Origin of the sequence: Paenibacillus sp. Soil522 (genome assembly GCF_001428245.1) — a bacterium.
Lineage (GTDB): Bacteria > Bacillota > Bacilli > Paenibacillales > Paenibacillaceae > Pristimantibacillus.
In genome coordinates, this window is sequence record NZ_LMRV01000013.1 from 115,343 (window position 1) to 173,013 (window position 57,671).

Consider the following 57,671-nt stretch of genomic DNA (forward strand, 5'->3'; position numbering starts at 1 on the left):
CAGCAGCACAAGACGAATGTTTTCAACGAAAAGTTTCTCGATAAGGCCGAGGTTTTCGATGCGCTAAAAAAAGATGAATCGTTAGGGCGCTATTTGCCCGAATCGCATTTACTGCTTAACTATACGATGCTGAAATCGATGTGCTCCCGTTATAGCAACGTTTTTCTAAAACCGATCCGCGGCAGTTTAGGGAAAGGGATCATTCGCATCTCGCGTCTCGAAGCGAACCAATTTCAAGCGATGCACACAACCGCAGCCGGTACCCGCAAACAGCAGCATACGAGCTTAGTCAAGCTGTACTCGTCCATTTCCGCGAAGATGAAAACCGTTCGATACCAAATTCAACAGGGACTGCAGCTAATCGAAATCCAAAAACGGCCGGTCGACTTTCGCGCGCTCGTCCAAAAAAATTTGACCGGTAAGTGGACCATTACGTCCATTGTCGCCCGAACAGCCAGTAACGATCATTTTGTATCTAACCTTGCACGCGGAGGCACGTTAAGCACGGCCTTGGAAGCCGTAACGAAATCAAATCTGCAGTCCGGAATAAGCAGACATGAAGCCGTACAACGGCTGCAGCAGGCAGCACTCCATATCGCCCGCGGCGTAGAAGCACAAATTCCGGCTCACTTCGGTGAACTAGGCATTGATTTGGCACTCGATACGAACGGCCGGGTTTGGCTTCTGGAAGTCAATTCAAAGCCATCCAAAAACGACAATACGCCACTCCACGAGAACAAAATCCGTCCATCCGTCCGTATGATGATTCAATATTCCCGATTTTTATCGGGCTTTTAACGGAGGCTCCTATGCAGGCTCGAATGGTCAATCTCGGAATCGTCGTCGCCTCGCTCAACCGTCAAGACTTGGATACCGCAACCGGACCGATATTGCCGGAACCTTCCTTCTACCGTGCGCTCACTATAGCCGGCAAGCCGCTTGGTATTGACGTCTATGTATTTGCGGCGGAAGGCCTTCAGCCGCAATCAGAACAGCTCTTCGGCTATCGCTTTGAACAAAACCGGTGGGTAAGACAGGAAGTTCCGCTGCCTGACGTCATCTATGACCGCTGCTTTTTCACACGAGCTAATCAGCGAATGAACTGTCGCAGCATGCTGGCGGCTATGAAGCTAAGGAAACCGTATTTGATGCTGAACGGAACCCTCCCGGCTAAGCAGGGCGTCTATGAAGCGCTTAAGGATGACATTTTGCTGGCGAAGCATTTACCTGTTACTTTGCCCTTTCAATCTGCAAATCAGGTCAACCTTTTGGCGGATCGGTATTTTAACGGGATCGTCCTTAAGCCATCAGCAGGTATGCAAGGCAGAGGGATCGTGCACGTAAAGCGCTGCCCGCTCGAGCAAACAACGAAGGTGAAGGGCAGAAGCCGTCAAAATCGTCCTTTTTCTATTACATTCAAGGACAATCACGCGGCGGAGCAATGGATCAACCGCTTTATTCACCGATCAGCCTATTTAATCCAGCCCTATCTGGAGCTTAGCGGCGAGGACGGCAAGCCATTTGACGTAAGAGCACTCATGCAAAAGGAGCATACAGGAAAGTGGTCGCTGACCGGAGTCGCGTCTCGTATGGGTCAAGCGGGCTCGCTCACGTCCAACCTGCACGGCGGCGGCGACGCCAGTCCGGCTGCTCAGCTGATTACTGCCAAATTCGGCACACACAGAGCAGAACGTTTGCTAGAGCAGATCCATACAATAAGCAAGCAAACAGTTGAACGGCTTGAATGTAAATTCGGCAGATTTGCCGAGCTTGGTTTAGACTATGGCATCGATTTGGACGGCAAACTTTGGCTAATCGAAGCAAACTCAAAGCCAGGCCGTTCTTCCTTTCGAATCATAGGCGACCAGGAAGCCGAGAGACTGTCAATCGAAAGACCGCTCTTATATGCACGCTTGTTATCTAGGCGCTTGTTCCCGTACTTTGTAGCCAATGAGTCCATCAACGGCCGTCGCCGTTATTCAAGTTTCGACGACGAATTACGGCCTTTCAACGTTCAGGAGGTTCATCGATGAGTTTGACAACTTGTAACGTACATTTCTCACAGCAGTCTAATAAAGTCGTATATTTGTCCAGTCCTCTACTAAAGAAGCTGAAGCTTTCAGGCAAAAAGTCGGTTCGCCTCAAGCTGGGTAACGAAGTGATTAATGCGGAAATCAAGCAGCTGAACCGGCCGGGCAATCACTTGTATTTGTCAGCAGGAATCCGTCAATTGATCAAAGTTCCGAAATCCGGGAACGTATATGTGCTCAACTCCGGCGAGAACGAGGTTCAGCTTGGACCGCTTGTCGGTATACTAAGCGATAACGGCATTCGTTCAGAGAGCAATCCCTTTGGTGGCCGAACCGAGTTTATTAAACAGATTATCCGTACCGGAGAGCATAAAGCTTACCTTTTCGGGTTCACTCCGAATGATATCAACTGGCAGCAGGAAACGATCAACGGCTATTTTCTCGATCCGCAAGGCGGCTGGTATCGCAAAATCGTACCGTTGCCGGACGTCGTTTACAACCGTCTTCCGAACCGCAAGGCGGAAACATCTGCATCCATTAATGCGCTGCGCGAACGTTTCGTACGCCGGAAAATTCCTATTTTCAACTGGAGCTTCTTCAATAAAGCAGACGTCTACAAGCTTCTGGATAATGATCCTGAAGCGCTGGATCATTTGCCCGAATCTGTCTCGGGGCCCTCCATGGAAAAAATAAAGGAGATGCTCGAAACGCATCAGTTTCTTTACTTTAAACCGACTGCAGGCAGCCTTGGAATAGGAATATACAGACTAACCTATCATCCAAAGCGCGGTTATTTCGCACGATACCGCAAGGGCAGCCAAAATGTGCTGCTCCGATTCGGAACCTTCAGCGGCTTGATACGAATGCTTCAAGCGAAACATGGCATCAGCTTAACTCATTATGTTGTCCAACAAGGAATTCGACTTGTAGAAATCGACAACTGTCCGATCGATTTCCGCTTTCATATGCATAAGAACGGCAAAAACGAATGGGTCCCTGCCGGCATCGGCGCGAAGAAGGCAGGCCGCGGCAGCGTTACGACACATGTAAAAAGCGGAGGATCGCTTATGACACCGGAGCAAGCGCTTAAAACAACGTTTGGCGATGAATCGGACGCCGTTCTTGAGAAAGCGAAGCAAACCGCCATTAAGCTTTCTGAAGCAATCGAACGAAATTATCCGCACCGTCTCGGCGAGCTTGGACTTGATCTCGGCATCGATAAAGATGGAGAAATATGGATGTTCGAGGCAAACGCCAAGCCAGGCCGATCGATCTTCAAGCATCCTGCGCTCCGCTCGGAGGGCCGGGCGTCGGTATCATATATTTTTGAGCATTGCATGTACCTTAGCAATTTCCAAGGTCAGGGAGGTAATGGCTAATGGACAGCATGCTTCCAGATGAATCGGATTTGAGAAGGATGCGCTCTGGCAGAACGGTACTGGCTATTTTGACAATCGAGGATGATATTCAGCTCTTCCGGGGCAATCGCAGCAACTTCGCCGATTTGATTCGAACCGGTCAATCCATGGGGTTTATCGTCTACGTCCTGACGGTCAAAAACCTGCTGTTAACAAGAAGCATCTTAAAAGGGTTCGTTTACGATGCGGAGAACGACAGCTGGCTTCCGCGGCTTCTGCCGTTCCCCGACATCATCTATAACCGCATTCCGCATAGGGAAGATGAGGATATGCCTTTCGTCAAGCAGAAGATCGAAGCCTGTCATAATCATCCGCATGTTAAGCTGTTTAATCCCTTCTTCTTCAATAAATGGGATCTCTTCGAATGGCTGCGTCTATCTAAGTCGACCAAACCTTACATTCCGACAACCCGCAGGCTGGTATCGGTAACGGGCCTTGGCCGAATGATGCGCAAGCATTCTTACCTTTATTTAAAGCCGGAAAGCGGAAAAGCGGGCAAAGGCATCATGACCATTAACGTTGAAGCCGAGACGCAGCAGCCCTATCAGTTAACCGTACAAGAAAATAAAAAAAGCGCCACCTATCATTGTTCGTCCATCAATAAGCTTTGGAGCCGCATTCAAAAGCAAAGTGGAGGTGAGGCTTATATTGCCCAGCAGGGCATTAATCTGGCCTCCTTCAACGAACGAAGTTTCGATCTTCGCGCACTCGTCCAAAAAAACCAGCGCGGGCAATGGGACATTACCGGCATCGGCGCACGAATTGCCGGTGCTTCGAGCATTACAACCCATGTTCCAAGGGGCGGCATGATCGAGGATCCGGAGAAGCTGCTCGTTAATTCATTCAATCAGGAGCAGGCGCGTAAGCTGTTAATAAAAGCAAAAAACACGGCTGTGCTCATTGCCAAACAAATAGAGCGAGGCTCTGGGCAGCTTCTTGGCGAAATGTCCATGGATCTGGGTATAGACAGCTTAGGAAATATGTGGTTTTTTGAGGCGAATTCAAAGCCTATGAAATTCGACGAGCCCCATATTCGCAAAAAATCTTTGGAACGTATTTTTCAATATGGTGCTTATTTAGCTAAAATAAAAGCGGAAAAAGCAGGAGGCGCGTAAACGTGGAGCTAGAGCTGCTTACACCAGAGACATGGATATCGGAACAAAAACGACTTATCGGCTTTGCCATCCGTTACGGGGATAAGCGGCTTGCAGTTTCTACCATTCATGTGCTTCGCAAGCTGGATCCCTCTTTACTTAAAGAAGGCCATAACACGCCAATAGGTGCAGTTGTTGTTATAGCTAAGCATAGCAGCCGTATCGTCGGCTTCGGCTTTGCCCAAGATGGCGATGAGGGAGCCTGTATGTTCGTCGTTCATCCTGAAGCAAGAAACCTCGGCATTGGCGGCAAGATTTTACAGACGATGATCGAACGCCTGGGCAAGCTGTGCTGTAACGTAGCTGCAGACAACACGGCCAGCATGGCGCTATGCTTCCGGCTTGGCATGACTGCCGTTTCCATGCACAGAGGTCCGACAGGCAAACCAACGCTCCGTTTTGAAAAAGACAACAAGCAAGTCAAAGTCCGGCCTAGTCTTCCTGACTGTGTACCTCAATGAGGCCGGCTTGCAGTTTGAAGTGAGAATGCGAGGATCAGAATACGCGGATGATTTAAACCGTAATCAGCTGCGAAGCTTGCACCTGCTGGGAAGCAGCGCTAACGCGCCGCCTAACCTTACAGGTGTTTTTTGTCTCGTTCTTCATTGCTTATTTATTGCTCCAGCAGGCGCGTAAGCTCGCGGAAATCGGTGATCAGCACATCAGCTCCATCAAGCTCTGCGGCACGTCCGTATGTCGCATAAGCGCAGCCGATCGTTTGAAGGCCGTTGCACTTGCCCGCTTCCACATCCGATGAACGGTCACCGACCATCCAGGCAGACTGAACGCCGTGATCCTCCAGCAGCCGCGCTACTAAATCAACCTTGCTTAACGTCGCATATTCTCCCGCGCTATACAAACCATCGAACAGCCCGTCAATCCCTCTGTAACGAGCAACGCCCTTCACGTAGTCCTCCAGTCCGTTGCTAGCTACGAACAGCTTCACTCCGCGCTCCTTCAGCTCGCGCAGCGTTTGCCCGACATAAGGGTAAAGCTCCCCTTCTCCCCTGGCTAATCCCTCCAGCTCGTATTGGAGCAGCAATTCATCGGCACGCTTCCGCGCAGCCTCCGTGCTGCCCGGCATCACTTGGCGCCAAATGTCCTCCAGCACCATCCCTAAGCAGCTGAGCAAACGCTCCACTGGCGGCGTTTCATGCTCGTAAAGCCCTTCCTCCCGAAGCGTCTCGAATACGCGGTGATGAACCGGCACCAGCAGCGTATCCGTTTCAAACAGCGTTCCATCCATATCAAATATTACAGCCTCCGGCTTACTAAGCTTGCGCTCGTCCATGATTAAATCCCCCCTCAAAGTCTGTACTAATCATACTGGAATACGGGAAAACACCGCAAGCTGGAAGACAGGTTTTCTGCGGATAGACCATTCTCCCTGAACAATCGCATATGGACGATCATCCCTTCGGCGATGGATTCAGCTTGGGCCTTCGGTACGGAGCAAATGCTGCGGTCAAACCAGCAGCAGCCTGCGTATGCTGATAGCAACGAAAAGGAGTTGATTACAGTATGGAAAATGATCATTTAGTCATTTCGTTACTTGGCAGCGGCGGAGGGGTAGGCAAAGCCGTGCTCGCACTCCTTGAGCAGGTGCTGCAAGATGCCCAGGCTCCGCTGCACAAATCTATAACGGGTTGTACCATTCATTGTATTGACGCAAAGCCGCTCCCGCAAGATACCTTCACACCGTATTGTCCGCAGCTGGCCAGTCATCTTGTGCTTCATCAATTCGATTTGCAGGATACGGCCAGGTTTAAGCACCATTTGGCAAATACGGCTACCGCTCTCGTCATCGATGCTTCCTGGGCGGATACGTTAACCATGCTTGATTGCTGCAATGAGCTTGCAGTCGCTTACGTGAATACTGCACTGGAAAGCGAGGAGGTAGACCAGCTTAGTGAGCTGGAGGGGTTTACGCTAATCGAACGATATTCAAGATTCATAGCAGGCAGAAGCAGCTACACCAACCTGAAAGCCATCGTAGGGTCAGGCATGAACCCCGGGGTCGTACAGTGGTTTGCGCTCTCCCTTATGCAAGAGCAGCCGGATAAGCTTCCGCTCGCTTGCTACATTGTAGAAACGGATAGCAGCTTTTATGCCGATCGGACACTTTTGCAGCCGAAAACGCTATACAGCACCTGGTCACCCGAATGTTATTTGGATGAAGCGGTTTTAAATTATCCGATGTACGTCAGTCACCATCAGGCTTTATTTCTGTATGAAGCTGTATATGCGCAGACATTTATTATCCGGCTCGGGGAACTCAGCTTCGAGGGCTGCCTTATGCCGCATGAGGAAGTGCTCTCCCTAGGCGAACGCTTTCCATTTGAGACCGGCTTCATTTATAAGGTCAATGAGGTGACGACTGCAATTTTGCAAAGCCACTTAGCTAATTCGGATGAGCTATGGGATTGGAATCATAAGCTTCTAGATCCCCGCGACGCGGAGCTTGAAGGCTCCGATCTGGTTGGCGTTCTTCTTGTGTACGACGATCACGAGCGCTATTTATACAATGTGATGGAAAATAAACAGATTTACGCGGCATATGGAACGAACGCTACTTATTTTCAAGTTGCATGCGGCCTTTACGGCGGTATTTGCTCCTTGTTGCTGGGCGAGGTGCCAAAAGGCGTACATTGGATAGACGAGCTTTCGGATACGGGGATTAAAGCCTATGGGGATTATATAGCCTACTTTATGAAACCCCTCGTCCGGGGAACGAATGCCAGCTCCGACGGCTTGCTGCTGCAGCGATTGCGTAAATAGAGAGGGCCATGCATGGCTTGCTGGAGCAAGCCATTTCACCCAGGCCATTTATTTTCGACTAAACAATGAAGCAGGCAGCATCGCTATTCTCCCGAGCGTATAAGGCCCAAGATAGGCCCCGCTTGCCAAAAAGACTGGATTTTCAAATATCCGATGCACCTCTGTCATAAATACGGTGTTATTGGCCAGTGTTCCTAAAACCGCATCTGCTGCTATTACAAAAAACAAAAAAGCTGCGGCGGCCGCAATACCGTCAAAAATACGGCTGGCCATAACGCTCATTCTGCTAATCAATCCGATTAGGGCTGCTCCGAATGCGAGCGCTGCGCCAATCATAATTATCATGCACATTCACCTCTAGTGACAGGTTCGGTTATTTTATTAATGCTTAAACCTCTGTCAATTACGGCCGACGATGCTGCATATTGAAAATTAGAAGCGGATATGTCACACTGTGTGTTGGGTATGAGGACGAATTGCCCCCTGCAGGAAAGGACGTGACGGTTCACGTATGACAAAATGGCTGCTTCGCTCCATGACAGAATTAAGCTCGCGCAAATGGATATCCAGCATAACCGGAAAAATCGCGCAATCGGCTGCCAGCCGCCCGTTTATTTCCCGTTTCGCTGCGGCATACAACATAAAAATAGCGGAGGCCGAGAAGCCTCTGTCCGAATATAAAACTTTAAACGAGTTTTTCACCCGGCGATTAAAGCCCGGGCTTCGGGAGATACACGCAGGCGAAGACGCACTCGTCAGCCCCGTTGACGCCCTCATTACCGGAGCCGGACCGATAAGCAGCGGCTCCATTGTCAATGTGAAGGGACAGGACTACACAATCGACGAACTCCTTAACCGTTCTCCGAGAACGGCTAATTATATGCACGGCTATTATATTGTCCTATATTTAAGTCCGACCGATTACCATCGCATCCACACGCCTGTCAGCGGGCGCATCGTGGAACGCGAGCATGTTGCAGGCAGGGTTTATCCGGTAAACGACTTCGGCCTGCGCCATATGCGCAGAGTGCTGAGCCGCAACGAGCGCCTAATTACCTATATGAAGCATCATGCAGGAGAAACGGCGGTTATCAAGGTTGGCGCAATGAATGTGAGCAGCATCCGATACGTGCAGCCGCTTAAGGACGAATTGTCAAAAGGCGAGGAACTTGCCTATTTCGAGTTCGGCTCCACGGTCGTGCTGCTGCTGGAGGATGGCACTTTCACCCCCCGCGATAACGGCTTGCTTGGCATGAATGTACGAATGGGCGACCGTCTTGGATCACTTCATAGCCGCTAAACCGAGCGGACACAAGCTCCTCGCAAAATAACCCGAATCCCTCAGCAATGAAGGATTTCGGGTTATTTTGCGAGGACGCCTATCTTATCTCCGACGGGCTGCGGCCCGTATATTGCTTGAATTGCCGGCTGAAGAAAAAAATATCGCGGTATCCCAGCGCATCCGCTACCTCCGTTACGTTCATGCCCGCATGCATGAGCAAATGCTGCGCCCGCTCAATTCTCGTTCGAATCATGTAGGTCTGTACCGACATCCCGATCAGATCCTTGAATTTCATCGAGAAATAACGGGGCGACAGCTGCGCCCTCATCGCCAAATCCTCTACACGATGTGCGATGCTCGGGTTTTGCCGAACAAAGTTAGCCACCTCGTGGATGGCCTCCGTCAGCTGATTGCTGGCTTTCTTCTCAACCGGCAGCTGCTTGTCCTCCCTTAGCAAATGAATCATCAGCTGCTTAAGCACGAGCTGCGCTTCCTCCTCCGCCGCATAGGTCTGCACAAGAAACAGCCTTACGTAGCGCGAAAGCATATATTCGAAGTCGACGGTGTCATTTAATTGCCTATACCGGTTCGGCACTGTAACCAATGCTTCGTTTACCGCAAAATGAATGTAGGATAATACGAGCGGCCGCTGCGGGTGATGAGTGGCGCTTGTGTAATCGCCTGGACGAAACAGAAAGCAGCTCCCCGGTCCGACCTCATAAGGAGTACCGTTGACTTCAACTTCCCCTTCGCCGCTCCATACATAGAATAAATCAAAATTGGCCATCGGCTTCTCGCGTCTCGCCCATCTCCAACCCGGCTCGCATACGATTTTGGCAAACGCGGGTAACAGGATGAACGAATCAGGCGAAATGTGCAGCATAGGGCAACCTCCTGTGTAAATCTATGCCGTCATCATACAACAGCGGCAAACTTTTGTGCAAGCCGCCCTAAGTTACGAAAAAATTTGCTTTGAGAATGGTTTGCAGCTTAAAAAAAATGTTATAATAGCACCCGACAAGCGAAAACGGCTAACGCCTGATAATACAAATTTCAAATGAATGATTTCGGAAGGATGGAATAAAGTCCATGAACCCACTTGCTCAGCAGTTAAACGAGACGTTGAAATCGGAGAGTCCGAACGTCTATGCGATGTTGTCAACCCTAGGCAAAGCGATTTATTTCCCGAAGGAGGGCATACTTAGTCAGTCCGCCGAAGCGAAAACGAAAGCAACTAAATTTAACGCTACTATCGGTATTGCAACAGAAGGCGGACAGCCGATGCATCTCAAGGTCATCCAAGAGACGCTCTCTGCTTACAATCCTAAAGATATATATGAATACGCGCCTCCTGCCGGTAAGCCGGAGCTTCGCGCAGCTTGGCGCACGAAGATGATCAAAGATAACCCTTCCCTTGAGTCAAAGGGCTTCGGCAATCCGGTCGTTACGAATGCATTGACGCACGGCCTAAGCATTGTAGCCGACTTGTTCGCGGATGCAGGCGATGCTGTTATCATTCCAAATAAGAACTGGGAAAACTACGAGCTTACGTTTGGTATCCGCCGGGGTGCTGTAATGGTAGAATACCCGCTCTACAATGATCAAACCCGCTTTAACAGCGCCGGTTTGCGCGAAGCTCTGCTTGCACAGAAGGATAAAGGAAAAGCGATTGTCGTTCTTAACTTCCCGAACAATCCGACAGGCTACACGCCGGGACCCCAGGAGGGCGACGAAATTATCGCTGCGATTCGCGATGCGGCGGAAGAAGGAATCAATGTTGTAGTTGTAACCGACGACGCTTATTTCGGTTTGTTTTTCGAAGATTCCATACATGAGTCCTTGTTCTCTAAGCTTGCCGACCTGCACCCGCGCGTTCTTGCAATAAAGGTAGACGGCGCAACGAAGGAAGAATACGTATGGGGCTTCCGCGTAGGCTTCATCACTTATGCTTCAAACTCATCGGCCGTATTAAATGTGCTTGAGCAAAAAACGCTCGGTATTATTCGCGCTACCATTTCCAGCGGTCCGCATCCTTCGCAAACATTCGTATTGCGCGCGTTGACATCGCCAGAATTCGAAGGCCAAAAAGCGGAGAAATACGATATTATGAAGCGTCGCGCAAATCGCGTCAAATCATTGCTCGACAGCGGCCGATACGGCGATGTATGGGGTTATTACCCATTCAACTCCGGCTACTTTATGTGTCTGAAGCTGAGCAATGTAACGGCTGAGGCGGTACGCTCTCATTTGCTGAACCAATACGGCATCGGTACGATCGCTTTAGGAGAAACCGACCTTCGCGTCGCCTTCTCCTGCATCGAGGAAGAAAACCTCGAAGAGCTGTTCGATACGATCTTCAAAACCGTGAATGAATTGATCGCCCAAAAAGCATAAAGCATCAATAACCCCCTAAGAGAAGCTTGTCTTTAAGACAAATGCTCCTCCTAGGGGGTTATTTTTATTTTCAATCCTCATCCTCATCCATGATGAGCTTCTTGCGAAGACGTGCCGGCCGAATGGCGATGTACACGAGTGCCAAAGCTGCCGCTGCAAGCTCAGGAAGAAACACGCCCGAAAAGGCTAGCGGCAAAGCAGCAAATAACCATAGCAGCGCCGTACACAACACCATAGCCACCCGGTCTACCTTTATATATTGCCAGGCTCGCTGCTTTTCAGGCATCGGATATACATGCTTCCATACCGAATGGCGATGGATATGCCGCAGACCGCCTAATTGGACTGCTATTAGTCCCATGAATATGCCAAATACGAGAATACAGCCATAACCGGACAGCGATATATCATCTGCAAACCAATAAATGATCAGGCAGCCGAGCAAGAGCAGCCGAATAATAATGCCGCCCATCTCCGTCCTTAGCAGCGATGCCGTATACAGATACACGAACGTATTGCGATTCGTATAGGGGACCACGCGAAGCACCCACGTCAAATAAGGTCTTTTGGCAATGCTGGATGGAAGGGACGGCACGTCGATGAATAGTCCAAAAAAAACATAATAGCGCTTGCGCGTTTTTGCTTCCTCGTCAATCAGCCTCTCCCAAGGAAAGCGGTGCCTGGCAGGAAGCCGGTAAAGCAAACCATATAAAACGCCAATGAGTAATGTAAATGCCGCCGCCTGCCAAACCGGACAATTAAGCCAAACCGCAAGCGATAGTGCTGTAGCTGTCCAGCGCAGCAGCCGCATAAGCCGTCTCATGCCTGGCCATGTCATCTGCCGCTCTTTCCACGCTCCCCATACATTGCCTGCCTTCAGAGCTGCTGCGGCGACAGCCAGCGCCCAGCCTCCGCCAATAGCCGGACCTTGATTATAGATCGGCAGATAAAGAAGCAGCACAATTGCGGCTAGAAAAGAACAAGCAATCGACGTATAACGAAACGAGAGACGCAAATAGCCGGTCATCTCCGCTTCGCGCGGCATTAAAAATACGGTATCTCCTGCGGCAAGCCAGGTTCGGAGCGGACTCCAGCTCAGTACAAGCGTCAATGCGATAACGCCGACCGTTGCAAAGGGAAAGCTGGCAGGCATATGACGAATCAAGCTTATATAGTAAATAGCGGAAGAGATAATGATCAAGGACATAAAAGCCGGAAAGCCGCTTTGCCCCATGTAGCGAAAATAAGGCATCGCTTCCTCGCGGAAAGCCTTAGCCCGCAAATGCCACATCGTTTCAAGCTTATAATCGCGGCTCATTAGACTTGGCCTCCAGTGACTAGCTTATAGAAGGCATCCTCCAAGGAACCGCCGCGCATGTCCATTCCGGCTGCTTGCCTGACATCCTCAAGCGTGCCTACAGCGACAACTTTTCCATGATGCATGACGATAAACCGGTCACAATAGGTTTCGACCGTGGACAAAATATGAGAGCTCATAAGAATGGCCGCCCCCTTGCGCTTCACCTCGACCAGCCGCTCGAGCAAGGAGCGAATGCCGAGCGGGTCAAGCCCCAGAAACGGCTCATCGATTATGTACAGCGGCGGCTCTGCAAGCAGCGCATTCATAATCATAACCTTCTGCTTCATTCCTTTGGATAAGTGCGAGGCAAAAGCCTTTCGCTTCGGCATCATCTGAAACTGCTTCAGCAGCTCGTCTTCCCTTGCCTCATACTGGTTGACTTGTACGCTGTAAGCCATCCCGGTTAAACGCAGATGCTCCTCCACCGTTAACTCATCGAACAGCACCGGCGTCTCCGGTACATATGCAAACGCGCTGCGGTAACGCACGGTTTCTTCCTCCAGCGTAACGCCGTCGACCTTTACTTCCCCTGCCTGCGGCTTCATTAAGCCTAATATATGCTTGATTGTCGTACTTTTACCCGCGCCATTCAAACCGATAAGGCCTACCATTTCGCCGGGCCTCACTTCAAAGGAGATATTATGCAGAACGGGTCTTCTCGGGCTATAGCCTCCTGTTAATTCATTCACCTGCAGTATGGGCTCCATCCTATCACCTTCAACATCCAATTTAGTTCTAGCTAATAAACAGCATACCGAATAATCCGCCTAAGATCAAAAAAAAAGCATCACCGCGAGGGGTGATGCTTCTTTCCTATTTCTTGTTTCTTATTTAATTTCAATCGATTTTGCCGTTCCGTTTTCGCCCTTGACCTGAACAAGTTGTCCAGCCTTCAGCAGCGATGCATCCCCGGTAATTGCAACGTTTGCATCGACATTATAAATAAGGACAACCGTCTGAAAGTTTTCAATACGCGAGATCGAAATCGTCGCAAGCTTCGCTTGTGCGTTGAACGTAAGCGTATTAATGACGCCTAGCTCCGAGAAGGAAATAACTTCAGGAGCAGACTTCGTAACCTCAATGAAGACGACTTTATTGAGGTATGTACGTACAAGCACCTCATCACCCGCACGCAGCGCGCTTAAAGGCGATTTCTTATCATCACGGAAAATGAACACATTCGAGTCAATCGCTAAAACAGCTTCCGTGTTATCCGCTTTTACCAAAGTCAGCTTGTTATCCGCAGGTGCAGCTTTCAGCTTGCCTGTAATCGCTTGCGCATCCTGATCCGGCATTTCCGTATCTGTACGATCCAGAAGCGCTGCGAGTTCTGCACGGGAAACCGGTTGGTTCGGACGGAACGTTTTGCCATTCTTATCATTATAACCCGTAATAATACCTTTTTGCAGAGCAAGCGCAACATATCCGACAGATCCTGCCGGGATCTCCTTCGCATCCTTAAAGTCCAGCTTCGTATTATTGAGAGCCTTTGCCTCGTCTTCCAATTTAAGCGCTTTAATAAGAAGGATCGTAGACCACAGTCTTGTTGCATTCGCTTCCGGCTTCACTTCTGTTTCCGTTTCGGAGAACAGATCATTTTCGAGTGCCACAGCTACGTAACCGACAGCCCATGGATATTTGCTTTCGATTTTTTTAGCGTCTTTGAATTGCAGGTCGGTGTTCATTTCTGCTGCCGATTCTGCTTGCTCACGAAGACCCATCAATCTAACCGCAGCAGTCAATGTCTCAATGCGGCTAATTTTTTGATGCGGTTTAAATGTTCCATCCTCATAGCCGGTAAATACACCCTTCGACGCCAGTCGCATAATGTATTCCATAGCCCATTTCAGGTCATCCTCGTCCTCGAATTGCCACGTTATTTTATACTTATCATCATCTTTATCGTCTTTGTCCTCATGACGTTCTCTATCATCGTCACGATCCCCATTACCGCCATCTGCAAAAGCTGACGTCGCTCCGCCTGCAAGCATTAGCAGTGCAAGCGAGGAAATTGCTGTCTTTTTCCACATTGCTTGTTTCATTAAGAAAGCCACACTCCTTTTTTCGATTGCGGATTTTGCCGCTTTTTACCTTCGCCCATACGTTTCGGGAGGGGGTAATCGATTTAAGAGGGTGGCTGTCAAAATAAATTTATTTTATTGTTTCTTCTCATCCTCGCGTTTAGCTTTCAACCATTTTGGAGCGCCCTTGTTTTTGCCTTCGCGCTTGCGCTCCACCTTCTTAGGAGCAGGCTTTGGAGCCGGCTTTGCCGCTCGCTTCGGTTCAGCCGACGCTATACGTGCTTTAACCGCTTCCGTCTTCGGTTCCGCCGATGCTATGCGCGCTTTATCCGTTTCCGGCTTCGCTTCCGCCGCTGCGCGAGAAGGCTCCTTTCGCTCAATCGGCCGCTTCGCCCGCGGTTCATCCGAACGCTCTGCGAGCTTGGCCTCATGACGAGCCGCAAATGGACGTGTCGCTTCCCTTATCTCTTCCTCCGTAAGCAGCTTGCCTCTAAACATCGTTCGTTCCGTCAAATCAATGCCGAGCTGCTTCCGGAATTTCTCCATAATGAACAGCTCCTGCGGCGTCACGATCGATACGACCGTACCTGCACGTCCCATTCGGCCGGTGCGGCCTGCTCTATGCACATAATGATCCGCGTCTGCTGCCGGATCAAGCTGAATAACGAGCGGCAGACCTTCAATATCGAGACCGCGAGCCGCAACGTCAGTCGCAAGCAGCAGCTGGCAGCGTCCATCACGAAAACGCGTTAATGTAGCTGCCCGGCGCTGCTTGTCCGCATCGCCATACAGAGCCTCAACGGTAAAGCCTTCATAGCTGAGCTTCGATTCCCAGTTCGATATGTTGTCGGTATCATTCAGGAAGAGCAGCGCAGATGCCGGGTTCAGCAGGCGGACAAGGCGCCTCGCCGTATCCGTCTTGTCCCGTTTATCGCTAACGATATAAAAATTGTCGACCGTTTGCGATACGCGGTGCTCAGGCGTAATTTGGATGCGCTCCGGATTTTTCATCCAGCGTCCTTCGAAGCGAGCCATTAGATCAGGATACGTCGCGGAGAAGAAAGCGATTTGCCGGCCTTGGCCCACACTATGCAAAATAATCTCGACCTCTTTCGTCGAGCCGAGCTGAAACACCTGATCCGCTTCATCAATAACGACGTTGTTGACGTCATTCAATTTAAGCTTGCGCAGCTTTAGCAGCTCATGAATTCTTCCAGGCGTTCCGATAACGAGATGCGGACGCAGCTTCAGCTTCTCGACCTGACGCTTCAGCGCCGCTCCTCCAATCAATTGCTGAACGCGTATGTCCAACGGCTCCGCGTACGCTTCCGCTACGCGAACGATTTGCATCGCAAGCTCCTGCGTCGGAGCCAAAATAACCGCTTGTATCGCATTCGAATACGAATTTAGCTTCTGAAGCAGCGGCAATAAATAAGCCAGCGTCTTGCCGGTGCCTGTTTGCGACCTTGCTGACACGTTGCTGCCTCCAAGCAGAATCGGAATCGTCTCGGCCTGTACATCCGTTGGCTCTACAATTCCGTTTGCAACAAGCTTATTCGCCAGCAGCTCATTAATACCAATCTCATTCCAAGTGTACTTGCTCATTCTTTAATCCTCTCTCATTCCAGCCTTTATTTTCGATTCAATAAACCGCCGAACAGCCGATCGACCGTTCGTGGCAGCAATTGATAAAGCTTTATACCCATAGATGCTGTTTTCGGCAGGTCAAGCTCAGCCTTTCTACGCTCGATCAAACGAATAATCCGTTTGACGACGTATTCTGGCTTCATCATAAACCAACTGACATTTTTCACGTAAGAGCCTGAAGGATCAGCCTGCGAGAAAAAAGGAGTATCGATCGGACCCGGATTAACTGCAGACACCTGAATTCCCTGCCCGCCTAGCTCCATCCGAAGCGAATTGGTAAAACCGAGTACGGCATGCTTCGTAGCGGTGTAGCTGGTTGATTTCGCGGTGCCTATTTTTCCTGCCAAGGAAGCGATGTTAACGATATGCCCGCTCCCTTGTTTCACCATATGAGGAATAACAGCCTTTGTGCAGCGCACGACCCCCATATAGTTTGTGTCCATCATTTGTTCAAAGCTTTCCACAGGCATGCTCATAAAATACTCGAATTGGCCGTAACCGGCATTATTCAGCAATATATCTATTTTTCCGTATTCCGCAATGACAGCCTCCACCGTTTGCTTTACTTGTTCGTTATCAGTCACATCCATCTGATAGAACGAGCTTTTTCCCTTTATTGCAGCAGATGTCTCCTTCAACTTCTGTATGTTTCGCCCGGTCAGCACAGGGATCGCACCCCGTTCAGCCAGTCTTATTGCGGTTAACGCTCCGATTCCGCTTGATGCTCCGGAGATGAAAACCACTTTACCATTTAACATCCAACATCACCCATTTACAAGTTTACTTGATTGGTATTACAGACGCAAAAAAAGCTCCCTAAGGAGCCATTTCTGTGCTAAGATGCGATTAAAACTTGGATGTCGAGTTCTCCGATGCCTTCCATAATGAGCGGGACCGTCAACGCCTTCTGTGTGGAAAAGCCTGCCGATTGAGCAGACTGGATAACCTTCGGAGGTGTAATATCTACTCTAACCCCCTGGTTAAACAGCATCGTGCTGGCATTTCCGCTAATCATGTTGCCAAGCTCAGAAATTGCGCTCTTTACGATTTCGTCGATTTCAGAAATAACGTATCCACCCATCATCGCAGAAACCATTTTCATAGCTACCTCTTCACTGAGCCCGAATACAATATCACCGTTCATCTGTCCGTTGAGCCCGATTTGAATCCAAATGTAGTTCTCTACAAATTTAATATCTTTGAGACCAAGTTTTCCTGTCTCAGGACGAATTTGTACGACTTGCTCAATTACGATTTTTGCAGATTCAAGAAACGGATTTATGTATTCTGCCTTCATTATGAAGATACGCTCCTTTTTGACAAAATTCGCGCTTTGTCTAATTTAATTTTTATTATACTTAATTACCTAGGACAAGTATACTATTAAATGAATGTATATCAAAAGAACTAAAATCCCTTAACGAAAACTGTAGAATTATGTATATGCATGGAGGTGTCTCTTCAATGCCTAATGTGTGGGCTCATTTCATATTCGGACAGCTAGTGCTTGAAAAGCTTGGGGAAACGCGACTTATTCAGTCCGACGAACAAAAAAATATTTTTAATATGGGCTGCCAAGGACCAGACTTTTTATTTTATCATCGTTTTTTCCCATGGCAGCGAAGTGTGGCTTTAAACCGTTTAGGAACCGAAATGCATAACCGGAATTGCGGTCCGGTGCTCGTAGAAATGCTGGATTGCGTTAATGGCCGGTCAGCCTGCTCTACACGTCCTGATTCCTCTATCCTATATGCGCTTGGCTTTATTTTGCACCATATCCTTGACCGGAACCTGCATCCATACGTATTTAGCAAGTCAGGATTTCGCAAATGGGACCATCAGCGATTTGAAATTATGATGGATACGGTAATTGCACGCGAGCTGTGGGGAGTCGAAACGTGGAAGACCGCAGTTTGGAAGCAGATTGATACGAAGGGGGCTTTTCCCCTTGCGATTGTAGATGCATTCGAATCGATAACCGCGGCCTATTACCCGGAGCTGGCTCCGCTTATACGCCGTGAGGATTGGAATCAAGCAAACCGCGATTTTACGGCTGCGCAGCGTTTGTTCCATGATCCGACAGGGATACGCCGAAAGCTTACGTGTGGACAAATTGAGCCTTTTGTGTACAAGCGGGAAGCGCTGCATCTTGATGTCTTAAACCTGACGGAGCAGCCTTGGCTTGACCCGGTAGACGGCAGCACCTATCATCATGAAAGCGTATGGACGTTATGGGAGCAAGCCATAACTGATGCCGTCCAAGTCATAAGCGCTGTCCTCACTTGGTTAAGGGCTCATGAGGGTCCCCAGTATACAAAGGAGGATCGCATCCTTGTACGGCAGCTGCGCGAAGAGGCCATCGCTTTCATCGGCAACCGTTCCTATGAAACCGGTCTCATTTGCGACTCCGGAGCTGCGATCCGCTTTGCGGAAACGGTATGGGCCGACCAGCCCGGCATAACGAGGGCTCCTTAAATGTATAGGAGCCTCCGTCAGACCTGTGATTTAGCTAAACCGCTTTACTTGTAAGGCTTCTTCGAAAACGCAGCCTTATCAGCCGCAGCCGCTCATATAACACATCAACCGGTTTATCGAACTGGGAAGCTTCCGTTGTGCCGTATACCTGCTGCAACACAGGCTTTAAATATTTATCGCCTACCTGTGAAAGAGCTTCCCATACGAGCTGCTGCTCATTCTCAGGCACCTCATTCAGCTCTCTCGTAATAAGCGGTTCAAAATCATAGCCCTCCCGCTCCAGCTGCTCGATCCGGTCCATCAGCTCGCGTCTTGACAGCTCCAGCTCAGCCCCGAGCTGCTCAAGCGTGCCGCCCTGCTGCACCGTCGTCAAGATATGCTTTTTGGCCAGCTGTCGGTCCATCAATGCTTTATATTTCGTTTCCTTTTGTTTATACAACCACTGCGTATATGCCGCCGAATCGAGTTTTTCCTCAACCCATTGCAGCGGAAATTCCGATTCACGGCTGGCCTCTCCCGTTATCTCCAGCACTTCCAGCCCATAGGAGGCATGCTTAGCGCTGCCCCAGCCGGGTATTTGAGTCAGCTCTTCCGCCGTCCTCGGTACGAAAGCGCTAATCATCCATAGCATCCGATTGGTAGCGATAAGATAAGCCGAACGCTTCTCTGCGATCGCCTTGGTTCGGCGCCATTCTCGCAGCGATTGAAAGAGCTCCTGATCGGCATGGAGCTCGCCATAGCATTGCAGCATCATTACGAAGCTGCCTGCGAAAGTACGGCGGTCATCCAGCATGCCGTCAATGATCGGTGCATAGCCTTCCCCCATCACCCTTGCAATCCCGTGCCGAAAGGCCACGATCATTTCCTCCCACGACGTGCCTTCGAACCAGGTTTGCTGATCGCCGCCATCCTCCTCGCCCTCCACCCACATGACTGCCCATACGCCCTGACTCTCGCAAATAGACAGCTGGGCGCTCACGACATGATTACCCTCGCCGGGCTTCTCGAACGTGTTCAAAAATACGATTTGCATGTTTGCCTCAATCCTCCAATAAATAGATGTAATCGCGAATGTATTGAACGGCAGGGCGGTATTCCGGACAGTAGGCCAGAATGCCGGAAACAAAAAAAAGCACCTCCTTTGCCTAAGGCAAAGGAGGTGCTTCCTCACTCACGTTCAATGATTCGATTGCTTTTATGCTATCATAATGATTTCTTTATTACAAGCATTTTGTTGTTGTATAATGATTGTATTAATGGAGTGGAGGCTATACAACATGCTGCTGCCTGATTTTGATTTTATGTCCGATTCAACGGAAGAAACTTCAACGAGATACGTAACGTTTATCGGTCCTAGCTTGAAACGCTTTGACCTTGCTATTACGTCCACTAACCGTTTTTATGGCAAGAAGCTGGTTACCGACCTGCAGTTTGGCAAAACAGCGATTATTGGCCCTGATGACTTGGAAGAAGAAGGCTATCTTGAATATACGTTTAAGCTTACGGAGGAAGAAGCTGCCGAGCTCGTTCAATTCTTATACTTTGTTGTCGGTACGGTGCATTTTACCGATTAATCGGGGTACACTGAAATGGTAGTACATTACCATTTCAGGAGGAGTTTGCTGATGGATCGGTTTACACATGAGAATCGCCAGCCGTATACAGATGTATCGACAGTAGAATCGCAGCGTAACGACCTCATTCCGGAGGAGTTCCCGGATGGCCCGTATGGCTCTGACCTGCGGATGGAATCTAAAGGCAAGAGCACACCATGGAGAATTGACCAGCGGTCACTGAGCCCCTTCAGCTATGAAAATCGCGCGCTTCATGCGGGATTGTCGCGTGACTACCCCGGAGAAGACGAGTACGGCCAACCATTTCCTGAAGTACATGACGAACCGTAAACACACAAAGCCCTTGACCGGCACGCAGTAATGCGTGCCAGCCAAGGGCTTTTTTCTAACGCCGCGTTGTAGTTTGATTCTCAATTCCGGAAGGCAAGCCGCTGAGATTCCGTATTTGAATAGCTGCGGCTTCCGGTTTATAGATCATGAACCGTTATTTCACTTCTAACCATAAACCTTGCATTAACGCCCGCTTGACCGATGCCTTTCGAGATGTAGAAAGCGCCGTTCTGTTCCGTATGCAGCCCTTTGTATATTCCTTTTGCGGCTAGAGGCCCCTTAGGCTTTAACGCAAAAAAGAACGGCACGTTCAGCTGCTTTCCATGCAGGTGACCTGCCATCAGATAGTCGTATGGGCGCTTAATATTAAGAAGCACATTAGGATCATGCGTAATGACCACAACCGGCTTTTCATTACCAACACCTTCGAAAGACCGTTCGGTCCTGCTGTGTCCGGTACTATCGTTATCGATACCGACCAATTGAAAATCGGGAAGCGATACGGACTCGTTAAGAAGCACCTTAATGCCGTATGCTTGAAATAAGTCGAGCAGCCGGTTTAGCCGGGGCAGGTCATAATCGTGATTACCTAAGACCGCAAAGACAGGAACGCCATAATTAGCAATGATTTTGAAATAATGTCCCGCGCGCGGCAGGTACCGTTCCTTGTATGTATAATCTCCGGTCAAAAAAATGTAGTCCGGCTTGTTCGCTTCAATAGCTTGCCGAATCCGCTGCGGGCTGACACGCAGCATATCTACGTGAAGATCGCTGATTTGCAATATACGTTTATGTATGCCAATCGGATGACGAACCCGCTCGATCTTCAACCATTGCGTCGGGAAAATAAAAAAGATATACAAGAGAAGCATGGATGCCACAATCGTTAGTAAAATATTCATGCGCGGCCCTCCTTTAACCGTTTAATTTTGAAAGCGCTTAATCGTTTTTATCCCTATATAGTCCCAGGCCTTTTATTCTACGTCGCTGTAAATCTTTATGTAATTCGACAAAAAATGTAATAATCTCTCATATATGTAAGACTAAAAGTGACAACATATGCATTTGGACTGCATTATAATACATATATTAAGAAAATGAGAAACATAGGGAGACGTTGATATGCGCTTAGTATTTGGGCACCTTAAACGCATGGAGTCAGTGGTGCAACCGTCCCAAAACCAATCGGGGGGACATGGGTATATGGTGCTTGCAAAGTCTGAAAACAATCAGGACCTGGATATGGAATGGGTAGCATTAATCATGGACGCTCGAACTTTGGGTTTAAGCAAAGAGGATATTCGCAAAGCCCTTCTTCTTCTTAAGGAAAACGGAAAGGATGATATGCAAGAAACAGCTGTCTAGGAATACATATCATCAATCGCGCTTAATTTTCCATTTGTTAAACTCTAAGAATTCTTTGAATTGATCTTTACTTACGCCAGAGGCCATAGCTTCTCTTACTAAATCAGCCCATTCATGGTCAAGATGGTCGGACTTAGACTCAGACTCATCGCTATTCAGTAATTCTTCTACACTAACGTTTAATACTCCGCTTACCTTTTCGAGAAACTGGATCGAAGGGTTCTGCTGAAGCCCTCGTTCAATTGAACTCAGGTAAGATTTTGCGATGCCTGCCCTTTGGGAAAGCTCAGTCAGGGAAAGACCGTTTCTCTTGCGCAGCATCTGAATGCGTTCACCAATCATAACAAACTCCTCCGTTATTACATCGTTGTAAACTACCCACTATTATAACGAATAATGTTCGATTGCGAAAGCATATAAGCAATGACTATTTTTTTGAAGTGGTCAAATTCCAATTTATAGAGTGTAGGATTGCCCCTGTCTTGAGCGTAGCTTAGACGTGATGTAATTACTTAATGGCACAAGTAATCACGGCTATTTTATGGGGCTTTCCTTCTCTTTTTTTCTTGTCGCAATACTCTCTTATTGTCTAATCCTTAGTCCCCTCGATTGAATTATCGCATTCCTTTATGGTAACGCTTACATAAATAAACATATTAATTAACTCTTTGTCCAGTTCTGATGCTCAATTGAATCTCCCTGCCAACAGCGAACATCCGCAACTAATAACCCATCATTTCCACGGCTTTCCATTCATTACTGACTCATGCCACCCTTATCTCAATTTCACATTCTCTTGGGGCTATAGGCAAAATCGTTCTAGACCTATAAAGATAAGGGCATCGCATAGTCTGAATAGCATTCCTGCGTACCGCCTACGATATCAATATCCGCTTCTTGGCTCTTCATGCTCGCGTATTCCTTGCATTGACCCAGAGGAATCGTTGTATTATAAAAACCTGTTTTGAAAATCTTCTCAGCATTTCCTTTCGCCGTGATTGATTTACATTCAACACAATATACCATATCCGTGTTAACCATCATTGACTCCTCCTAACCTACATCCAAATGTTGCATTATGTTACAATATGTATTCGTTATTCATTATATGATACAAAGTGTAACAAATCAATGGTTAGGTGCTTTTTCTTGCGAATACGTGGGACTGCCCACTTGATCATGAACGATCGATAACGAATGTTTTTCTTGAGCTAACACCAATAATGTTTTCACAAAATTATTTCCATGCGCTCCGTAAACCCATGAGGTTCGTACAATAAAATATTGGGAATTTAATACAACTACTACGATATTCCTAATGCCGAAAGTATTAATCGCGAAAGCAATCGACAGTTTCCTTTAGAATATATTCACTCTCTGGTCCCTTTAACCAAATAATAATTCTGCTTCAGTAAGCTTAGGATGTTTGTTATCTTTATCCGATAGAATCGGCGTCCGTACCGGCCAATCAATAGCAAGGTCATCGTCATTCCAAAAAATTCCCCGATCGTGCTCCGGTGAATAATATTCATCAACTTTATAAAAAACTTGTGTATTACTTTCAATCGTACAAAAACCATGCGCAAAGCCTTTTGGCACAAGAAGCTGACGCTTATTAGCTTCACTGAGGATAACCCCTATCCACTGCCCTAAGGTTGGCGAACTCTTTCGTAAATCGACCACAACATCATAGATAGAACCTGCAACAACTCGCACAAGCTTTGTCTGAGCTTTGGGATCTAACTGATAATGTAAACCTCTTAGCGTACCTGCTTCAACTGACAATGAATGGTTATCTTGAATGAAATTATAGATGATTCCAGCGGCTTCGAATTTGTGTTTGTTGTAGCTCTCCATAAAAAAACCTCGATGATCTTGATGTACCTCAACTTCTATTAACAACACGCCTTCTAATTTCGTAGTTTGAATGTTCATTACTAGTCCTCCTCGTTTTGTTTGCTATCTAGCACAAGGCTGGTATAATAGTGACTGATCTGAGGCTATACTATATTTTATTCATTCTTAATGATTGTGAGGAACCTATTGATGACTAAATACGGTGACAGGATTGCCATATTGCGTGTAAAACACGCGCTAACCCAGGAGGAATTAGCTAATAAGCTGGGCATTACGAGAGCTGCGCTGTCGCACTATGAAACCTCTAGAAGAGAGCCGGATTATGTTACCATCAATAAAATTGCGTCCTTCTTTAAGGTTTCCATAGATTATTTACTAGGCAGAACCGATAAACCGAACCAATTACTTGACCAAAATGTGAGGGACTTTATAGATCATTTGGAGTTATCGGACGATAATATCCTGGAGAAATTTTCTTTAATGTTGGACGGAAGGAAATTAACGCCCGAAGAGGCAAAGCGTTTCATTGCTTTTGTGAGGGCTGAACGTTCTCTAGAGTAAGATTCTTTTTTCTCGTCAGGACCATTTGACTACCAATGTATTTTAAAGTCACAGGTTTAGCCGCGCCTCATTTAAGATCCGATATACCCGAATACGTTTAATTGGTTTTCCTGTTCTCTGAGAAGGGAAGAGGAAAGTGTTATCATCCTTGTACATTACGTATTCAAGAATCCATTCCTTCAGTTTCTCATTCGTTTCTGCTTGCTCATTTCGGATGCTTTCGCCTCAACTCGGCCGCATCATCCCTATCCAGCACACGGTTACTATTCATTATTTTTCGAAGTTGTTCCTCGGTATTTTTGGTATGAATCATTTCACCCCAGGTCATAAACCAGACGTATTTGTTCTGGTTCCCTTCCAAAACATCTGTTCCTGGCATCTGTCCATTCTCCCCAATCGCAATCGGCTTGCCGTCAGCTAGTGCGTCCAATTCATCATGGTAGCTCTGTTTGTAGTCGTTGTCGTAAATATCGACGGCCAGAACGTCTACCATATCAAATCTGGGATAATATGCCGGATAAGCGTCACATTCCGGCTTTGGCGCATTCGGATTCCATACCCACACCAGATTATCAAGTCCGTAGACACTAACGTACCTTTCGTACATAATTGACCAAAGCTTCGTGTAATCACTCTTTTTCCCCCACCAGAACCAGCCACCGTTCATTTCATGATAAGGACGCCACAGCACCGGCACGTTGGCTGCCTGAAGCTTCTTCAAATAGATAGCAACGTTATCCAAGTCGGCAATCAGACTCTTATACTCCTCTGTACCCGGTGTTACAACCCTGTTGAATTCCTGCTGAGTGGTCTGTCGCTGAACATTTTTCCACTCTAATGAAGCTCCAGGATAGGCCGCATGATACATCATCGTCACAATGCCTCCCGTGGCGTTCCAAGCGATCGCATCTTGAACGATGCTTTCTCTCTGTTTTTGGATAGTTTCTGCATTCTGCCCAAGAATACCGCCCAGCTCATAGCCGTGAACAGCCGGATATTTTCCGGTCACCCGCTTCGTATATTCGACATACTGGTCCGGATTCTCTAGAAAGTCATGCTGACCCGTAAGGATACCTTGCCCTTTCATACTATACAAGCTGTCCAAGAGCTCCAATGCTTCCGGCGACCTGTATGGATGGATAGGCTCAATTTTTTTTACATCTGACACTAGCAGCGAACCCAACGGTAAGATGCATATTAAAAATAAAATAATTACCAGCCTTGGAAGCAACGGTCGAACCAGCGGCTCGGAACTCCGAAGCTTTACGGACATCATACTCACCTCGCGATTACTGAAAAGGAGCCTGACTGTTCGCAAACGATCAGGCTTATACTTATAGAACATACTTCCTCCTCTTTCTATGCCAGTCTAAGGTCATCCTTATACGCGGATTGGTTCACAATATGCTGCCAAGCATACGTAGCGATGCTTTCGGGGATATCCACATCGTTCCATGTCAACACTTCTCCCTCCTCCAGAGGTCGGCGAATCACGGCACCCGTCAATAATCCGATCGGCACATGGTCCGGCTGCTGCTGGATATTTACGCAAATCCCGCGGACTTCAAATGAACCTACGCCTCTTTCGATAATCTCACCAGACTGCAGCTTGCGCTTGGCCACAGCTGCGATCGACACCGTCGGCCGGACGCTGTTATTTAACAGTACCCCCCCTCCGCTCAGAACGCGTCGAATCGTTTTTACGACTTCTAGATGGCACAGGTGAAACGTCGTATACAATGTATAGAAGGGACCGTCGCCCAGCTTTAAGTATTTCAAATAATCCCGGTGGCGATCGTCGTGCTCAGCTGCAATAAACACGCCTGCCGGTGATTTGGGCGACAGGATGTAGTCGGAAATCGGGTAACCCAGGTTCTTGGACATCAACGCGAGCGCTTCCGAGCCGCTGCGAACGTCATCGCAAGGTATACCTATTAGACCCTGTTCGGCAATCGATGCACCGAGGCCGTTAGCTGTTAGCGCCTGTTCGATCTGAACCTTTGTGCCATCAGTAAACGATACCTGCAGGCCGAGATTGAGACCCTGCTTGTGTGCCCAGTACAACATATCTTCCTTCGAAGGCTTCAGATTCAAAAATCCTTTGATATTGCCGTACACAAGCGGCTTAAATCCCATGCTGACGACATTCTCATGCAGCGCCGCCAAGCAGCCCGGCTGATCGCCCTCCGCTTCAGTAATAAAGCCTTTACCGGCCAGGTATGATCCCGTTGTGACCTGAAGGTCGGCATTAATCGTAATGACCGGCACACCCGCTTCCATAATGCGCAGTATCGTATTCGTGCCATAAATAACGTCTCCGCAGCACTCGACGATCAGATCGGCGTTCGCGATCAGCTCATCAACCGAGTTTGTGAGCCGGTCCTTCAACGGAAAATCGGAGCAATGATCGATCACCCTGCGGGTCAACACTTTGGATACCATCAAGCCGTAAGCTTTCTCAATTTCAATTACTAAACCTTTCGAAATAAACCCTGTTCCGATAACTCCGATACGATTTACACGTTCCATCATTCAACGTTCCCCCTCATTAGTATTGTGTGGATACAACAGCTATTTTGGCAGTGGATTCAACGCGTTTCCAGGTATTGGTGTTGAAACAGAATTGCTTTAAGACACGAGCCGGAACGCCTGCTGCGATACAGAACGGCGGGATCGTTCCCGTCACTACGCTGCCGGAACCGATAATCGATCGTTCACCGATGTTTGAACCTGCCAACACGGATACGCCTTGACCAAGCCAAACGCCTGGTCCGATCTCAGTCGGGGACGATTCAATCGGCTGATGCAGATAAGGCTTGCCAAGCGGATTCGTTCCGTGGTTGTTATCTGAGATAAAGCTTCCGCCCGCAATAAGCACATCGTCGCCGATTATGAGCGAAGTTGAACCGGAAATTGTAACATTTTGGCCCATAACAACCCGGTTTCCAATTGTCACCACGGTGTGTCCATCCTCCGGCCGCACCGGATGAGCCTCGATACGCGCACACGTACCGATAAACACCCGTTCCCCGATCTCAATATTCTCAGTGTTATGAGGGTAGAAAGGGGCAGATATGCAAGAATTCTTGCCTAACTTTTTAAACATCATTTTAAACCATAGCCGTGTGAGAAGACTGTTCTTCTTATTTCGTAAGGTCTTATGAATCTTGCTTGCCCGCAGCATGTTCATCTCTCCAATCCTGAATCATTCGCCTTCGCAAGAGGACATACTAGCTACTCCCGGATGGCAAACTCCATAATATCCTTCCAATCCATTGTGAGCCGGACGGTATCATCCTCTGTCAGAACCGGACCGTACTGCACTTCGATTAGTTCCAGATTCGTGAAGGCTCGGATACTGTGTTTGGCGCCGCAGGGGATTTGGAGTACATCGCCCGCCTTTATCGGAATAAACTTTTCGTTCATCACGAATTCACCCTCGCCGGTAATAACGGTCCAAACCTCACTGCGCCTAGTATGCATATGGTACGACATGTTATTGCCGGCTGTTACACAAGTCCGCTTGGTGAGCACCTCATATTCAATCCCGCAGCTTGAGAAATCGATCACGCGGTAGTGACCCCATCGGCGTTCCTCATACATCGGCCTTATGTTAATATCCTTCATGACGTCCTTGATACGAGGAGAGGCGCACTTCTCCGTGACCAGAATGCCGTCCGGACTCGTCGCAATGACGACATTCGAAAGCCCAAGCACAGTAACGGGAATGTCCAACTCGTTAATCAGATGCGTATTCACGGAATCTTCAGAGATGATACCCTTCCCGAGCACAGGAGATGCGATTTCCTCGGTCAGTGTATTCCAAGTGCCGAGATCTTTCCATGTCCCATTGTAAGACACAGCCGTTACCCGCTCCGCCTTCTCGACAACTTCATAATCGAACGAAATTTTGGCCAGTTGGTCATATTTATTGACAAGCTCTTCGTAACGAATCGGAAGCTCCTTCTGAATCAACAGGTTTATCAAGTAATCCAGCTTGAAGGCGAATACACCGCAATTCCACAAAGCACCTTGTGCGATCAATGCTTCCGCTAGCTCCTGAGAAGGCTTCTCTTGAAAATGGCTCACTGTTCGGTACGAGATTCCGCTGTGTAATGCCACCGGCTCTCCCGCCCCCTGTACGATATAGCCGTATTTCTCTGACGGAAACGTCGGTTTCACGCCGATTAATGCAATATCCGCTGCTCCAGCCTTAATAACAGACTCTAGTTCCTTGACCGTTTCAAAGAAGCGGTCTTCGACGAATGGATCGACAGGAAGAATCGTGATGACTTCCTCCAGTGATACCGATGCGATCGAATACAAGTAGGATGCCGCTAGCGCGATTGCCGGAAAGGTATCCCGCCGAGACGGTTCGATAATTAGGCGTACATTGCCATTGATTTGCGTTTGCAGCATCTCTACCTGCGAGCGGCATGAAGCTATGTACGACGATTGATGTAAGTTGGCGTAAGCTAGCTGACGCCATACCCGCTGCACCATAGATTCCACCCCGCCCTCGGGGCTGCGAAGTACTTTGAGAAATTGTTTTGAACGTGAATCATTGGACAACGGCCACAGTCTTTTGCCGGATCCTCCTGATAGTAGGACTAACTTCATCTCTCACACTTCTTTCACTCGATTTATTTTTTGGGTCTTCATCTTATCGCTCAGCATACCGGATAACCAATTCCAATCTTCTACAGGACTAATCAGCTTTGGAAACCCGACCTTCAAGCTAAGCGGATAATGCAGTACGATATAAATGAACCGTCCAAAACCAGCGCAAAGCAGCGCCAAACCGGCACCTTTAATGCCATAGATCGGAATTAGCAGGTACATCATCGGCACCGTGACTAAAACGCCAATCGCGTACATGCCGGTTACTACACCGGGTTTATTGAGTGCCATGAAGGCTTGCGATAAAATCATGCACGCACCGAGCAAAATAACCTCAAAGATTAGAATGCGGAACACTTGTACCGCCGAGGTGAACTCCGGCCCGTAAAACAGCTTCAATACATACGAGGCAACCGGCATGGCTGCGCCAGCCGCCAGCAGGGAAATGAACGTCGATATGCGGAACGCCCGCAGTGTCATCGACACAGCCTCTTCCTTGCTCATGCCGGAAGCTTTTGGAAACAGGATCAGCGATAACGATTGTGAAAAAATATTCGCCATCCGAGAGAGAGAAACGGCTACCACGTATAAGCCTAGCTCCTTCGATGCGAGCAGACGGATTACGATAAGCTGATCGATATACAAGCCGAGGTTGCCGAGCAGATCAATCCCCATCGATCCGATTCCGTACTTTACGTTTCGTTTGAATGATTCAGCGAGTCCTTTCAGCTTCGGGCGGTAAATGCGCAGTAAACGGACCGTCATCCATAACATGACTGGTACATTTGCCGACAAATAAGAAACGGCTGAGGTGAAGGGCGTCAGCTTGCCCAGGGCTACCAGCGTGAGCAGAGCGACCAGCGTCAAGCTCGGAACGAGATAACGTGTCAAGTTGAACAGCCAGAACTCCTCCCGAGCACGAAGCACCGCATTGTTGATGAAGCTAAAGAGCAGCACTGGCGAAGCAGCCATCGAAAGCTGTGCAAAGGTTATAACCTGCGGCGAATAGTCAGCCAACCACACCGGGATAAAAAAATAACCAACTGCGCAGGCGATGGCGCCGGCCGCGCAACTCATTACAAGCGCAGCTGTATACAGACGGCCGGCATCCTCTGGATATTTCTTTATGTTGTAGAGTACAGCGGAATGGATGCCGAACGTCAGCGCGAAGGCCATGAACTGCGGCCAGAGAATAATTGCGGCATTATCTCCTCGTCCATGCGGACCTAGATAGCGTGAGGTGAGAATACCGGTGAGCATGTTCAAACCAAGAATGAGTATAGAGACGAAGAAAGCCCGTATGGAGGTTGATGTCGTATCGCCCCCTTTCCATAACCGCTGCAGCTGCGAAGCAGCCCCTCTCGTCCGCAGCGCCATTGTTTTATTCAATTTCAAACACCTGCCTTTTACGGATTCCGTTGAATGCTGCCACTCACTGCACTAACCAAGCAGCTTTAATGCTTTTTCACGCTCCATAATGGCCTGCATCGCCTGAAGGAGCGGCATACGCAGTTCCTTATTTATAAGAGCAAAATCTAGCGTCGTCAGAATGAATCCGAGCTTCTCCCCAACGTCATAACGGATCCCATCGAAGTTATATGCATGCACCGCTTGCTGTTGGTTCAGCTTTTGGATGGCATCCGTCAGCTGAACTTCGCCGCCAGACCCGGTTTCCATCAATTCCAGGAACGGGAAAATGTCCGGCGTCAGCACGTAACGTCCCATTATCGCGAGATTGGAAGGAGCGTGACCGTGTTGCGGCTTCTCGATGAATGAGTTGACGCTGTATAAATTGCCCTTCGATTTCCCGGGGTCGATAATACCGTACCGATGCGTCTGATCATCAGGCACCGTTTGAACGCCGATAATCGAAGTGCCGGTCGCTTCATATTGGTTAATCAACTGCTTCAGGCAGGGGACCTGGGCCGATACGATATCATCGCCGAGCAGCACCGCGAACGGCTCATCGCCGATGAAACGGCGCGCGCACCAGACCGCATGACCGAGGCCGCGCGGCTCTTTTTGACGGATATAATGAATATCCACCTTGGCCGACCGCTGCACTTCCTTCAGCAGCTCCATCTTTCCTGCTTCCATCAGCTTGTGTTCCAGCTCGAACGCATTATCGAAATGATCCTCTATGGAACGCTTTCCTTTGCCAGTCACAATAATAATGTCCTCGATGCCTGACTGTACCGCTTCTTCAACAATGTATTGGATCGTTGGCTTATCAATAATCGGAAGCATCTCTTTAGGCATCGCTTTGGTTGCGGGAAGGAACCGGGTTCCAAGTCCTGCCGCGGGAATAATTGCTTTTCGGACAGTTTGCATCTTATTTTCTCTCCTCCATTTTTTTCTGTAGATACATTTTGTATCAACGAGAATATTAAAATACCTAACATAGCTCAATCCGTGCTCTAATCATTTTCCGCATGAACGGCGACCGCCCCTTTGGTTTAATGAAAAAATCCACCTTTAATATAACTAGCCATTATATAAACGGTATAATAATGCCATCTCGGTTGAAAGAGGAGCCTCGGGTTGAACTTTACGGCTTTCATTAGCGCCATAAACCCGCCCTTGTAATCGGAGCCGTATTTGACTACCTTATACGAATAGAATAAATACCTGTATCCCTTTATCAGGTTTAAGCTCCTTACGTCTGCCATCGCCTTATCGACGATTTTCAGTTCACTGATAAGCACCTTGTCGAACTTTTTAAAGCTATTGCTTTCGTGAATGCGATAGCTGACCAGATCCTCGTCGACGAGCACAAGCCTATTTCGTTTCAAGATACGAATCCACAGCTCCCAATCCTCTGCTACCGGTCCCCCCTCACTGCCCCTTAGCTCCGTATCGAAGCCCCCAAGCTCAAGGAGTTGAATACGATCCATCATCACCTGCGAAGGCGTTGCGATCGGATTGACGATACACATCTGCTTCAGTTCAAAGCTCTTGACGCGGCTCTTCATAATTTTTCGCAAGCGTTTGCCCTCGCTATCGATGTAATAACCGTTCGCAACCACACCGAATACGCGTTCTTTGGCCAATCTCTCTGCCATTTTCGCAATGAAATCAGGGCTCAGCACGTCATCCTGATCCAGCGTTATCACGTAAGCGCCACGCGCTGCGGACAAGCCCTTGTTGCGGGCTGCGGCCGCCCCCTGATTGCTTTGCCGTATCACACGGATGTCAGGGAAATGTTCGGCGATCAACGCAACCGAGCCGTCTGAGGATCCGTCATCTACGATGATCACTTCGAAGTTCAGGTACGTCTGGTTGAACACACTGTATAGCGTTTCCCGGATGAATGTTACCCCGTTATATAAGGCGATGATTACAGATACGAGAGGAGCATCTTCGTCTTGCTTCAAGAGGTCCGCTCCTTTTTCAAGGGGCAGCCTCGAAATGCTGCGCCACCAATGTGAATGATCGACGTACCAGCGAATCGTCTCTTCCAGTCCTGTCTCAAACGTTATCTCAGGCCGCCAACCGAGTTCCATCTCGATTTTGCTCGGATCGATCGCATAGCGGCGATCGTGACCGAGTCGGTCTTCGACATAGCGGATCAACGATTCGTCCTTATCGAGCTGCTTCAGGATCGCTTTCACGATGTCTATATTCTTCTGTTCGTTATTTCCGCCAATGTTATACACCTCGCCATCGCGTCCGCGATGCAGGACGGCATCGATCGCTGAAGCATGATCGGTCACATGCAGCCAATCACGGACGTTCAAGCCGTCGCCGTATACCGGCAGCGGAATTCCGTCGAGCGCGTTCGTGATCATATGTGGAATTAGCTTTTCGGGGAATTGATATGGACCGTAATTGTTGGAGCAGCGGGTAATATTAACAGAGAGTCCGAACGTCTCATGATAGGAACGCACTAGCATATCAGCCCCCGCCTTAGAGGCTGCATAAGGGCTATTGGGCGCAATCAGCGACGTTTCAGTGAAATAGCCTTCCGGCCCAAGCGATCCGTATACTTCATCAGTCGATACTTGAATGAACCTGCGGATACCTCCGTTCTTCGCCGCTTCCAACAGTAACTGTGTACCCAGCACATTTGTCCGAACAAATACGCTCGGATCCCTGAGGGAACGGTCCACATGAGATTCTGCAGCAAAATTGACGATTGTGTCTATCCTGTGTTCATCAATCACTTTCGAGACGAGTTCAAGGTTGCCTATATCGCCTTGAACAAAGGTATATCGCGGATCCACTTCCACATCGGCCAAGCTGGCCAAGTTTCCGGCGTATGTGAGCAAATCCAGATTCACGATCTGATATTTCGGATAGCGTGTCAACATATACCGAATAAAATTGCTGCCGATAAAGCCGGCCCCTCCCGTTACAAGCAGTTTCATATCCACACCTCTTCAACCTCTCTCTAATGCGCTTGAGCGCAATTTATCGTTTCAGGCGATTCAAAGATAAAAACTGCTGCTGATCATTTTGCTATTAAAAGTCTCTTGTCAAATGCCAAGTCGTAAGCGTGACTGCGCAGTAAATCGTTCACATACGAAAGTGATTCGTGCGTGCCGGCATCTGTCCACCAGCCGTCCAGTACATCGAACTGCAGCTGCTTTTGCAGGAGGTAAGCATTATTCACATCGGTAATTTCCAACTCACCGCGACCCGACGGCTTCAGCGTTCGGATAATTTCGAAAACCCGGGAATCGAACATGTAAACACCCGTCACCGCATAGCTGCTTTTAGGTATTTTGGGCTTCTCTTCAATCGAAACAATGATTTTACCCTGCATCTCCGCTACGCCGTAGCGTTCTGGATCCTCTACTTGCTTGAGTAATATTTTGGCGCCACCATTGAAGGAAGCGACATACGGAGTGATGTTGTCAAAAAATATATTATCACCCAGAATGACCGTACACAGATCATCGCCGACGAATGTTTCCGCAAGTCCAAGTGCCTGTGCGATTCCTCCGGCTTCATCCTGCACCTTGTAGGAGAAAGTGACCTCAAATTCAGAGCCGCTGCCGAGCAAATTAACGACACTCCCCATATGTTCACGCCCGGTGACAATCAAAATATTTGTAATGCCAGCCTCTTTCAGCTTGTAAATCGCATGATAAATCATCGGATATTTACCAACCGGTAGCAGATGCTTATTCGTAACCTTTGTGAGCGGATAAAGCCTTGAGCCCGTGCCGCCTGCCAGAATGATCCCTTTCATTTTCCCCACTCCTCCCGGCGAATTAATAAACCGCCCTTTTAATAGATAAAGCCTGTTCTCTTACTGTTTGAATAATAATATCCTGTGTGCTCTTTTCCAGTGAATGATAAAGAGGTAAACACAGTATGCGTCCGGCAATATCGCGGGATATCGGCATCGGCCTATCACCCTGCGCGTAAGGAATCAAATCGAGAGACGGATAGAAATAGCGTCTTGGATAAATCTGCAGAGCATTAAGCTGCTCAAGTACACGAAGCATTGTCTCCTCCAATTCGAAAACGATTGGAAAATAGTTATAATTCTGCGAGCTGTTCTTATTCCACTTCTGAAGGAATACACCGGCGATGTGTCTCAGGCTTTGGACGTACTTGCGGTAGCGCAAAGCCCGGCTTGCTTTAATGGTTTCTATTTCGTCGAGTACACACAGCCCCATCGCTGCTTGAAATTCATTCATTTTGGCATTAATGCCCAGCTCTTGAATGTTCTGTGAGTCATCGATGCCAAAATTAATCACCCTTTTCGCCCGCTCGTACATGGCGTCGTCTCTAAAGACAAGCGCTCCTCCTTCTATGGAGTGAAATAGCTTCGTGCTGTGAAAGGAAACCATCGAAACGTCTCCGAAGTTCAAGACGCTCTGATTCCCATACTTTACGTCGAAGGCATGCGCCGCATCATAAATAACCCGCAGGCCGTACTTCCTCGCGATCCGGTTAATTTCGTCCAATTCGCATGGATTGCCGAATACGTGTGTCACGACGATCGCGGTTGTATTCTGCGTGATGCGCTCCTCAAGCTGTTTCGGATCAATGTTCATCGTCTCCGGATCGATATCCGCAAACACCGGATTTAATCCTTCCCACACTAGTGAGCTAGTAGTTGCTACAAACGAAAATGGAGTTGTCAGAACATCCCCCTTGAGCCCCAGCACCCGATAAGCAATTTGCAGCGCAAGCGTACCATTGGTCATGAGCAGCAGATTCTTAACTCCCAAATATGCCGCAAGCCTAGACTGGAGCTCTTCGACAAATTGTCCACCATTCGTCAGCCTTCCTGATTCATAGATCTTCTCAACATAGGACATATATTTCTTGATATCGGGTAGATAGGTTTTCGTTACCTGGATCATATAGTCATCATCCCTATTTCAAAGTTTTTGAACTTCTCATCCCTTGATAGAAGATATAGCAAGCAAATGCGTAGAACCGAGGCTGCAGCAGTAAGCTACGATTGTGTACAAGCGCATTGCCGAGTGACTTTTTTGTAAGCGCCAGCTCAGACTTCGCTCCTGCCAAGCGAAAAGCGTGATATAAATACCGGTAGCTTTTCATCTTATGGATTTGGCCGTCGCTAACCCTGCCCTGTTTACCGTCCAGAACATTCAATTCGCAGGTCAGCATTCGGTCTAAATTACGTGAGGCGTTGCTATCATGAATACGGTAGGACATTAGCATTTCATCCAGAAAATCCAGCTTCCCGCCTGAGAGAACGAGACGCAGCATCAAGTCCCAATCGTCTGCGATGCCTGCATTTTGTGCATCCAGTCCGCCGAGCAGAAGAACCTTCTGGCGGTCGAACAGCACCTGCGACGTGGTGTAAATCTGATTTTTGCAAAGCATATCCTTAAGCTTGAGCGTCGGCTTTCGGAATCGGTACATTCGCCTGATAACGGCTCCATGCGAATCGATCAGCTGCCCGTTGACGACCACCCCGCTGCTTTTCGCAGCTTGAGCGAGCTGAAGCGCCTTGCTGAGCAGCGTCGGCTCAATCAGATCGTCTTGATCGAGCATAAGCACATAATCGCCTTTAGCGAGCTTCATTCCTTTATTGCGTGTCGCTGAAGCGCCCATATTCTCCTGCTCGAGCACTTTCAGCCTTCCTTGCTCTACGTAAGGATTCAGTATGTCGGAAGTGCGGTCTTTCGTACCGTCGATAATGACGATCAACTCGATGTTATCGTAATCCTGTTTCAACACGCTGCATACTGTCTCTTCAATATACTTCTCACCGTTATATACCGGGACGATGACGGATATGAGCGGTTTGGAGTCCGAATCACGCTGGACGAATTCCATTGACTCGTTAAACATTTGATCCTCCACCTTTCCTTTTGGCCAATTCCAATAAGAGCATTTTTACGAACAGCATATCTTCAACCAAATACCTTCTCCACAACCTTCTTGGTTCCTGACATAACCGCCAGAACCATTCTAGCCCGACACGCTGAAGCAACCTAGGCGCCCGCTTCACGTTGCCGGACAAAAAATCAAAAGTGGCGCCAACCCCAATGGAGATAGGAATCCGGTATGACTGGTAATACTTATAAATCCATTTCTCTTGCTTAGGCGCGCCGACTCCGACAAATAAAATATCGGGGGCCGCTTCTCGCAGTATGTTCACAATATGCACGTTTTCCAACTCGTTCGACTCGAAACCGTATGAAGGCGAGTAGCAGCCGACTATACGAATCATTGGATAGCGTTCCCTTAGCCTGCGAGCGGCTTCCGCTGCAATTCCATCCGATGCGCCAAGGAAGAACAAGCGGTATTGTCTCTCGGCTAATTGTTTGCCGAGACGATCAAATAGATCGGACCCAGATACCTTGTGCTTCAATGGTCTACGCAGAAGCTTTGAAGCCCATAAAACGGGCATTCCGTCCGCAACTACCGCATCCGCCTTCGTATAAATACGACGGAACTCGTCATCCTGTTGTAGTTTCACGAGATGATCAACATTGCAGGTTAGCAAATAAGCTGGACGCCGCTCGCTAATGGACCGATCCAGAAACAAGAGCAGATCATCAAAATCGTAATTATCAAAGGAAACGCCGAACATTTCGATTTTAGATATCAATTGTGCTTTCTGGGTCATAGAATCACTTCTTTTTGGGTAATAGATTTGGTGGATCCCTCAGAAGAACTGTGCAGAATATCCAGGTTGTTGACATACCAGCAAAACGGAAAAATCATTTGAATCGTCGAAAGCGTATTATCCGAGAAGGAATACACGAAAAAGCCAATTATAAGTCCTGCATAATAAGGCTTAACGCCCCGGGGAAGCACCTTGAAAACAGAGACGAAAACCACCAACAGAGCAAGGAACAGAAGGGATGCTCCAACGATACCGCTGTCGTAATAAAAGCGGATATACTCGTTGTGGGGAACGACAAACCCTTCATAGATGGATCCGTCATTGGCGACTATAGAGGAGCCGAGGCCACGTCCGAACACCGGTGATTTCTCAGCACCCTTGAGAAAAAATTCCCACGCCTCCGCCCGGCCAGATAAATCGATGCCTGAGGCATCGGTCCTCTCGAGCGAACGTTTCTTCAAATTGTCGTACTGCATGTATCCTGCTGCGATCGCCACAACGAGGAATGCGGCTAGAGGGATAATCAACAGTACTTTCCCGCGAAAATATTGTTTGATCAAGTCGTATAAGTAATATAGAACAACCACAATGGAAGCAATCAGCGGTCCCCGAGTTCCCGTAGCTAACAAAATGAAAAAGTTCAGGCCAGCCATCATGTAAAAGTATTTATACCGCGTGGGGTTCCGCTTGATTTCAATTAAAGAGATCAAAAAGCCGAGAAACGCCAGCATAGCGAGGTGAGGTGGGATGTTTGCCCCCTGTACCCGGAAGGCGCCTGTAAATTCAATCACATAGAACTGGTGTACGCCTGCTGCATGCAGCAGCGATCCAAGCGCAATCGATATTGGAGCAAGCATGGGAAGCAACACGATTTGCCGCTCCGCCGAGGAAGATTTCCACCTGATCAACAAGTATACAAAAGGAATTACGAGACCTATGAATGCTTTAATCGGCGCCATTCGCTCCAAATTATCAGGCCAAAACGATCCTGTGTACGTAATGATGACCATAAGTCCCAATGCCACGATCGGATAAACGAGCTTCATGCGAATACCATAAACGAGCATGGCCGGTATCGTCAGCAGCAGAATGGCAAATTTGTAGAAAGATAGCAGATCAAGACCACCTACATTCAAATGGACAATATATTGAATGGAAGGCGCCGCTGAAAGCAGTATGAAATCCGCTGTGTGACTCGGCTTCGCCACCGCTGCCAAAACGGCGATAATACCGAGAATGCCGATCCCAACCAGCAGCGGTTGTGCGGCTGATGCAAATCCAATTGTCAGCCCCAAGAGCACGAGACAAGAAAGAAGCAGCGGCAGTGGCATCCCCCCGTTCCACGCAAACGTTCTTTTTCCCATATAATTAACTCCTGTTAATAAATTTCAAGTTGCTGAACGTGCCCCGAATGCTTTCACGTCTGCACTGTACGAGCAACCGACTCCCCTCGCTACGCGAGAGTAACAACTCGCCAAAAACGTAGACAGCCTTCATGCAGGTTAACAGAACCAATTTTAGCTTGGCAGCTGTAGTCCGACTTGCAAACGCATAGGATAAGCCCTGATAATAATACCTCTTGGCAATCCATTCTTTCGTCAACCGCTCTCGAGAAATAAAATGATGCACGGTCATGCTCGGCAAGTAAGTAATCAACATCCGCTGCTTCTTCAACCGATCGAACAGCCAACTTTCCTCACCGGACGTCAACGACTCGCCTTTGCGCCCCAGTTCCTCCGGAAATGAAAACCGCTCGAACACAGTGCTACGAAACGCCATGTTGGCTCCAACTGGATACAGCTTCTTAGGATAGGGCCTTACCTCGCTTCCGAGATTGACGATAGTATAAGGCAGCTCCAGCGGTTTAATTAGCCAGGACGGGCGTTCTGTTTCGAAATTCGGATACACGATACCACCGACGGCGGCCGTACGAGGATCCTGTTCAAAAGCTTCCAAAATCGCATGGATCCAGCCGTGTACCGGAATTGCGTCGTCATCCAGAAAAGCGATAATACCGGAGCAGGCCGCCTTGATTCCCGTATTGCGGGCAGCTGACAACCCCTGCTTACGTTCAAGCACATACTGGATATCCAATTGTCCACGACATCTTTCGATACAGGAGCGAACGACCACAGCAGTGTCATCGGACGAGTTGTTATCCACGACGATTACCTCTGCTTCCTCAATCCGTTTAAGTTCCCGTAGAGCAAGCAGTGTTCTCTCCAGCAGAGGGGCACGATTATACGTGCAAATAACAATAGATAATTGTTTCAGCATGACTAGAACGCCCCTTTGGACCCGACCATCACACCAATGGTGCGGAATAGAATTTTCAGATCGAACCATAGACTGTGTTTGCGTATGTATATCAAGTCTAGCTCCACCATCTCTTTGAAGCCGACATGGTTTCTTCCGCTTACCTGCCATAAACCTGTACAACCAGGGACGACGATCAGTCTCAGCTTATCGTAAGCCGTATATTCGGCTACTTCATTTGGAAGCGGCGGTCTCGGGCCGACCAGGCTCATTTCTCCTTTCAAAACGTTTAACAATTGTGGCATTTCATCAAAACTCGTTTTGCGGATCCATTTGCCTACTTTGGTAATGCGCGGATCGTTTTTCATTTTAAACATGGCACCTTGGATTTCATTCTGATTCAAAAGGCTATCGAGCAGCTTCTCGGCATCCGTTACCATGGAACGGAACTTATACATTGTAAACGGCTTCTCATCCTTACCGATGCGCGTTTGTCTAAAAAAGATCGGCCCTCGCGGATTTTCAATCTTAATGAGCAAGGCGATAAGTGTCAGTACGGGAAGCAGCATGATCAATCCCCCCAGCGAAAGCACGAGATCGATCAGCCGTTTCATTCTCAAATACCCCGTTTCATCCGGTTGAGCAGCGACTCGAACGCCGACCAAAAGTGAATTTCCTTGCGACAATAATTCCGCATCATTTCTTCGATTAGTTTCATTCACAGTTAAACACCTCTTATCGGTGATTTTGTAAGCAAACTCCCGATTGCGTTTGCGGCAATGCGTTTCACTTGGCAAACTGCCGCAATCTGCTGCCTCGAGGGAAGGTCACCTTGCGTAAGTCTCGCTTACTGATGACCGCCGTTGCTGCCAAGACTGGGAGATGGAGCTCCCGCTCCGTCTGCTTTACGCTGCGAATGCTTCGATCTAACATACGGATCGCGATCGTTGCCGCCGTCCCAACCACAATTGAAGCCAAACAAGAAACGATCAAGCGTATCTCCAGACTCGGAGAAACCGGTGTTGGTTCGGCCAACGGTTGAGCCAAATACAGCACTTCTACGTTATCGATTTTCATCAAATCGTAGATCCGAACCGTAAACAACCGTGCGATGCCATTCACGATGCCGGCAGCCTTCTCATACGAATCGTCTTGCAGCGAAAGCGACAGGAACGGAAGTCCTTCCAATGATTCCACCTTCACCCTGCGGCTTAATTCATTTGCGTCAATCGCCCATTCAGGATATTTCTTAACGGCTTCACCCAAAATAGCAGGAGAGGTTAATATATCCCGATAAGTGGCACCAAGCCTTATATTCGTCGTGAGTGCATCCCAGGTCAACTGCTGTTCACCGAGCGAAACCGGCGTTTTTTTGTTCACCAGCATCAGCATCGCTTTCGCCTCATAAACAGGCTTGAAACGATACTGAGCGACCGTTAACGTAGTTACCACAGAGACGGCTGTGAGCAACACAATCAACCAAATACGGCTTCGGAATACGCGATCCCAATTCCATCCAATCATCGTTTCAAGCTCCTTTAATGACTCTTCGAAACTGTTATGGATACATTTTGTATCGTAATACTCACGATTTTATGATACATAATGTATCTAGGTCAAGTGGTTCCTTGAAAATTTATTAATTTTTTACATCCAGAATCAAATCAACCAGCGTCATTCCAATGCAAACTCGAACCGCCATGCCTTTTTAGGAATGGCTTCTTTCATTCTTTAATAAATACTTTTCTTCGTCGATACGGAACGGTCGTTGTTGAGCACAGCACCGATTAAGCGCACACCCATTTTATCGAACACAGCTTTAGCCTCAAGTGCCGTTTCCTGCGACACATTACCGGAATCTATCACCAGCAGTGTACCGTCACAGTGCGTCGCCAAAAGGTGGGCGTCGGTCACGCCGAATACGGCAGGCGCATCCACAATAACGATATCGTAAATAGCACGCAGCTTGTTCATCACCATCCCCAGATGCGCTGATGTCAGCACATCAGACGGGCAGCGCTCTGAAAAGCCAGCAGAGATGAGACTGATCCCATTCACATTCGTATCTCGGATTACATCGACGATTTCATAATTGTCAGTCAGCAAATTCGCGAATCCAATTCGATTTTGCAGATCGAATATATGATGCAGCATCGGATGCCGCAAATTGCCATCGACGAGTAGCGTCTTCTTGCCGGCTAACGCATAAGCAGTAGCTAAATTAATAGCAGTAACGGTTTTCCCTTCTCGGGGAGAAGCGCTTGTGACCAGAATCGTCTTCACATCTTGGGAGGCTGTTGAATACTCGATATTGTTGCGCAGCGATCGGTACGTTTCAGCAATTTGCGACATGGGACTAAGGTGCGTGAACAGAAACGTTTTAACGGCTAGCTTCGACATAAGATTGTTCATCTACCTTTCTTTGCGTTGGTGAAGCTATCTGCTTCAATGCATCGCGTTTGATCCGTCCAATGACACCTAGTGCCGGAATGCCTAGCAATCGTTCGATTTCTCGCTCAGAGCGGATTTTATCATCTAAATGCTCCATAAGCAGTGCCACAGCCATACCAAGAATCAGCGATATGAAGAAAGCTCCAGCTACAACCATCGCCCAATTCGTCTGAATTGGCGCAGGACGGTTATCCATCTCCGCTTTGTGAATCACACTTACATTGTCCACATGCATCAGTTCACGAATCTGCTTTTCGAACACCTCAGCTGTGCTGTTGACAATGTCAGCCGCTTGTTGGTAGGAGCGGTCGCGTACCGAGATCGTCATGACCTGTGAATTGTTTGCTGAGGTCACCTTAATCCGATCACCAAGCTGTACAGCTGTTACGTGCAGTTCTGGATGCTCTCTCTCCACTTGCTCCATAATCGCGGGCGATACCATAATTTCCTTATACGAGCCAATCAGCATGATGTTCGCCGTGACCGCATCCATATCGATACGCTGCATGCCTGCCTCTTCTGTTACTTTATTAATGATCAATTTCGTGCTTGCCTCATATTCAGGGTGAAACAGCAGCTTACCGAGTCCGCCTGCTGCCGTACTGCAAACAAGAACGATCACCGTAATTAACCATGCCCGCTTCCGAAGTAATTTCATATAGTCGAGCAGTTCCATCGGCTGTCTCCTTCCTCTTCTTGAGTGCATTGCTTTAAATCTGTTTTTCATTATTGTATGATACAAATTGTATCTATAATATCATGCTTTTCTACGCTAATTTCATTGCATTCGATTAATCCTATACTCTGCAAATTTTCAACACATCTTTCCACATCGTTCTTCATGACCGATTCAAAAGCCGAATGCTCGCTATGAAGCCACTTCATCAAGTCCTCCATAGTTAATTCTTGTTTAAGCAGCGACCAAATGTACCCTGCCGTTTCGTTCAGCTTTGTCACTGTATGGTTCTTTGTATGGACGATAATCCACTCGCCCTCTACCTCGATCGCTTCTACTCCATGACTTTGCTTGTATTTGGCTACCATACGATTTTCTCCCAATATTTATTGTTCTCTTGAAAAAAAAGTCGGGATATCTTGCACTGCTCCACTAGCCTCTTGCCCATTGTCAATACCTTATTCGTCTCTGTTTGATCGTCAGACCAGAAATACAGATGATTCAATACATGCAGCAAGCCATCCGGTTTATGCAGCAAAATCTGCTTGGTTTGCTCCGATTGTTGAAGTAAATAAATTCCTTCAAGATCGTAGCTTCTGCGGTGAAAGTGCGACTTGATGTCGCTTCGGAACGGTGAATCGAACACACGACTCCCATCAGGTCCGATCCGTATCAGCGTTATTTCGTCCGCCAATATGAGACGTTGCGCCGATAATCTAGTCACCGCCAACTTCCCCGCAAGGGAAGAACTTGCAAATGCATAAGCCTTCCCGCCCTCCACCACGCATGAAGCGTGCAGCAGTACCCCCCATTCATGAAAGATAATAAACGAATTATATAGGTTCAAGAGTGCGTGATTGAATGCGAATTGGTCGTAAACTTTCACCTCCGCAAACCTATATCCGCGTTTAAAATGAATGAAGTAGTCGGATCGGCAGTACTGGACGAAACCATTGGCCGTTTTAACCTGGACGTCGAAGTTCTTAAATGGTTCTCCGTAGCCATCCTCAATAAGCACGCTCAAATCACCTTGCCCATCTTGATGTGCTTCAAACGGATGCCCTCGGATATCATACGTTCCGAGTATCCATCTTCGAATATTTTCCGATGCGGTTCGAATGACAATTTGATGCTCACCGATCATGGTTTGCATGATATGCATAATGGAATCCATCCATTTCCGAAAATGTTGTAAACATTCTTCTACAGCAGTCGGCTTGGGATCACACTGAGCTGGAAATGTGTAATATGATAGCCTTCCCAGCGCGATTTCTTTTTCTCCGATGTCATATGATTAATGCATGTTTTAATGTTAGTCTCCGGTCCCCATGCAGATTTGCCTTCGGCTCCCCACATTAAATAATCAATTGTTACTTTGAAAAAATCGGCAATAATTTTAAGTGTTTCGTAATCCGGCTGTCGACGGTTGTTCTCATAATGTGATAATGCCGCCCTGGAAATTCCAGTTATTTCCGCCATTTCGCCCTGTGTCAGCTTCTTTTGCTCCCGCAGTAATGAAATGCGATCTCCATATTTCATGATTGCTCCTCTCCTTATTCATTGAAATAATGATGCATTATAGGAACGACATTGCTAGGGATCTTGTTTTGCGCCGGCACTCCGACCGCTGTCGCCCTTGCGGGCACATCACGGATGACAACTGCATTCGCTCCGATATTGGCGCCTTCTCCGATCTGAACCGGGCCTAATATTTTGGCACCGGCTCCGATGAATACATGATTGCCGATTACCGGCGTGCCCAGATGATTCCGACCGCCTATCGTCACCTCGTGAAATAGTGTCACATGTGAACCAATCACCGCATCCTTATGAATCACGATCGTATTCGCTCCATGCGGCAGATGAAGCCCAGGCCCGATCTGACATTGGGCCGGTATTTGCGCCCGGCACACGATTCGGACAACAAACAGGTCGAGCAGCCGATATAATATCCACAGCACGATTCGTACGATAGGAAAACGAAAGCGGTATAATACCCAATGACCAAAGCGGTAGACAGTCAATGGCCCCATCGTCAGTGGATCCCGCCAATTGTTGGCTTTCAAATCCTGTACAAATGACTCCATAACCTCGTGCTTCTCCTCTCGTTTCCAACTTATACGTAGCGCAAATCAATAATACCTTGACCGCTCTCATTCGAATATTGCAGGATCGATTTATACAAATAGTTGGACAGCTTCGCCTGAAAAGCGGACGTATCATATCTTTTGGCGGAAGCGGCGATTTTATCAGGCTTCCACTCGAAGGCTTCCGCTTCCCTTACTGAGGCAACCAAGTCGTCCGGTTTCTGACGGTTAAAGAATAACCCGTTTATATGCGGTTTGATCGTATCCAGTGCCCCGCCCGCCCGAAAAGCAATGACAGGCCGCCCCGAAGCGTTCGCTTCAATCGGCGTAATGCCGAAATCTTCCTCTCCTGGCATGACGAGTGCCTTGCAGCGTGCCATCAAACTGCTAACTTCCTTATCATTCAGCCTTCCGAGAAATTTGACATTCGAGTTCGCCATACTATGCAATCGAGCGGAATCCGGCCCTTCTCCAACGATGTAGAGTGGAATGCCCAACTTGTTGAAGGCTTCGACTGCCAGATCGATTCGTTTATACGAAACAAGCCTGGATACTATTAAATAGTAATCCTCTGTCTCTGATGCAGGCGTGAATCGACTCGTATCAACCGGTGGAAAAATAATCTGGGCATCGCGGTTATAATAGCGTTGAATTCGCCCCTTTACTACGGAAGAGTTAGCAACGAAGCGATGCACACGCGTGGATGATTTGCGGTCCCAACGTTTCAAATAGCCGGTATACGCGCGCAGCATCGTTTTCATAGTGTAAGTAATATCAATTCCCTGCATATAATGCTCAAAATCCCATGCAAACCGCATAGGGTTGTGGCAGTAACACAAATGAAACGTATTCTTTGGAATTTGGATGCCCTTGGCAAAAGCGCTGGAGGACGAGATGACCACATCAAAGCCGGTTAGATCCAGATCGCGGATCGCAATCGGATAGAGCGGCAGCATCTGCTTGTATCTCGTAGTGATACCCGGTACCTGCTGCATCCACGAGGTACGGATTTCCGCGTCACGCAGCGAATCGAAAAGCCGTACTGAATCCACTGCGGTCGTAAGAATTGGCGCCTCCGGGAACATGTCGTGAAGTACGCCGACTACGCGCTCGGCGCCGCCCATCTGAATCAAATAATCATGAACGATTGCAATTTTCATAGCTCCCATCCCTTTTCCCAATAGAGTGCCGCTTCAGATGAAGGAGCACATCCGAATAAATACCTTCAAGAGCCTTAATGCTGTTCTCTATGCGAAAACATTGCGCCGCCCTGGTGCGACCCAGCTCACTCATGCTGATACGTTCACCTGGGCAATCCAGCATGCGCTCAATTGCCTTACATAATGCCTCCGGATTTCCTGGCTGGACGAGCAGCCCCGTCCGGCCATGCTCCACAATTTCCCTAGGACCTCCCGCATCGGATGCGATAACGGGCAAGCCGGCAGCCATCCCCTCTACAAGCACCTGTCCGAAAGGCTCAGGCATAATCGAGGTGTGAATGAGCAAGTCGGCATTGCGCATGACCTCATCAAGAGGGTCAACATGACCGAGCAGCGTCACATTCGTCAGCTTCTTACGACGAATCGTTTCCAGCAGGCTGTCCTTGTAGGCTTCCTCGCCAAACAGCGCTCCTCCCGCAATCCAGAAACGAACTCGTGTATCGGCAAGCAACATTTCCGCGGTTTTCAGCAAAATATGCTGCCCCTTCCAGTGAGCCAACCGGCCGGCCAGCAACACCGTCAGCGGCGGCTGAACTTCGGCTGGCTCGAAAGCAGACTCGACAACTGATTCCATCGGTACTAGGTTCAGTGAACATGCAGCAGCCGCAGCTTCCTCCATCTGCAGCATCCCAGCGGAGGCGGGATATACAACAGCGCGTACAGGGCGCATCGCTCGATTGTCATCGGCGCTACCCGGCAGTTTAAGCGCCGCCAATGTCGCCTTCGAGTTTGCGACGACCGCATCCGGTAACAGGCGAATCAGTTGACGAATTGCCGCAGCAATTGGCGGCTTCAGATACGGCGGCGCAATAATATCATGCACATGCCATACTAACGGGAGCCTGGCCTTCTTGGCCGCCACTGCACCATAGATCGCAGCTTTCAGTGAATTCGCATGCACGATATTGACACCCTCACGCTTCAGCAGTTTCGCAAGCGCGAATCCGTATCGTATCACCCCCGCCGCCGCAGTGATTAACCTTAGATCGACCCGATTACGGTTTCTGGCCCGCACATTCTCAGCAAGCGGCAGTATGCGTACGTCGATACCAATTTCACGTAACCGTTGAGCAAGATCTCCTTCCTCCGCAAGTACGACAAGCGGATCGATCGAAGCGGGCAAATTTTCCAGCATACGAAACAGCGCTACTTCTGCACCGCTCCATTTCGCGGTATGATCGAGATACGCAATCCGAAGCTTGCCATTCAAGCTGCCCCTCCCCCCTTCTCCCTCACTGTTTCTGTCAAAATGGTGCCTACTTCTCCGGCCACTTGTTCCCACGTAAACCTCGATTCCGCATAAGAACGGCAGCTCCTGGCATCGGGCCAAGTATCACGTCGTTTGAGAAGTTGAATCAAGCCTGCTGCAATATCCCCTGCGTCCTTCCCGTCAAACAGCAGCTCCGGACGAAACGGCTGAATAATTTCAACGTTACCGCCGACAGGCGTTGCTGCTACGGGAAGCCCGCTCGCCAGAGCTTCAACCGTGATAAGGCCAAAACCCTCAAGCGCCTGCGTCGGTACGACAAACAGGTCTGCTGCCTGATAATACAGCGGAAGAAGATCATCCGACACGTAATCGAGCAGCGTAACGTGCTTCTCTAGACCAAGCCGGCTAACCAGCGTTTCCAGCTCGCCCTTCAGCGGACCGCGTCCGCCGATTAAGAGCAGCGCTTCAGGCGATGTTTGCACAACCTCGCTCCAAGCTTCCAGGAGCTGCCGCAGTCCCATCCGCTCCACAAGCCGTCTCACCGTAAGAACGACAACCCGGTCTGTAAGCCCGAATTTCCGGCGAACCACTTCTTTATCCGCTGGCGGTCGGAAGCGTTCGATATCGACAGCCCCTGGAACGATCCTGATTTTATCAAGCGGGACACCATATTGCTTGTGCAGTAAATCTCGAAAGCTGCGGCTTAGGACAATCAACCTATCGGCCATAGCGTATACTTTACGTTCGATCCGATCCGCAAGAAGCGCCTTCATCCGTAGCACGGCTCCACTCCCTCCGATGCGCATTTCCTCGGCCCAAGGCCCGTGAAAGCTCATAACAAGCGGAATATTTCTTTTTTTTGCCTCCAGCGCAGGGCCAAGTGCATACGGCGCAAAATGTGTATAAACTACATCCACATCACCTGCAGAAAGAAGGTTTTTTGCACTGCTTCGAAACGTGCTGTGCCGCTGCAGCATGCCCGATTCCGGAGATGCTACCGCTGTCACCGGAAAAACCTTCGCTTCCTCCGGACTGCCGCTTCCGCAAATTAACGCCTCGATATGATGACGCAACGACAATTCGCCGCATACCGACTGGAAATAAGTGTTAAGGCCGCCTGGCTCTTGAGACGGCCAGCCCTCGCCAATGGCGAGTACGTTTAAGCTTGTTCTGCACATCGCTACCATTCCTTTCCCAAAACGGCTGCCGCATCCACTTCCACACTTGCGTCGCGCTGGCGGGTGGTTTCCCCCTCGGCCTCTTTAGCAGTCTGGTCACTGAGTTTGACACTCTCCTGCTGTCTCGTCAGCTCATACAATTTTATATGCCGTAAATATTCGTAGAACACCCACATGACAGCGACTGTCAAACCCGCAAGCCCTTTGCGGTACAACCCATGCAGCACATATTGTTGAACAAATCTTGCTGGCGGACGCCATAGCAAAGGGAGAAGGCGGAACGTTTGCTTTTTCTCGTAGAACGCTTTGCGCGCCTCCAGTTCCGTATATTTATTAAAGCGAATAACGTGGTCTTCAATAGAACGGAATCCATCGTGCCATAATACCCCCGCCAGAGTACGTACCCCCCTGTGCGGAATATCTGGCTCTTCATGTACGAGAGTGTCACGGATACGCACGACTCTTCTATTATATAAGCGCGTCATCGTTTCCCCCCGTTCGAGCCATTTGCCGAGGAAGTTGCCTCTGCGATATACGGCATAGGCATGCCCGCCGTCATCGATCGCGCTTTTCCATTCGAGCAAAGAAGCTGCTAATGCCTCATCCACAAATTCATCGGTATCGAGGAAAAACACCCAGTCATACTTGGCGGCGTCCGCTCCGAAATTACGCTGCTTCGCGTAACCGGGCCACGGGTTCAGAAGTATACGGCACCCAAGTGCCGAAGCGACCTCCCTCGTAGCGTCGCGGCTGCCGCCGTCCACTACGATAATTTCATCAGCAAAAGGCAAGCACGACCGAATCGCCGCTACGATTCGCCGTTCTTCATCCTGGGCAATTATCACGACCGATATGCTTTTGCAAGTCTTGTATTTCGTTTCATTCATCAGATTTTCTCCTTATCTGAGCATAGTGGGCTCTCGCTTCATCAACGTATCTCGAACCCATAGTACATCATCACGACGCAGCCATATCGATGGAAACGGGATGTGGAAGGTCCGAGGAAATTGTACGAGCATGAACAGAAACTTTGCCGCGCCTGATACAACCAGTGCTAAGCCCGCACCCGTAAGCCCAAGACTGGGAACGAGGAGGAATAGGAGCGGCACCGTCAAGCCTTGACCGAGCAGTTGCAGTACGGAAACTTTTCCCGGATGGCCAAGCGCCATAAAAGCCTGTGCCAACACCATCGCCGAGCCGCCGAGCACCACTTCTACCAAGGCGATGCGAAATACATCCATGCCGCCTTCGTACAACGGGCCGTACAGCAGTTTAAGCGCATATGGCGCGACAGCACCTGCCGAAGCGGTCGCGAGCAAGGTGAACCATAGCGAAATGCGGAACACACGAGCCGTGAGCGCAAGCGCTTCTTCACGCGGCAACCCCGACGCTTTCGGAAACAGTATGTTGGCTATGGAAGTCTGAATGATACCTGTCATTCGAGCTAAGCTGAGTGCGACAATGTACAATCCGAGTTCGCTAGATGACAGTAATCCGACGACAATTACTTGATCCAAATACATGGAGAGCGTGACCATCACATCGATCCCATAAGCTCCAATACCGTAACGAAGCAATCTGCTGGCTGTTGTCGCTTTTTTTATGGAAAAACCTGTACGAACGGCGGCAGAATCCTTACGCAGCATGCGGATCCCTGCCCATATGGTCAGAGGAAATACCGGCAGCATATAAGCAAGCGACGAGCCAAAGACATTTAACTGATGCGTCAGAACCAGAAGCACTAGTACCACTAGTGTAACGATTTGTGGCATATAGCGAAGCCGGTTGTAAGCGACAAAATCTCCTCTTGCCTGTAGTGCCGACTGATTGACAAGATGAACAAGTGTTAGTGGCGACAGCAGCATCGTCCATTGAGCGAAATGTATGACTTCAGGCTTATACCCGCCCATCCAGAACGGGATCCCGAGCCAACCGATCGCCGTGGCAGTAATACCGAGCAGCATACAGAGGACTAGCGAAGTGCGGTACAGTTCGGATGCGTCCTGAGGACTTTTTTTCGTCTGATACAGCAGTGAGGACGGAAGGCCGATTGTGAGCATCGAAGCCAGGAATCCTTGCCACAAAATCATCGCAAATTGATCCCCTCGGCCATCCGGTCCCAAATACCTCGCACATACGATACCGGTCGCCATATTAACTGCAATAATCAACACAGAAACCACAGCCGTTTGCAATGAGCTTGCCGCGCCGTCTTTACGCCTCATCAGTCGGATAATCGATCCGTACCATACTATCGCCTGATTCATGGGGCATTCCCATCCTTCCCTTGCGTCGAAACGGCGACAAATTCTTCATCTCTTGCATGCCATGCACCCGCTAGTCCAGCTCCGACACTTAACCACAACAAATATCCATTCAACCCAACATACGCATTGGAAAAAAAAAGCTGTATACCTGCTCCGAGCAAAGCTGCACGAGCGAGACGGGCGCCTCGATCTTCTGCCCCAATCGCCCGGAGACGGTTCAGCGCTGCACGGCCGAGCAGCCATACACTCCCCGCAAATGCGAGAAAGAACAGAGGGCCGAAGGTCACCGCAAGGGCGCCGAAGCCGTTGTCGAAATCGCCGAAAGCGCCCAGCGAACCGTCGTTATCAAGCTTCGTGCCGATACCGACGCTGCCAAGTCCGGAGCCGAACGGATGCGCGGCCATATAGGGAACGAGCGTCAGAGTGAATGCGACACGATCGTTAAACGATTGATCCTCGGATGGGGAGCCCAAGCTTTGGAACCGCCCGAGCAGCGCATCGCCGCCGGGCATGACCGACACGATGCCGAGCAGCATGACTGCGCAAACACCAAGCCTGGTGAGCGTACGCCAGCGCTTGCCAGGAGCATCCGTAGCAGCGTAGAAGAATACTGCAGCGGCGCAGACTATCCATGAAGCACGCACCATTGTCAGCGCAAGGCATAGTGCCACTGCCGCTGTACCGATCCAACCAAACGCGCCGCGCCACCGTTTTTCAAGCAGCATCGGCACTAACGCGCCGGCAAGGAATCCTCCGGCAGGCCCCGGCGAATTAAGCGTTGCAAATACTCGGATGTGCAGAGGCTCGGGCTGTCCGATCGAGTTCATCTCGACATGCTGCATCCAGAATACATCCCAGGCCGGCGCAAGCAAATACTGCGCAATGCCGTAGACCGCTACTATGGAAGCAATCGTAGCATAAGCCCGTATCCAAACGTTACGTTCGCGTTCACCAGCACCGCTGAGCAGAGCGTACGGCACGACAAGCAGCGGTACCGTGTATCCGGCCAAATCGAACATGGCTGCCGTCACATTCGTCTTCACACCAACGGCAAGCGCATAGGCGCAAGCTGCCAAGAAGATGATCAACGCGATACGAACCAGCTTCGGGAGTTGCTGGGTACGCTCACGCCGCAGCAGCGGAACGGCCAGCGTCAACGTTGCCAACAGCGGCGCAATGCTGAGTAGCGGTATTTGTGAATAGCTTCCCAAAAGCCAATCGTACACTCTACGTACCTCGGGCATGAATGCCCAGACTGCGGTCACGTAAGGCAGTTGCCAATGCGAAGCGCAAATGCCAAGCAGTAGAGCGGGTAGTATGGAAAGCAACAACAGCGAGATACCGAATGTCTGCACCGGGGGGAGTAGCACACTCACTCCGGCAACCGCAATAGCAGCAGCAGCATAGGCTGCTAGCGTAGACACAGCAGTTGACCTATGAAATCCATTTGCGCTTCCTACACGCCTTCCTCTCATTTGATGCTTACCTCCATTTTTTTAACCCTTGCTTACTTTTCTTTTCTCTTGAATCTGCCTACCGACTTCTTCCGCGTCAGCGCTGCTCATGCCGCGGACGAAACGAGATAACGGTGCCAAGTATACGTGCTTTAACCAGTTTAAGTTTTTCTACCGTTTTATGTACGGAAGCTTGCTTGATTCTGCCGTAACGCACAACCAATACAACTCCGTCGCAGCAAGCCGCCGCGACCTGTGAGTCGGATACCGAAGCAAGCGAAGGAGAATCGACCAGTACCAGATCGAAGTGCTTGGAAAGCTCTTTCAGAGCCTGTTCCAAACCAGCAGACAGCAGTTTAGACGGATTGGCCGTTTCCATACCCGAAGGCAACAGCTTCAGATTTGGGATGGATGTGTCCACGACAGCCTGTAGGAGCAGCGCGGGATTCATCAGCCCCTGCGCCAAACCCTGAACATTTTTGCCGCCCATAATCCGATGCAGCATAGGGCGCCGGAAGTTGGCATCGACTAGCAGTACTCTTTTACCGATTTCCGCGTAGGATATACCAAGATTGCACAACAAGGTTGTCTTACCTTCGCCATCAGCCGTCGAGGTGACAAGGATCGTCTTCACTGGATGGTCAACCGTCGTATAGAATAAGTTCGTTTGAATGATTCTGTACTGCTCGGATACCTCTGATGCAGGGCTTGTGTACGCAATTAAAGCATGATTATTGGTTTTGTGCCGCATGATGGGCTTTCCCCGCTTTCTCCATAACATGAATCGGTACAGCTGTCCTGGCAGGCTTGCGTTTCATTTCTGTCACCGAGCCAAGCAATTGCAAACCGAGTTGTTCACGCAGCTGCCTCTCAGTTTTAACCGTATCATCCAGCCATTCAAGTAACGCCACCATGCCTATCCCTATGACAGCAGCCAGAATGATCGCTCCCGCTACGATCAACTTCGTCCTAGGAAACACCGGAACTGAATCTTCGTCCTGCGGCAGGTTCAGAATCGTCACGTTATCAACTTCCATAATGGTTGAAATCTTGGATTTGAATACCTTTGAAACTGCACTTACGATTTTGGAAGCTCGATCATAGGAATTGTCGTTCATCGTAACGGTCATCACTTGCGTATCTTTGACGGAGCTGACTTTTATTTCTTGGGCCAATTCCTTGGCCGTCATCCCAAGATCAGGTTGCATCGCAGCCACTTCTTCAAGCACCGCACGTGATTTCATAATTTCCTTATAGGTTTCGATCAACTGAATATTCGTACGCACTGCATCATAACTAAGATTTTCCTTGCCGGAGTCGTTGGAAGACTTGTTAACGATCAGCTCAGCCGAAGCCGAATAGACCGGTTCGAGCAAGTAGACGCTCACACCCCAAGCTATCGTACTAGCTGCCACAATCAGCAGGATTATCTCCCACAAGCGGCGCTTTAAAACAACTAACAGCTGCTTCAATTCCATACGCTTCACCCAATCTACGTTTTATAGAATAGTTTTATGATACGGATTGTATCACTATACCCCGTAATTTACTATATAAACTGCATCATGTCAACGACTTTCGCATTTTTCTGAAACAAAATGTATCTATCCATTCAAAAAACAGAGACAAGTAATAATTCCTTTCCGAAAATGCAAGAACCGACACCGAGATCGACTACAATTAAATAGTCAATTACGGTGTCGGTTCTTAATTTCCTATATTCAGCCAAATGGAATATCTAAATCCGAGTTGTTGTTAAAGCGCCATTATTCGTTACCCCTAGCATATACTTCTTTCCATTTGGTGCAGTTAAAATTAGACTGGCTGGATAAATTGTGTTCCAAGTATTACCCCAATCAGAGGAAATCTGCAGAATGCCGGCTCCGCTCTCCTGAAGCAAAGTGCTCCCCAAAAGCATTGTATTGTGGTTGTTAGCACGGAAAATCGATTGCCCGATTCCTATACGCGATTGTGTCAATATGGAAGAACCAACAAAGGAAGCTCCCGCTATCGTAGCGTCGATCCACCCATTCAATTCGAGAATAGAGAAGTCGTCAAACTGTCCGTTAACAGAAATAAGTTGTGAACCGCTCCATTGTCCGCGAATCTGCTGTGCAATTATCGTTACTTTGGACTGCTTGGCGTTCGTCATTTTTAGAAAACCATTCGCCGGAGCGTCGTACGGCTGGATTCCACACCCTTTGATAATGAATCCTACTTGATCGTAAGAGCGAATGGCCCAACCGTATTGCAGCCCTTCGAAATCTATGCCCTGGACAAGTATGTTAGCTGCACCGCCCATGATACCGGAAATATAATCTTTACCCATGATCATTGCACCGCGTTCGTCGTTTGGTGTCGTCCCCGAATTTAGGTTAGTCGAAAATTGTCCGCCGACAAACTGGAATCCTCCGCAATCGTTCGAAATATGGACGGCTGCGATTTCCCCGTATAGCCAGCTGTTAATAAACACCAAATCATTGCCGCTTTGCGTTCCTGTGCGCAGGTTTAAGCCGACATTTACCCCGTATCCGGTGCGTATATTGTTCGTCATCGACCCAAAGCAATTATTCACGAAGTCGATTCCTATATCATAATTATCAACAGTAACGTTACTAATTTCGAACTGACGCATTTCGTCAATCTTTATACCTGCTGTAAAACTGGACGGTCTTGCCGTTGGACCTGTGACAGCGAGGTCCCGTAAGTGCCCGCTGCTTGAAAAAGCGCTGTTTTTACCTATTACGATTGCATCGTAAGCTGAAGAATCCGGTTTGATTACAGTTTCAGTGCCGCCAGCCCCCCTAATCATAACGTTATTGCCGGCAGCATTAATTGTCGCCGTTGTTCTATAGGTCCCAGGCGGGATATAAAGTTCAACACCATCGGCAACTGCTTGTGCAAGCGCATTATTAAAAGCACTGGTGCTGTCAAAGTTTGGTACAACTTCAATAGGCGTCGCCCCATATTCAGAAGCGATGATCATGAGCTTGTTCCACTTTAATGTTGTCACGTTGATTTCAGAGCTTCCTGCCGAAATATTACCCGCAGTATCTTTTGCTCTGACATAAAAGCTGTAGGTTGTTTCTGGGATTAGTCCCGTAACAGTGAAGCTGGTCGTTGCCGTTGTTCCCGCCAAAGCACCACCGTTATAAACATCATAGCCGGTAACTCCTACATTATCTGTAGAAGCCGACCAAGAAAGACTGACGGATGTTGATGATATGGGTACTGCAGATAAGTTAGTTGGTATTGAAGGCGCTTGCGTATCGGTGGCAATTGACGAAAAGATTTCCATCCCTGTAATACCTGGATCCCCCGTCACTCTTTCAATTTCCATGTTCAATACACCTTCAGTCACATTGACGCTATAAGGCCCATATTTTGCCCAATTATTTACTGCAAGTTCCCCGATCGGAGACGATGTAACCTGTATCCCTTCTAATAAAACATGGAAGGATCGAAAGTTAGTCTGATAGTTCTCAAGTGACCAAAGGAATATTTGATAGCTGCCGTTTGGTAGCGGTTGGGATACTGTAAAGCCGGTTCCCGACGCATAAATATTCGAATTGAGCATAACAGCAGTGGTACTGTCAACAGCCGGAACGGGTGTAATTGCTGGTGAATTGATATACGTTTTAACATTATTTGAATAAGTGATACTGGCATTATTTCCAGCCAACCATTCTTGATCCTCTATCGTGACAGCCGATCCAGCAAAATTGATGCCTCGCACAAAGCTTGTATTTACGGAATCTGTTGTCAATTGTAACACTGTACTAAATGCTGAGAAGTTCCCTGCCGCATCTCTGGCTCTTACTTTGAAACTGTACGTTGTACTTGCGGTTAAACCGTTAACACTGAGGTTTGTCTCTATTGTTGTTCCCACAAAAGTAGTGTCATTTTGATAGATTTCATAACCGGCTACACCCATATTATCCGTAGATGGAGTCCACGTCAGGTAAGCAGTTGTCGCCGTTTTAAATGGAGCGTCTAAATTCGTCGGAACTGTCGGCGGTTGAGTATCTGGGGTTGGTGAAGAATCAGGTATATCAACTTCGCTTCGATTTAGCGTTCTGCTAACGGTAGTGGTAAATAATGCGTCTCGCTGGGATTGGGTATTGTAATCATATAGATAATTTCCCCATACCATGAACCAAGTCCATTTTGCTTGAGTGTTGAACGTGGTGATCGGAAACAATTGTCCTATTTCCGTAACCGCAATTGGCTTTCCGCCAGAAATGACATCCAGTCCATCATGATATTCCTGCTTAAACGGTTCATCTCCAAACATGTACAAATCCGTACCCAGCACGTCACACTTGCTCGTCCCGACAAAATGGGTGGAGTACGGATTAATATCTGCACTTTTAGGAGCATTAGCATTCCAAACCCATAAGAGATTGTTTAGTCCATGCGTATTAGTAAAACGATCATACATAATGTCCCATAGAAGATTGAAGTTTTGTTTCTTTCCCCACCAAAACCAACCACCGTTCATTTCATGATAAGGTCGCCACAATACCGGAACGTTTGCCTCTTTTAACTGTTTCAAGTATTCAGCGACTTTATCATACTCTCCGATAAGCCAGTTGTACTCCGCCGTGCCTGGCGTACATATTTTGTTAAACTCAGCATCAGTGGTCGTGCTTCTCTGAACATTTACCCATGCATAAGCAGTTAGCGGATAGTTTTGATGCCACATCATCGTCACAATGCCGCCATTTTGGTGGTAGGTAATCGCTGAATTTACCACATTTTGTCTCTGCGATGCAATCGTGGCATCAGTTTGGTTCGCTATTGGTCCCATTTCATAACCGGCAACAGCAGGGTAATCACCATATAAATTATTTATCTCGTTCACATAACCATCTGGAACTTCCAACCAATTATGGATCCCTGTTAAGGTTTTTGAACCAGAAATTGAATATAAGTAATTCAATAAATCTATTGCTTTTTCACTTGCATTCGGATTAATAGGATTCATCATTTACTCCCCCTTTAACGTCGAAATTAAGAAACCTAAGTCTCTATTTATATAATTTCAGAATTTCCCACTACATTGGTATAATATGCACCCGATTCTATTATTGATTAGGCAATAAAAACTATAGATTCGTCAGCATTAAAAAAATCCCCCTTGTAATAGAGAGAATATCTCTCTATTACAAGGGGGATAGAATACTGCGTTCTTTATCTTATTAACAATTCTTACTTTTTAATTAAAATGTACTGAACAGCCTCACCTGGTTCGAGTGTCACACTTAGGTCCAGGGTTGCTTGCGCCCATATCTTCTGCACATATGTACTTGCTGTCGCATACGTTTGCCCTGCCCCTATCCGTTCTCCTTCATAAAATGCCTTTTCAGGCATTGTGATTCGTACATTCATTGTTTGAACCGATGGCTCAAAATTAATGAAGTTGAGCAATATTTTATCCGATACAGCTTTAGATCCGGGAAGCTGCTGCAGTTTAGCTGTATTCACCGCGCGAAAATATACCTTTTTCCCCGCGATCGACGACTTATTCAAGTAATGGTAGGGTAGTGGTACGCCGTGCGTTGCATAAGCCAGCGCCAAACGTCGGTATGTTTTCAACCGCGCATCCTCTTTACTGATTCCAGGATACATAGCCGTATCCGCTGGATCATGAGTGGACCAATTGAAATTATTGGTGAACAAACCATATTCAGGAAAAAAAGCAGCATGCTGCATAAAATAATCAGCAAATCCCACATGCGCCCTCAAAATACGATCAAACACCGAGGCGTGAGGCTGACTGGAGCCGTAGGATGGATCATCTATATGTGCATCGCTTGTACCCGTTTCCGTGACGAGCATTTCTTTGGCAGACCCATCTTGTTCAACATTTAGTGTTTTCAAGGTTTCTATGAAGCTCCCCCCCTCGTCATCGGCATACGAAAGACCGTAGCTGTGTCCGTTT

The 57,671-nt window shown here is 48.4% G+C and carries 58 protein-coding genes, 2 pseudogenes and 1 riboswitch (2 of these 61 running past the window's edge); of the genes and pseudogenes, 13 read left to right on the forward strand and 47 right to left on the reverse strand.

What is annotated here, in order from left to right; genetic code table 11:
* The 5 genes in view from ASG81_RS03440 to ASG81_RS03460 are tightly spaced (at most 11 nt apart) and all read left to right on the forward strand, a layout consistent with a single transcriptional unit that may run on beyond the window.
* Positions 1-798, forward strand: the 3' portion of a protein-coding gene (locus tag ASG81_RS03440) for a YheC/YheD family endospore coat-associated protein (protein WP_056629231.1). 576 nt of this gene lie to the left of the window's left edge; the window shows 798 of its 1,374 coding nt (coding positions 577-1,374); its start codon lies off the left edge, out of view; the stop codon is at positions 796-798.
* A gap of 11 nt (positions 799-809) precedes the next feature.
* On the forward strand, positions 810-2,033 hold the full coding sequence (locus ASG81_RS03445) for a YheC/YheD family endospore coat-associated protein (RefSeq protein WP_056629234.1): 1,224 nt from the start codon (positions 810-812) through the stop codon (positions 2,031-2,033).
* Positions 2,030-3,409, forward strand: coding sequence for a YheC/YheD family endospore coat-associated protein (locus ASG81_RS03450; RefSeq protein WP_056629236.1), 1,380 nt, complete (start codon positions 2,030-2,032; stop codon positions 3,407-3,409). Before ASG81_RS03445 ends, ASG81_RS03450 begins: the two co-directional genes overlap by 4 nt.
* Positions 3,409-4,563 carry a YheC/YheD family endospore coat-associated protein gene (locus ASG81_RS03455; protein ID WP_056629238.1) on the forward strand — a complete coding sequence of 385 codons (1,155 nt, stop codon included), beginning with the start codon at positions 3,409-3,411 and terminating at the stop codon, positions 4,561-4,563. Before ASG81_RS03450 ends, ASG81_RS03455 begins: the two co-directional genes overlap by 1 nt.
* Positions 4,564-4,565: 2 nt before the next feature.
* Entirely contained in the window at positions 4,566-5,063 is a 498-nt protein-coding gene (locus ASG81_RS03460) for a GNAT family N-acetyltransferase (RefSeq protein WP_056629240.1), read from the forward strand.
* Positions 5,064-5,215: 152 nt separating this feature from the next.
* On the opposite strand, the gene ASG81_RS03465 is transcribed toward ASG81_RS03460, so the two are convergent.
* A complete protein-coding gene (locus tag ASG81_RS03465; protein ID WP_056629242.1) occupies positions 5,216-5,893 on the reverse strand; it encodes an HAD family hydrolase in 678 nt (225 codons plus the stop codon).
* A gap of 230 nt (positions 5,894-6,123) precedes the next feature.
* Between ASG81_RS03465 and ASG81_RS03470 the strand changes: the two genes are divergently transcribed.
* Positions 6,124-7,380, forward strand: a complete 1,257-nt coding sequence (locus ASG81_RS03470; RefSeq protein ID WP_056629244.1) for an S-adenosylmethionine decarboxylase related protein — start codon at positions 6,124-6,126, stop codon at positions 7,378-7,380.
* A 48-nt stretch (positions 7,381-7,428) separates the two neighbouring features.
* Here the strand turns inward: ASG81_RS03470 and ASG81_RS03475 are convergent, their stop codons facing one another.
* Entirely contained in the window at positions 7,429-7,725 is a 297-nt protein-coding gene (locus ASG81_RS03475) for a hypothetical protein (RefSeq protein WP_056629246.1), read from the reverse strand.
* A gap of 166 nt (positions 7,726-7,891) precedes the next feature.
* Between ASG81_RS03475 and asd the strand changes: the two genes are divergently transcribed.
* The gene (gene asd, locus ASG81_RS03480) at positions 7,892-8,680 is read left to right on the forward strand and encodes an archaetidylserine decarboxylase (RefSeq protein WP_056629248.1); all 789 of its coding nucleotides are present in this window, start codon (positions 7,892-7,894) and stop codon (positions 8,678-8,680) included.
* Positions 8,681-8,759: 79 nt separating this feature from the next.
* Here the strand turns inward: asd and ASG81_RS03485 are convergent, their stop codons facing one another.
* Positions 8,760-9,545: a helix-turn-helix domain-containing protein gene (locus tag ASG81_RS03485; protein ID WP_056629250.1), complete on the reverse strand. Its 786-nt coding sequence runs from the start codon at positions 9,543-9,545 to the stop codon at positions 8,760-8,762.
* A 206-nt stretch (positions 9,546-9,751) separates the two neighbouring features.
* Here ASG81_RS03485 and ASG81_RS03490 point away from each other — a divergent pair, with 206 nt between their 5' ends.
* Entirely contained in the window at positions 9,752-11,056 is a 1,305-nt protein-coding gene (locus ASG81_RS03490; RefSeq protein WP_056629252.1) for an aminotransferase class I/II-fold pyridoxal phosphate-dependent enzyme, read from the forward strand.
* A 70-nt stretch (positions 11,057-11,126) separates the two neighbouring features.
* On the opposite strand, the gene ASG81_RS03495 is transcribed toward ASG81_RS03490, so the two are convergent.
* The 6 genes from ASG81_RS03495 to ASG81_RS03520 all read right to left on the reverse strand — a co-directional run bounded on the left by ASG81_RS03495 (position 11,127) and on the right by ASG81_RS03520 (position 17,381).
* A complete protein-coding gene (locus tag ASG81_RS03495) occupies positions 11,127-12,374 on the reverse strand; it encodes an ABC transporter permease (protein ID WP_056629255.1) in 1,248 nt (415 codons plus the stop codon).
* Positions 12,374-13,123, reverse strand: a complete 750-nt coding sequence (locus ASG81_RS03500; RefSeq protein ID WP_056629261.1) for an ABC transporter ATP-binding protein — start codon at positions 13,121-13,123, stop codon at positions 12,374-12,376. Before ASG81_RS03500 ends, ASG81_RS03495 begins: the two co-directional genes overlap by 1 nt.
* A 120-nt stretch (positions 13,124-13,243) precedes the next feature.
* Positions 13,244-14,458: an S-layer homology domain-containing protein gene (locus ASG81_RS03505; RefSeq protein ID WP_056629262.1), complete on the reverse strand. Its 1,215-nt coding sequence runs from the start codon at positions 14,456-14,458 to the stop codon at positions 13,244-13,246.
* Between the two features lie 114 nt (positions 14,459-14,572).
* The gene (locus ASG81_RS03510; protein ID WP_056629264.1) at positions 14,573-16,042 is read right to left on the reverse strand and encodes a DEAD/DEAH box helicase; all 1,470 of its coding nucleotides are present in this window, start codon (positions 16,040-16,042) and stop codon (positions 14,573-14,575) included.
* A 26-nt stretch (positions 16,043-16,068) separates the two neighbouring features.
* Positions 16,069-16,842 carry an SDR family NAD(P)-dependent oxidoreductase gene (locus tag ASG81_RS03515; protein ID WP_056629266.1) on the reverse strand — a complete coding sequence of 258 codons (774 nt, stop codon included), beginning with the start codon at positions 16,840-16,842 and terminating at the stop codon, positions 16,069-16,071.
* A 77-nt stretch (positions 16,843-16,919) separates the two neighbouring features.
* The gene (locus ASG81_RS03520) at positions 16,920-17,381 is read right to left on the reverse strand and encodes a chemotaxis protein CheX (protein WP_056629268.1); all 462 of its coding nucleotides are present in this window, start codon (positions 17,379-17,381) and stop codon (positions 16,920-16,922) included.
* A 167-nt stretch (positions 17,382-17,548) separates the two neighbouring features.
* On the opposite strand from ASG81_RS03520, the gene ASG81_RS03525 reads away from it, so the two are divergent.
* Complete coding sequence (locus ASG81_RS03525) at positions 17,549-18,559, forward strand: zinc dependent phospholipase C family protein (protein WP_056629269.1); 1,011 nt, start codon at positions 17,549-17,551, stop codon at positions 18,557-18,559.
* Between the two features lie 34 nt (positions 18,560-18,593).
* On the opposite strand, the gene ASG81_RS03530 is transcribed toward ASG81_RS03525, so the two are convergent.
* Complete coding sequence (locus ASG81_RS03530; RefSeq protein ID WP_235548715.1) at positions 18,594-19,685, reverse strand: HRDC domain-containing protein; 1,092 nt, start codon at positions 19,683-19,685, stop codon at positions 18,594-18,596.
* A gap of 151 nt (positions 19,686-19,836) precedes the next feature.
* On the opposite strand from ASG81_RS03530, the gene ASG81_RS03535 reads away from it, so the two are divergent.
* Together ASG81_RS03535 and ASG81_RS03540 are read left to right on the forward strand one after the other, a co-directional pair.
* Entirely contained in the window at positions 19,837-20,133 is a 297-nt protein-coding gene (locus tag ASG81_RS03535) for a DUF3055 domain-containing protein (RefSeq protein ID WP_200961414.1), read from the forward strand.
* Positions 20,134-20,184: 51 nt separating this feature from the next.
* On the forward strand, positions 20,185-20,463 hold the full coding sequence (locus ASG81_RS03540; RefSeq protein ID WP_056629272.1) for a hypothetical protein: 279 nt from the start codon (positions 20,185-20,187) through the stop codon (positions 20,461-20,463).
* Positions 20,464-20,600: 137 nt separating this feature from the next.
* Here ASG81_RS03540 and ASG81_RS03545 read toward each other — a convergent pair whose 3' ends face one another.
* Entirely contained in the window at positions 20,601-21,365 is a 765-nt protein-coding gene (locus tag ASG81_RS03545; protein WP_056629274.1) for a metallophosphoesterase, read from the reverse strand.
* Positions 21,366-21,564: 199 nt separating this feature from the next.
* A riboswitch (cyclic di-GMP riboswitch) is annotated at positions 21,565-21,648 on the forward strand.
* A gap of 18 nt (positions 21,649-21,666) precedes the next feature.
* Here ASG81_RS03545 and ASG81_RS03550 point away from each other — a divergent pair.
* Positions 21,667-21,828: an anti-repressor SinI family protein gene (locus ASG81_RS03550; RefSeq protein WP_081417100.1), complete on the forward strand. Its 162-nt coding sequence runs from the start codon at positions 21,667-21,669 to the stop codon at positions 21,826-21,828.
* Positions 21,829-21,840: 12 nt separating this feature from the next.
* Here ASG81_RS03550 and ASG81_RS03555 read toward each other — a convergent pair whose 3' ends face one another.
* The 4 genes and pseudogenes from ASG81_RS03555 to rfbC all read right to left on the reverse strand — a co-directional run bounded on the left by ASG81_RS03555 (position 21,841) and on the right by rfbC (position 23,763).
* On the reverse strand, positions 21,841-22,170 hold the full coding sequence (locus ASG81_RS03555) for a helix-turn-helix domain-containing protein (protein ID WP_056629280.1): 330 nt from the start codon (positions 22,168-22,170) through the stop codon (positions 21,841-21,843).
* Between the two features lie 483 nt (positions 22,171-22,653).
* Positions 22,654-22,872, reverse strand: coding sequence for a DUF3973 domain-containing protein (locus ASG81_RS03560; RefSeq protein ID WP_155971162.1), 219 nt, complete (start codon positions 22,870-22,872; stop codon positions 22,654-22,656).
* Positions 22,873-22,968: 96 nt separating this feature from the next.
* Positions 22,969-23,124 (reverse strand): annotated as a pseudogene (locus ASG81_RS29560) (sugar nucleotide-binding protein); the annotation flags it as partial.
* Positions 23,125-23,214: 90 nt separating this feature from the next.
* Positions 23,215-23,763 carry a dTDP-4-dehydrorhamnose 3,5-epimerase gene (gene rfbC, locus ASG81_RS03565; RefSeq protein ID WP_056629284.1) on the reverse strand — a complete coding sequence of 183 codons (549 nt, stop codon included), beginning with the start codon at positions 23,761-23,763 and terminating at the stop codon, positions 23,215-23,217.
* Between the two features lie 111 nt (positions 23,764-23,874).
* Here rfbC and ASG81_RS03570 point away from each other — a divergent pair, with 111 nt between their 5' ends.
* Entirely contained in the window at positions 23,875-24,246 is a 372-nt protein-coding gene (locus ASG81_RS03570) for a helix-turn-helix domain-containing protein (protein ID WP_056629286.1), read from the forward strand.
* 205 nt (positions 24,247-24,451) lie between these two features.
* Here ASG81_RS03570 and ASG81_RS03575 read toward each other — a convergent pair whose 3' ends face one another.
* From ASG81_RS03575 to ASG81_RS03725, 32 genes and pseudogenes are all read right to left on the reverse strand, one after another.
* Positions 24,452-25,414 carry a glycosyl hydrolase gene (locus ASG81_RS03575; protein WP_162254988.1) on the reverse strand — a complete coding sequence of 321 codons (963 nt, stop codon included), beginning with the start codon at positions 25,412-25,414 and terminating at the stop codon, positions 24,452-24,454.
* 191 nt (positions 25,415-25,605) lie between these two features.
* The gene (locus ASG81_RS03580) at positions 25,606-26,778 is read right to left on the reverse strand and encodes an SAF domain-containing protein (RefSeq protein WP_235548716.1); all 1,173 of its coding nucleotides are present in this window, start codon (positions 26,776-26,778) and stop codon (positions 25,606-25,608) included.
* Positions 26,779-26,794: 16 nt separating this feature from the next.
* Entirely contained in the window at positions 26,795-27,205 is a 411-nt protein-coding gene (locus ASG81_RS31570; RefSeq protein WP_162254989.1) for an acyltransferase, read from the reverse strand.
* A gap of 275 nt (positions 27,206-27,480) precedes the next feature.
* Complete coding sequence (locus ASG81_RS03590; protein ID WP_056629291.1) at positions 27,481-28,866, reverse strand: sugar phosphate nucleotidyltransferase; 1,386 nt, start codon at positions 28,864-28,866, stop codon at positions 27,481-27,483.
* Between the two features lie 3 nt (positions 28,867-28,869).
* A complete protein-coding gene (locus tag ASG81_RS03595) occupies positions 28,870-30,255 on the reverse strand; it encodes a lipopolysaccharide biosynthesis protein (RefSeq protein WP_056629294.1) in 1,386 nt (461 codons plus the stop codon).
* A gap of 51 nt (positions 30,256-30,306) precedes the next feature.
* Positions 30,307-31,197 carry a UTP--glucose-1-phosphate uridylyltransferase GalU gene (galU, locus tag ASG81_RS03600; RefSeq protein WP_056629297.1) on the reverse strand — a complete coding sequence of 297 codons (891 nt, stop codon included), beginning with the start codon at positions 31,195-31,197 and terminating at the stop codon, positions 30,307-30,309.
* Positions 31,198-31,322: 125 nt separating this feature from the next.
* Positions 31,323-32,240, reverse strand: coding sequence for a glycosyltransferase family 2 protein (locus tag ASG81_RS32465; protein ID WP_268795756.1), 918 nt, complete (start codon positions 32,238-32,240; stop codon positions 31,323-31,325).
* A 33-nt stretch (positions 32,241-32,273) separates the two neighbouring features.
* Positions 32,274-33,233: pseudogene (gene rfbB / locus ASG81_RS32470) on the reverse strand (dTDP-glucose 4,6-dehydratase); the annotation flags it as partial.
* 83 nt (positions 33,234-33,316) lie between these two features.
* Complete coding sequence (locus ASG81_RS03610) at positions 33,317-34,060, reverse strand: sugar phosphate nucleotidyltransferase (RefSeq protein ID WP_056629299.1); 744 nt, start codon at positions 34,058-34,060, stop codon at positions 33,317-33,319.
* Positions 34,061-34,082: 22 nt separating this feature from the next.
* A complete protein-coding gene (locus tag ASG81_RS03615) occupies positions 34,083-35,186 on the reverse strand; it encodes a DegT/DnrJ/EryC1/StrS family aminotransferase (RefSeq protein WP_056629301.1) in 1,104 nt (367 codons plus the stop codon).
* Between the two features lie 13 nt (positions 35,187-35,199).
* Entirely contained in the window at positions 35,200-36,147 is a 948-nt protein-coding gene (locus ASG81_RS03620; protein ID WP_056629303.1) for a glycosyltransferase family 2 protein, read from the reverse strand.
* Positions 36,140-36,907: a WecB/TagA/CpsF family glycosyltransferase gene (locus tag ASG81_RS03625; RefSeq protein ID WP_056629376.1), complete on the reverse strand. Its 768-nt coding sequence runs from the start codon at positions 36,905-36,907 to the stop codon at positions 36,140-36,142. Before ASG81_RS03625 ends, ASG81_RS03620 begins: the two co-directional genes overlap by 8 nt.
* Positions 36,908-36,924: 17 nt before the next feature.
* Entirely contained in the window at positions 36,925-38,292 is a 1,368-nt protein-coding gene (locus ASG81_RS03630; protein WP_235548717.1) for an O-antigen ligase family protein, read from the reverse strand.
* A gap of 4 nt (positions 38,293-38,296) precedes the next feature.
* On the reverse strand, positions 38,297-39,205 hold the full coding sequence (locus tag ASG81_RS03635; RefSeq protein WP_155971165.1) for a glycosyltransferase: 909 nt from the start codon (positions 39,203-39,205) through the stop codon (positions 38,297-38,299).
* Positions 39,206-39,207: 2 nt separating this feature from the next.
* The gene (locus ASG81_RS03640; protein ID WP_235548720.1) at positions 39,208-39,849 is read right to left on the reverse strand and encodes a sugar transferase; all 642 of its coding nucleotides are present in this window, start codon (positions 39,847-39,849) and stop codon (positions 39,208-39,210) included.
* Between the two features lie 121 nt (positions 39,850-39,970).
* On the reverse strand, positions 39,971-40,708 hold the full coding sequence (locus ASG81_RS03645) for a YveK family protein (protein ID WP_056629306.1): 738 nt from the start codon (positions 40,706-40,708) through the stop codon (positions 39,971-39,973).
* A 207-nt stretch (positions 40,709-40,915) separates the two neighbouring features.
* Positions 40,916-41,584 (reverse strand): CpsD/CapB family tyrosine-protein kinase, encoded by a 669-nt coding sequence (locus ASG81_RS03650; protein ID WP_056629307.1) that lies wholly within the window; start codon positions 41,582-41,584, stop codon positions 40,916-40,918.
* Positions 41,565-42,311, reverse strand: a complete 747-nt coding sequence (locus ASG81_RS03655; protein WP_056629309.1) for a YveK family protein — start codon at positions 42,309-42,311, stop codon at positions 41,565-41,567. Before ASG81_RS03655 ends, ASG81_RS03650 begins: the two co-directional genes overlap by 20 nt.
* A gap of 50 nt (positions 42,312-42,361) precedes the next feature.
* Positions 42,362-42,679 carry a PqqD family protein gene (locus ASG81_RS03660; protein WP_056629311.1) on the reverse strand — a complete coding sequence of 106 codons (318 nt, stop codon included), beginning with the start codon at positions 42,677-42,679 and terminating at the stop codon, positions 42,362-42,364.
* Positions 42,673-43,473: a hypothetical protein gene (locus ASG81_RS03665; RefSeq protein ID WP_056629314.1), complete on the reverse strand. Its 801-nt coding sequence runs from the start codon at positions 43,471-43,473 to the stop codon at positions 42,673-42,675. Before ASG81_RS03665 ends, ASG81_RS03660 begins: the two co-directional genes overlap by 7 nt.
* A gap of 41 nt (positions 43,474-43,514) precedes the next feature.
* Positions 43,515-43,850, reverse strand: a complete 336-nt coding sequence (locus ASG81_RS29575) for a helix-turn-helix domain-containing protein (protein ID WP_081417106.1) — start codon at positions 43,848-43,850, stop codon at positions 43,515-43,517.
* A 14-nt stretch (positions 43,851-43,864) separates the two neighbouring features.
* A complete protein-coding gene (locus tag ASG81_RS03675; protein ID WP_056629316.1) occupies positions 43,865-44,398 on the reverse strand; it encodes a serine O-acetyltransferase in 534 nt (177 codons plus the stop codon).
* 29 nt (positions 44,399-44,427) lie between these two features.
* The gene (locus tag ASG81_RS03680) at positions 44,428-45,558 is read right to left on the reverse strand and encodes a glycosyltransferase (protein ID WP_056629318.1); all 1,131 of its coding nucleotides are present in this window, start codon (positions 45,556-45,558) and stop codon (positions 44,428-44,430) included.
* The gene (locus ASG81_RS03685; protein WP_235548718.1) at positions 45,536-46,828 is read right to left on the reverse strand and encodes a glycosyltransferase; all 1,293 of its coding nucleotides are present in this window, start codon (positions 46,826-46,828) and stop codon (positions 45,536-45,538) included. The genes ASG81_RS03680 and ASG81_RS03685 overlap by 23 nt, the downstream gene beginning before the upstream one ends.
* Complete coding sequence (locus tag ASG81_RS03690) at positions 46,825-48,006, reverse strand: glycosyltransferase family 4 protein (RefSeq protein WP_056629320.1); 1,182 nt, start codon at positions 48,004-48,006, stop codon at positions 46,825-46,827. The genes ASG81_RS03685 and ASG81_RS03690 overlap by 4 nt, the downstream gene beginning before the upstream one ends.
* 2 nt (positions 48,007-48,008) lie before the next feature.
* Positions 48,009-48,893 carry a glycosyltransferase family 2 protein gene (locus tag ASG81_RS03695; RefSeq protein WP_056629323.1) on the reverse strand — a complete coding sequence of 295 codons (885 nt, stop codon included), beginning with the start codon at positions 48,891-48,893 and terminating at the stop codon, positions 48,009-48,011.
* 12 nt (positions 48,894-48,905) lie between these two features.
* Positions 48,906-50,273, reverse strand: a complete 1,368-nt coding sequence (locus ASG81_RS03700) for a lipopolysaccharide biosynthesis protein (RefSeq protein ID WP_056629326.1) — start codon at positions 50,271-50,273, stop codon at positions 48,906-48,908.
* Positions 50,270-51,748 (reverse strand): O-antigen ligase family protein, encoded by a 1,479-nt coding sequence (locus tag ASG81_RS03705; RefSeq protein WP_056629327.1) that lies wholly within the window; start codon positions 51,746-51,748, stop codon positions 50,270-50,272. Before ASG81_RS03705 ends, ASG81_RS03700 begins: the two co-directional genes overlap by 4 nt.
* Before the next feature lie 76 nt (positions 51,749-51,824).
* Positions 51,825-52,478, reverse strand: a complete 654-nt coding sequence (locus ASG81_RS03710) for a CpsD/CapB family tyrosine-protein kinase (RefSeq protein WP_056629329.1) — start codon at positions 52,476-52,478, stop codon at positions 51,825-51,827.
* On the reverse strand, positions 52,459-53,205 hold the full coding sequence (locus ASG81_RS03715; protein WP_056629331.1) for a YveK family protein: 747 nt from the start codon (positions 53,203-53,205) through the stop codon (positions 52,459-52,461). The genes ASG81_RS03710 and ASG81_RS03715 overlap by 20 nt, the downstream gene beginning before the upstream one ends.
* A gap of 260 nt (positions 53,206-53,465) precedes the next feature.
* Positions 53,466-56,717 (reverse strand): glycosyl hydrolase, encoded by a 3,252-nt coding sequence (locus ASG81_RS03720; RefSeq protein WP_081417108.1) that lies wholly within the window; start codon positions 56,715-56,717, stop codon positions 53,466-53,468.
* 221 nt (positions 56,718-56,938) lie between these two features.
* On the reverse strand, positions 56,939-57,671 hold the final stretch of the coding sequence (locus ASG81_RS03725) for a hypothetical protein (RefSeq protein ID WP_056629334.1). The gene runs 1,148 nt beyond the window's last position; only the last 733 of its 1,881 coding nucleotides appear in the window; its start codon lies beyond the right edge, outside the window; the stop codon is at positions 56,939-56,941.

Bases quoted from the DNA above. Each gene is read 5' to 3' on its own strand.
- ASG81_RS03615 (WP_056629301.1), bottom strand. From the start codon at position 35,186: ATGATCCAGGTAACGAAAACCTATCTACCCGATATCAAGAAATATATG.
- ASG81_RS03720 (WP_081417108.1), bottom strand. From the start codon at position 56,717: ATGATGAATCCTATTAATCCGAATGCAAGTGAAAAAGCAATAGATTTA.
- ASG81_RS03655 (WP_056629309.1), bottom strand. From the start codon at position 42,311: ATGGAACTGCTCGACTATATGAAATTACTTCGGAAGCGGGCATGGTTA.
- ASG81_RS03650 (WP_056629307.1), bottom strand. From the start codon at position 41,584: ATGTCGAAGCTAGCCGTTAAAACGTTTCTGTTCACGCACCTTAGTCCC.
- ASG81_RS03680 (WP_056629318.1), bottom strand. From the start codon at position 45,558: ATGAAAATTGCAATCGTTCATGATTATTTGATTCAGATGGGCGGCGCC.
- ASG81_RS03590 (WP_056629291.1), bottom strand. From the start codon at position 28,866: ATGAAGTTAGTCCTACTATCAGGAGGATCCGGCAAAAGACTGTGGCCG.
- ASG81_RS03580 (WP_235548716.1), bottom strand. From the start codon at position 26,778: ATGATGGAACGTGTAAATCGTATCGGAGTTATCGGAACAGGGTTTATT.
- ASG81_RS03555 (WP_056629280.1), bottom strand. From the start codon at position 22,170: ATGATTGGTGAACGCATTCAGATGCTGCGCAAGAGAAACGGTCTTTCC.
- galU (WP_056629297.1), bottom strand. From the start codon at position 31,197: ATGCAAACTGTCCGAAAAGCAATTATTCCCGCGGCAGGACTTGGAACC.
- ASG81_RS29575 (WP_081417106.1), bottom strand. From the start codon at position 43,850: ATGAAATATGGAGATCGCATTTCATTACTGCGGGAGCAAAAGAAGCTG.
- ASG81_RS03495 (WP_056629255.1), bottom strand. From the start codon at position 12,374: ATGAGCCGCGATTATAAGCTTGAAACGATGTGGCATTTGCGGGCTAAG.
- ASG81_RS03715 (WP_056629331.1), bottom strand. From the start codon at position 53,205: ATGGAATTGAAGCAGCTGTTAGTTGTTTTAAAGCGCCGCTTGTGGGAG.
- ASG81_RS03570 (WP_056629286.1), top strand. From the start codon at position 23,875: ATGACTAAATACGGTGACAGGATTGCCATATTGCGTGTAAAACACGCG.
- ASG81_RS03690 (WP_056629320.1), bottom strand. From the start codon at position 48,006: ATGTGCAGAACAAGCTTAAACGTACTCGCCATTGGCGAGGGCTGGCCG.
- ASG81_RS03560 (WP_155971162.1), bottom strand. From the start codon at position 22,872: ATGATGGTTAACACGGATATGGTATATTGTGTTGAATGTAAATCAATC.
- ASG81_RS03515 (WP_056629266.1), bottom strand. From the start codon at position 16,842: ATGTTAAATGGTAAAGTGGTTTTCATCTCCGGAGCATCAAGCGGAATC.
- ASG81_RS03510 (WP_056629264.1), bottom strand. From the start codon at position 16,042: ATGAGCAAGTACACTTGGAATGAGATTGGTATTAATGAGCTGCTGGCG.
- ASG81_RS03660 (WP_056629311.1), bottom strand. From the start codon at position 42,679: ATGGTAGCCAAATACAAGCAAAGTCATGGAGTAGAAGCGATCGAGGTA.
- ASG81_RS03610 (WP_056629299.1), bottom strand. From the start codon at position 34,060: ATGAAAGGGATCATTCTGGCAGGCGGCACGGGCTCAAGGCTTTATCCG.
- ASG81_RS03705 (WP_056629327.1), bottom strand. From the start codon at position 51,748: ATGAGAGGAAGGCGTGTAGGAAGCGCAAATGGATTTCATAGGTCAACT.
- ASG81_RS03675 (WP_056629316.1), bottom strand. From the start codon at position 44,398: ATGGAGTCATTTGTACAGGATTTGAAAGCCAACAATTGGCGGGATCCA.
- ASG81_RS03710 (WP_056629329.1), bottom strand. From the start codon at position 52,478: ATGCGGCACAAAACCAATAATCATGCTTTAATTGCGTACACAAGCCCT.
- ASG81_RS03635 (WP_155971165.1), bottom strand. From the start codon at position 39,205: ATGCTGAAACAATTATCTATTGTTATTTGCACGTATAATCGTGCCCCT.
- rfbC (WP_056629284.1), bottom strand. From the start codon at position 23,763: ATGAACATTCAAACTACGAAATTAGAAGGCGTGTTGTTAATAGAAGTT.
- ASG81_RS03450 (WP_056629236.1), top strand. From the start codon at position 2,030: ATGAGTTTGACAACTTGTAACGTACATTTCTCACAGCAGTCTAATAAA.
- ASG81_RS03665 (WP_056629314.1), bottom strand. From the start codon at position 43,473: ATGCATATCATGCAAACCATGATCGGTGAGCATCAAATTGTCATTCGA.
- ASG81_RS03470 (WP_056629244.1), top strand. From the start codon at position 6,124: ATGGAAAATGATCATTTAGTCATTTCGTTACTTGGCAGCGGCGGAGGG.
- ASG81_RS03540 (WP_056629272.1), top strand. From the start codon at position 20,185: ATGGATCGGTTTACACATGAGAATCGCCAGCCGTATACAGATGTATCG.
- ASG81_RS03465 (WP_056629242.1), bottom strand. From the start codon at position 5,893: ATGGACGAGCGCAAGCTTAGTAAGCCGGAGGCTGTAATATTTGATATG.
- ASG81_RS03695 (WP_056629323.1), bottom strand. From the start codon at position 48,893: ATGAATGAAACGAAATACAAGACTTGCAAAAGCATATCGGTCGTGATA.
- ASG81_RS03500 (WP_056629261.1), bottom strand. From the start codon at position 13,123: ATGGAGCCCATACTGCAGGTGAATGAATTAACAGGAGGCTATAGCCCG.
- ASG81_RS03505 (WP_056629262.1), bottom strand. From the start codon at position 14,458: ATGAAACAAGCAATGTGGAAAAAGACAGCAATTTCCTCGCTTGCACTG.
- ASG81_RS03545 (WP_056629274.1), bottom strand. From the start codon at position 21,365: ATGAATATTTTACTAACGATTGTGGCATCCATGCTTCTCTTGTATATC.
- ASG81_RS03485 (WP_056629250.1), bottom strand. From the start codon at position 9,545: ATGCTGCACATTTCGCCTGATTCGTTCATCCTGTTACCCGCGTTTGCC.
- ASG81_RS03455 (WP_056629238.1), top strand. From the start codon at position 3,409: ATGGACAGCATGCTTCCAGATGAATCGGATTTGAGAAGGATGCGCTCT.
- asd (WP_056629248.1), top strand. From the start codon at position 7,892: ATGACAAAATGGCTGCTTCGCTCCATGACAGAATTAAGCTCGCGCAAA.
- ASG81_RS03475 (WP_056629246.1), bottom strand. From the start codon at position 7,725: ATGATAATTATGATTGGCGCAGCGCTCGCATTCGGAGCAGCCCTAATC.
- ASG81_RS03445 (WP_056629234.1), top strand. From the start codon at position 810: ATGCAGGCTCGAATGGTCAATCTCGGAATCGTCGTCGCCTCGCTCAAC.
- ASG81_RS03620 (WP_056629303.1), bottom strand. From the start codon at position 36,147: ATGTTTAACGAGTCAATGGAATTCGTCCAGCGTGATTCGGACTCCAAA.
- ASG81_RS03535 (WP_200961414.1), top strand. From the start codon at position 19,837: ATGCTGCTGCCTGATTTTGATTTTATGTCCGATTCAACGGAAGAAACT.
- ASG81_RS03630 (WP_235548717.1), bottom strand. From the start codon at position 38,292: ATGGGAAAAAGAACGTTTGCGTGGAACGGGGGGATGCCACTGCCGCTG.
- ASG81_RS03525 (WP_056629269.1), top strand. From the start codon at position 17,549: ATGCCTAATGTGTGGGCTCATTTCATATTCGGACAGCTAGTGCTTGAA.
- ASG81_RS03700 (WP_056629326.1), bottom strand. From the start codon at position 50,273: ATGAATCAGGCGATAGTATGGTACGGATCGATTATCCGACTGATGAGG.
- ASG81_RS03645 (WP_056629306.1), bottom strand. From the start codon at position 40,708: ATGATTGGATGGAATTGGGATCGCGTATTCCGAAGCCGTATTTGGTTG.
- ASG81_RS03520 (WP_056629268.1), bottom strand. From the start codon at position 17,381: ATGAAGGCAGAATACATAAATCCGTTTCTTGAATCTGCAAAAATCGTA.
- ASG81_RS03490 (WP_056629252.1), top strand. From the start codon at position 9,752: ATGAACCCACTTGCTCAGCAGTTAAACGAGACGTTGAAATCGGAGAGT.
- ASG81_RS03550 (WP_081417100.1), top strand. From the start codon at position 21,667: ATGGTGCTTGCAAAGTCTGAAAACAATCAGGACCTGGATATGGAATGG.